The 57,671-nt window shown below is 44.7% G+C and carries 51 protein-coding genes and 4 pseudogenes (1 of these 55 running past the window's edge); 27 read left to right on the top strand and 28 right to left on the bottom strand.

The features are described 5' to 3' along the window. Window positions 1–387: 387 nt before the first annotated feature. On the bottom strand, window positions 388–1,032 hold the full coding sequence (gene pyrE, locus QMA00_RS09690) for an orotate phosphoribosyltransferase (protein WP_033103752.1): 645 nt from the start codon (window positions 1,030–1,032) through the stop codon (window positions 388–390). Window positions 1,033–1,046: 14 nt separating this feature from the next. Next, window positions 1,047–1,760, bottom strand: a complete 714-nt coding sequence (gene rph, locus QMA00_RS09695; protein ID WP_004588248.1) for a ribonuclease PH — start codon at window positions 1,758–1,760, stop codon at window positions 1,047–1,049. 163 nt (window positions 1,761–1,923) lie between these two features. On the opposite strand from rph, the gene QMA00_RS09700 reads away from it, so the two are divergent. The 7 genes and pseudogenes from QMA00_RS09700 to QMA00_RS09725 all read left to right on the top strand — a co-directional run bounded on the left by QMA00_RS09700 (window position 1,924) and on the right by QMA00_RS09725 (window position 7,192). Further along, on the top strand, window positions 1,924–2,784 hold the full coding sequence (locus QMA00_RS09700; RefSeq protein WP_024032427.1) for a YicC/YloC family endoribonuclease: 861 nt from the start codon (window positions 1,924–1,926) through the stop codon (window positions 2,782–2,784). A 351-nt stretch (window positions 2,785–3,135) separates the two neighbouring features. Beyond that, window positions 3,136–4,392, top strand: coding sequence for a site-specific integrase (locus tag QMA00_RS09705; RefSeq protein ID WP_001096646.1), 1,257 nt, complete (start codon window positions 3,136–3,138; stop codon window positions 4,390–4,392). A 10-nt stretch (window positions 4,393–4,402) separates the two neighbouring features. Next, window positions 4,403–4,732, top strand: a complete 330-nt coding sequence (locus tag QMA00_RS09710; RefSeq protein ID WP_254843688.1) for a hypothetical protein — start codon at window positions 4,403–4,405, stop codon at window positions 4,730–4,732. 195 nt (window positions 4,733–4,927) lie between these two features. Beyond that, complete coding sequence (locus QMA00_RS09715) at window positions 4,928–5,233, top strand: type II toxin-antitoxin system HigB family toxin (RefSeq protein ID WP_076922908.1); 306 nt, start codon at window positions 4,928–4,930, stop codon at window positions 5,231–5,233. A 99-nt stretch (window positions 5,234–5,332) separates the two neighbouring features. Next, complete coding sequence (locus tag QMA00_RS09720) at window positions 5,333–5,704, top strand: transcriptional regulator (RefSeq protein ID WP_076922909.1); 372 nt, start codon at window positions 5,333–5,335, stop codon at window positions 5,702–5,704. A 25-nt stretch (window positions 5,705–5,729) separates the two neighbouring features. Beyond that, window positions 5,730–6,026, top strand: a pseudogene (locus tag QMA00_RS18945) (DNA helicase); the annotation flags it as partial. A gap of 479 nt (window positions 6,027–6,505) precedes the next feature. Continuing rightward, window positions 6,506–7,192 carry a hypothetical protein gene (locus QMA00_RS09725; protein ID WP_076922910.1) on the top strand — a complete coding sequence of 229 codons (687 nt, stop codon included), beginning with the start codon at window positions 6,506–6,508 and terminating at the stop codon, window positions 7,190–7,192. Window positions 7,193–7,317: 125 nt separating this feature from the next. Here QMA00_RS09725 and QMA00_RS09730 read toward each other — a convergent pair whose 3' ends face one another. The 13 genes and pseudogenes from QMA00_RS09730 to QMA00_RS09795 form a co-directional block, all read right to left on the bottom strand. Further along, window positions 7,318–7,779, bottom strand: a complete 462-nt coding sequence (locus tag QMA00_RS09730; protein WP_076922911.1) for a preprotein translocase subunit SecB — start codon at window positions 7,777–7,779, stop codon at window positions 7,318–7,320. After that, on the bottom strand, window positions 7,772–8,299 hold the full coding sequence (locus QMA00_RS09735) for a type II toxin-antitoxin system MqsA family antitoxin (protein ID WP_076922912.1): 528 nt from the start codon (window positions 8,297–8,299) through the stop codon (window positions 7,772–7,774). The genes QMA00_RS09730 and QMA00_RS09735 overlap by 8 nt, the downstream gene beginning before the upstream one ends. Window positions 8,300–8,308: 9 nt before the next feature. Then, complete coding sequence (locus QMA00_RS09740) at window positions 8,309–8,632, bottom strand: hypothetical protein (RefSeq protein WP_199525344.1); 324 nt, start codon at window positions 8,630–8,632, stop codon at window positions 8,309–8,311. Window positions 8,633–8,932: 300 nt separating this feature from the next. Further along, entirely contained in the window at window positions 8,933–12,754 is a 3,822-nt protein-coding gene (locus tag QMA00_RS09745) for a helicase-related protein (RefSeq protein WP_290156965.1), read from the bottom strand. After that, on the bottom strand, window positions 12,755–14,680 hold the full coding sequence (locus QMA00_RS09750) for a DUF262 domain-containing protein (RefSeq protein WP_076922915.1): 1,926 nt from the start codon (window positions 14,678–14,680) through the stop codon (window positions 12,755–12,757). Window positions 14,681–14,732: 52 nt separating this feature from the next. Continuing rightward, entirely contained in the window at window positions 14,733–17,960 is a 3,228-nt protein-coding gene (locus tag QMA00_RS09755; RefSeq protein ID WP_076922916.1) for a DUF1156 domain-containing protein, read from the bottom strand. Window positions 17,961–17,969: 9 nt separating this feature from the next. Next, a complete protein-coding gene (locus QMA00_RS09760) occupies window positions 17,970–18,557 on the bottom strand; it encodes a hypothetical protein (RefSeq protein ID WP_076922917.1) in 588 nt (195 codons plus the stop codon). Further along, complete coding sequence (locus tag QMA00_RS09765; protein WP_076922918.1) at window positions 18,550–21,783, bottom strand: DUF499 domain-containing protein; 3,234 nt, start codon at window positions 21,781–21,783, stop codon at window positions 18,550–18,552. The genes QMA00_RS09760 and QMA00_RS09765 overlap by 8 nt, the downstream gene beginning before the upstream one ends. Before the next feature lie 17 nt (window positions 21,784–21,800). Then, a complete protein-coding gene (locus tag QMA00_RS09770; protein WP_249930245.1) occupies window positions 21,801–22,691 on the bottom strand; it encodes a WYL domain-containing protein in 891 nt (296 codons plus the stop codon). A gap of 217 nt (window positions 22,692–22,908) precedes the next feature. Further along, a pseudogene (locus QMA00_RS09775) lies at window positions 22,909–24,654 on the bottom strand (DUF927 domain-containing protein). After that, window positions 24,641–24,883, bottom strand: a complete 243-nt coding sequence (locus QMA00_RS09785; protein WP_007146785.1) for an AlpA family transcriptional regulator — start codon at window positions 24,881–24,883, stop codon at window positions 24,641–24,643. The pseudogene QMA00_RS09775 and the gene QMA00_RS09785 overlap by 14 nt, the downstream one beginning before the upstream one ends. Before the next feature lie 330 nt (window positions 24,884–25,213). Continuing rightward, window positions 25,214–26,464: a HipA domain-containing protein gene (locus QMA00_RS09790; RefSeq protein ID WP_007146784.1), complete on the bottom strand. Its 1,251-nt coding sequence runs from the start codon at window positions 26,462–26,464 to the stop codon at window positions 25,214–25,216. Then, on the bottom strand, window positions 26,461–26,766 hold the full coding sequence (locus tag QMA00_RS09795) for a helix-turn-helix domain-containing protein (RefSeq protein ID WP_036984862.1): 306 nt from the start codon (window positions 26,764–26,766) through the stop codon (window positions 26,461–26,463). The genes QMA00_RS09790 and QMA00_RS09795 overlap by 4 nt, the downstream gene beginning before the upstream one ends. 317 nt (window positions 26,767–27,083) lie before the next feature. Here QMA00_RS09795 and QMA00_RS09800 point away from each other — a divergent pair, with 317 nt between their 5' ends. Continuing rightward, window positions 27,084–28,397, top strand: a complete 1,314-nt coding sequence (locus tag QMA00_RS09800; RefSeq protein ID WP_086585839.1) for an AAA family ATPase — start codon at window positions 27,084–27,086, stop codon at window positions 28,395–28,397. Window positions 28,398–28,512: 115 nt separating this feature from the next. Here the strand turns inward: QMA00_RS09800 and QMA00_RS09805 are convergent, their stop codons facing one another. Genes QMA00_RS09805 through QMA00_RS09815 form a run of 3 tightly spaced genes read right to left on the bottom strand, consistent with a single transcriptional unit; the run spans window position 28,513 to window position 31,236 of the window. Then, entirely contained in the window at window positions 28,513–29,802 is a 1,290-nt protein-coding gene (locus QMA00_RS09805) for an ISL3-like element ISPpu12 family transposase (RefSeq protein WP_290156980.1), read from the bottom strand. 21 nt (window positions 29,803–29,823) lie between these two features. Next, window positions 29,824–30,336, bottom strand: coding sequence for a signal peptidase II (lspA, locus tag QMA00_RS09810; RefSeq protein WP_290156981.1), 513 nt, complete (start codon window positions 30,334–30,336; stop codon window positions 29,824–29,826). A 3-nt stretch (window positions 30,337–30,339) separates the two neighbouring features. Then, window positions 30,340–31,236, bottom strand: coding sequence for a cation transporter (locus QMA00_RS09815; protein ID WP_290156982.1), 897 nt, complete (start codon window positions 31,234–31,236; stop codon window positions 30,340–30,342). 95 nt (window positions 31,237–31,331) lie between these two features. Between QMA00_RS09815 and cadR the strand changes: the two genes are divergently transcribed. After that, on the top strand, window positions 31,332–31,739 hold the full coding sequence (cadR, locus tag QMA00_RS09820; protein WP_114981952.1) for a Cd(II)/Pb(II)-responsive transcriptional regulator: 408 nt from the start codon (window positions 31,332–31,334) through the stop codon (window positions 31,737–31,739). Between the two features lie 219 nt (window positions 31,740–31,958). Here cadR and QMA00_RS09825 read toward each other — a convergent pair whose 3' ends face one another. The 3 genes from QMA00_RS09825 to QMA00_RS09835 form a co-directional block, all read right to left on the bottom strand. Further along, complete coding sequence (locus QMA00_RS09825; protein ID WP_290156985.1) at window positions 31,959–32,459, bottom strand: ATP-binding protein; 501 nt, start codon at window positions 32,457–32,459, stop codon at window positions 31,959–31,961. A 261-nt stretch (window positions 32,460–32,720) separates the two neighbouring features. Then, entirely contained in the window at window positions 32,721–33,326 is a 606-nt protein-coding gene (locus QMA00_RS09830) for a hypothetical protein (protein WP_290156987.1), read from the bottom strand. Next, a complete protein-coding gene (locus tag QMA00_RS09835; RefSeq protein WP_290156989.1) occupies window positions 33,313–33,978 on the bottom strand; it encodes a response regulator transcription factor in 666 nt (221 codons plus the stop codon). Before QMA00_RS09835 ends, QMA00_RS09830 begins: the two co-directional genes overlap by 14 nt. Window positions 33,979–34,316: 338 nt before the next feature. Here QMA00_RS09835 and QMA00_RS09840 point away from each other — a divergent pair, with 338 nt between their 5' ends. The 9 genes from QMA00_RS09840 to QMA00_RS09880 all read left to right on the top strand — a co-directional run bounded on the left by QMA00_RS09840 (window position 34,317) and on the right by QMA00_RS09880 (window position 44,107). Continuing rightward, window positions 34,317–34,859, top strand: coding sequence for a cupredoxin family protein (locus QMA00_RS09840; RefSeq protein WP_290156991.1), 543 nt, complete (start codon window positions 34,317–34,319; stop codon window positions 34,857–34,859). A gap of 74 nt (window positions 34,860–34,933) precedes the next feature. After that, window positions 34,934–36,667: a copper resistance system multicopper oxidase gene (locus tag QMA00_RS09845; protein WP_290156993.1), complete on the top strand. Its 1,734-nt coding sequence runs from the start codon at window positions 34,934–34,936 to the stop codon at window positions 36,665–36,667. Then, window positions 36,664–37,410, top strand: coding sequence for a copper resistance protein B (locus QMA00_RS09850; RefSeq protein WP_290156994.1), 747 nt, complete (start codon window positions 36,664–36,666; stop codon window positions 37,408–37,410). The genes QMA00_RS09845 and QMA00_RS09850 overlap by 4 nt, the downstream gene beginning before the upstream one ends. 650 nt (window positions 37,411–38,060) lie before the next feature. Beyond that, a complete protein-coding gene (locus QMA00_RS09855; RefSeq protein ID WP_290156996.1) occupies window positions 38,061–39,425 on the top strand; it encodes an APC family permease in 1,365 nt (454 codons plus the stop codon). Window positions 39,426–39,621: 196 nt separating this feature from the next. Further along, the gene (locus QMA00_RS09860; protein WP_290156998.1) at window positions 39,622–41,949 is read left to right on the top strand and encodes a heavy metal translocating P-type ATPase; all 2,328 of its coding nucleotides are present in this window, start codon (window positions 39,622–39,624) and stop codon (window positions 41,947–41,949) included. 165 nt (window positions 41,950–42,114) lie between these two features. Next, the gene (locus QMA00_RS09865) at window positions 42,115–42,435 is read left to right on the top strand and encodes a heavy metal-associated domain-containing protein (protein ID WP_290157000.1); all 321 of its coding nucleotides are present in this window, start codon (window positions 42,115–42,117) and stop codon (window positions 42,433–42,435) included. A gap of 138 nt (window positions 42,436–42,573) precedes the next feature. Next, entirely contained in the window at window positions 42,574–43,032 is a 459-nt protein-coding gene (locus QMA00_RS09870; RefSeq protein ID WP_290157001.1) for an ATPase, read from the top strand. Window positions 43,033–43,084: 52 nt separating this feature from the next. Next, window positions 43,085–43,339 carry a DUF5676 family membrane protein gene (locus QMA00_RS09875; protein WP_290157003.1) on the top strand — a complete coding sequence of 85 codons (255 nt, stop codon included), beginning with the start codon at window positions 43,085–43,087 and terminating at the stop codon, window positions 43,337–43,339. Window positions 43,340–43,591: 252 nt separating this feature from the next. Next, window positions 43,592–44,107, top strand: coding sequence for a hypothetical protein (locus QMA00_RS09880; RefSeq protein ID WP_290157005.1), 516 nt, complete (start codon window positions 43,592–43,594; stop codon window positions 44,105–44,107). Window positions 44,108–44,313: 206 nt separating this feature from the next. Here QMA00_RS09880 and QMA00_RS09885 read toward each other — a convergent pair whose 3' ends face one another. Beyond that, window positions 44,314–44,733 carry a cation transporter gene (locus QMA00_RS09885; protein WP_290157007.1) on the bottom strand — a complete coding sequence of 140 codons (420 nt, stop codon included), beginning with the start codon at window positions 44,731–44,733 and terminating at the stop codon, window positions 44,314–44,316. A 27-nt stretch (window positions 44,734–44,760) separates the two neighbouring features. Then, a pseudogene (locus QMA00_RS09890) lies at window positions 44,761–44,892 on the bottom strand (ISL3 family transposase); the annotation flags it as partial. Window positions 44,893–44,912: 20 nt separating this feature from the next. Here QMA00_RS09890 and QMA00_RS09895 point away from each other — a divergent pair. Further along, window positions 44,913–45,215, top strand: a pseudogene (locus QMA00_RS09895) (MerR family DNA-binding protein); the annotation flags it as partial. 173 nt (window positions 45,216–45,388) lie between these two features. On the opposite strand, the gene QMA00_RS09900 reads toward QMA00_RS09895, so the two are convergent. From QMA00_RS09900 to QMA00_RS09915, 4 genes are read right to left on the bottom strand one after another with little or no spacing between them, the layout of a single operon-like run. Continuing rightward, window positions 45,389–46,513 (bottom strand): hypothetical protein, encoded by a 1,125-nt coding sequence (locus QMA00_RS09900; protein WP_250659858.1) that lies wholly within the window; start codon window positions 46,511–46,513, stop codon window positions 45,389–45,391. Window positions 46,514–46,523: 10 nt separating this feature from the next. Next, the gene (locus tag QMA00_RS09905) at window positions 46,524–47,528 is read right to left on the bottom strand and encodes an SEC-C domain-containing protein (protein ID WP_250659857.1); all 1,005 of its coding nucleotides are present in this window, start codon (window positions 47,526–47,528) and stop codon (window positions 46,524–46,526) included. Between the two features lie 12 nt (window positions 47,529–47,540). Next, on the bottom strand, window positions 47,541–48,896 hold the full coding sequence (locus tag QMA00_RS09910; protein ID WP_290157011.1) for a type II toxin-antitoxin system HipA family toxin: 1,356 nt from the start codon (window positions 48,894–48,896) through the stop codon (window positions 47,541–47,543). Then, entirely contained in the window at window positions 48,886–49,176 is a 291-nt protein-coding gene (locus tag QMA00_RS09915) for a helix-turn-helix transcriptional regulator (protein ID WP_075274496.1), read from the bottom strand. Before QMA00_RS09915 ends, QMA00_RS09910 begins: the two co-directional genes overlap by 11 nt. Before the next feature lie 439 nt (window positions 49,177–49,615). On the opposite strand from QMA00_RS09915, the gene gmk reads away from it, so the two are divergent. From gmk to QMA00_RS09940, 5 genes are all read left to right on the top strand, one after another. Then, entirely contained in the window at window positions 49,616–50,236 is a 621-nt protein-coding gene (gene gmk / locus QMA00_RS09920; protein ID WP_036980411.1) for a guanylate kinase, read from the top strand. A 125-nt stretch (window positions 50,237–50,361) separates the two neighbouring features. Further along, window positions 50,362–50,637: a DNA-directed RNA polymerase subunit omega gene (rpoZ, locus tag QMA00_RS09925; RefSeq protein ID WP_008108220.1), complete on the top strand. Its 276-nt coding sequence runs from the start codon at window positions 50,362–50,364 to the stop codon at window positions 50,635–50,637. A 127-nt stretch (window positions 50,638–50,764) separates the two neighbouring features. Further along, entirely contained in the window at window positions 50,765–52,870 is a 2,106-nt protein-coding gene (gene spoT / locus QMA00_RS09930) for a bifunctional GTP diphosphokinase/guanosine-3',5'-bis pyrophosphate 3'-pyrophosphohydrolase (protein WP_290157017.1), read from the top strand. A gap of 12 nt (window positions 52,871–52,882) precedes the next feature. Then, entirely contained in the window at window positions 52,883–53,275 is a 393-nt protein-coding gene (locus tag QMA00_RS09935) for a RidA family protein (RefSeq protein WP_013466064.1), read from the top strand. A 147-nt stretch (window positions 53,276–53,422) separates the two neighbouring features. Next, window positions 53,423–55,027: a FapA family protein gene (locus QMA00_RS09940; RefSeq protein WP_290157018.1), complete on the top strand. Its 1,605-nt coding sequence runs from the start codon at window positions 53,423–53,425 to the stop codon at window positions 55,025–55,027. 33 nt (window positions 55,028–55,060) lie between these two features. Here the strand turns inward: QMA00_RS09940 and asnA are convergent, their stop codons facing one another. Next, on the bottom strand, window positions 55,061–56,056 hold the full coding sequence (gene asnA, locus QMA00_RS09945; RefSeq protein WP_036980417.1) for an aspartate--ammonia ligase: 996 nt from the start codon (window positions 56,054–56,056) through the stop codon (window positions 55,061–55,063). Window positions 56,057–56,241: 185 nt separating this feature from the next. Here asnA and asnC point away from each other — a divergent pair, with 185 nt between their 5' ends. The 3 genes in view from asnC to recG are tightly spaced (at most 57 nt apart) and all read left to right on the top strand, a layout consistent with a single transcriptional unit that may run on beyond the window. Then, window positions 56,242–56,700, top strand: coding sequence for a transcriptional regulator AsnC (asnC, locus tag QMA00_RS09950; protein WP_013466068.1), 459 nt, complete (start codon window positions 56,242–56,244; stop codon window positions 56,698–56,700). Window positions 56,701–56,741: 41 nt separating this feature from the next. After that, window positions 56,742–57,428, top strand: coding sequence for a tRNA (guanosine(18)-2'-O)-methyltransferase TrmH (gene trmH / locus QMA00_RS09955; protein WP_024601822.1), 687 nt, complete (start codon window positions 56,742–56,744; stop codon window positions 57,426–57,428). A 57-nt stretch (window positions 57,429–57,485) separates the two neighbouring features. Beyond that, window positions 57,486–57,671 carry the start of an ATP-dependent DNA helicase RecG gene (gene recG, locus QMA00_RS09960; protein ID WP_290157022.1) on the top strand. It continues 1,896 nt past the right edge of the window, so the window shows 186 of its 2,082 coding nt (coding positions 1–186); the start codon lies at window positions 57,486–57,488; its stop codon lies off the right edge, out of view.

A 57,671-nucleotide genomic window follows, 5' to 3' on the forward strand; every position in this document is an offset into this window, starting at 1 on the left:
ATCCGAAAACAGATCAACCCTTTTTTGAAGAAAACTTGAAATAAATGACTGTTCGCTGGATATTTGAACGATAGATACTAAAAATACAACATAACCATCAATTTATTAACAATAAACGCGTATTTAAGCGTTTAACTGTGAGGTAGCCTTTAAATGTGTGAAAGAATGATCATCATGATCACCAATAGGAGAGTAACCTCTGCAGATCTTATATCTTTAGCTTGATCCGATGGAACATTAATCTCTGTACTTATACGATCTGCTAATGCTCTTATGGCTATAGTTGGATTTAATCACTCGACTATGAGAATTAACTCGCTTTAACTATTCGTGCGAGTTCTGCTAAATTTTAAACAAAATAAAGCCCCGCTTTTGCGAGGCTCTTACTTATGCTACACCGTATTGATCTCGGTATGCTTTTACTGCCGCTAAATGCTCATCCATGGTTCCTTGATTTTCAAGGTAACTGATTAGATCAGCCAATTTAACAATAGAAGTTACTTGAGTATTAAAGTCACGCTCTACTTCTTGTATAGCTGAAAGCTCAGCTTTGCCTTTTTCTTGGCGATCAAGTGCTATTAGTACACCACTTAGGTCTGCGCCGTTATCGGCAATGATTTCCATTGATTCACGAATTGCAGTGCCTGCCGTGATCACATCATCAACTAGCATTATCTTACCTTTAAGATCCGAACCTACTAAGCTGCCACCTTCACCGTGTGCTTTTTTCTCTTTCCGGTTAAAGCAGTAAGGCACATCTTTGTTGTAATGATCAGCTAACGCAACTGCGGTAGTTGTTGCAATTGGAATACCTTTATAAGCGGGACCAAATAGTACATCATATTCAATTGCTGCATCTTCAAGTGCCGCTGCATAAAAGCGACCTAAGCGAGCAAGATCACGACCGGTATTAAACAAACCTGCATTAAAAAAGTATGGACTTGTACGGCCAGATTTTAAGGTAAATTCACCAAACTTTAATACCTGCTTTTCTAAAGCAAATTCAATAAACTCTTTTTGATATTCTTTCATCGCTGATTACCTATTTATGCTAGTGCTTGTTTTTGTACATCTATAATTTCACGGATTGAATGTTTAGCCAGTGTAAGTAGCTCATCTAATTCGTCGAACGAGAATGGTTCGCCCTCTGCGGTACCTTGTACTTCAATAATTTTACCTGTTTCAGTTAAAATTACGTTCATATCGGTTTCGGCTTCAGAATCTTCAAGGTACTCTAAATCACTAATTGGTTGGCCTTTATAAATACCTACCGAAATAGCAGCAATCATGTGCTTAAGCGGGTTTGAGTTGATCATTCCTTTAGCGCGCATGTGAGTAAGTGCATCAACTAAAGCAACGCATGCACCACTGATAGATGCAGTGCGTGTTCCGCCATCAGCTTGAATCACATCACAGTCAATTGTAATGGTGTTTTCGCCAAGCGCTTTTAAATCTACTGCAGCTCTTAATGCGCGAGCAATTAAGCGTTGAATTTCCATAGTACGACCGCCTTGTTTACCACGTGCTGCTTCACGAGCATTACGCGTATGCGTTGAGCGCGGTAGCATACCGTATTCAGCGTTGATCCAACCTTTACCTTGGCCTTTCATAAAACGTGGTACACCTGCTTCAACCGTAGCAGTACAAAGTACTTTGGTATTACCAAACTCAACAAGTACTGAGCCTTCAGCGTGTAATGTGTAATTACGTGTAAATGATACCGGTCTAATTTGGTTAGGTGTTCTTTCGCTTGGACGCATTGACGATCCCCTTAATTCTGAATTTGCGACATTATAAGTGCATGTGCAGGTAGATGCCATGCTGATTGTAAAATATTCAGCGTAATAAATTTTCTCTAGAGGTTAAGCAGTGTTACGGTATAATCATCGCAATATTGTATTAATAAATTTTAGGAACTTATCCATGATCCACAGTATGACTGCTTATGCGCGTCGCGAAATTAAAGGCGATTGGGGCACTGGCACCTGGGAAATTCGTTCAGTAAACCAGCGCTACCTTGAAACGTTTATTCGCGCACCAGAGCAATTTCGTGGCATGGAGCCGGTAATTCGTGAGCGTTTACGTAAAAATTTGCAACGCGGTAAAGTTGAAGTATTTTTAAAGTTTGTTGCAAATCCAGCACACGTGGGTGAGCTATCAATTAATGAGTCACTTGCTGAGCAACTAATAAATAGTGCTAAATGGGTGCAGCAACAAAGCAGTGGCGACATTAATCCTGTTGATATACTGCGCTGGCCTGGCGTAATGGAAGCACAGGAGCTCGATTTAGATACCGTTAATAAAGCACTTATAGCGGGCTTTGACCAAGTAGTTGAAGATTTTAAATCAGCTCGTGGCGATGAAGGCGCAAATTTAGAAGAAATGATTGCCACTCGCCTTGATGCCATACTTGAGCAAGTTACTGTAGTAGAAAGTCACTTACCAGAAATAGCAAAGTGGCAGCGTGAAAAGCTTAATCAAAAGCTTGAAGACTTAAAAACCGACATTGACGAATCTCGCCTTGAACAAGAGCTTATTTACCTTGCGCAAAAGCAAGATGTCGCCGAAGAACTCGACCGCTTAAAATCGCACGTAAAAGAAACTAAAAAAATTCTTAATAAAGGTGGCGCATGTGGCCGCCGTTTAGATTTTATGATGCAGGAGTTTAACCGCGAAGCAAACACCCTAGCCTCTAAGTCTATTAATAGCGATATTACTAATGCAGCTGTAGAGCTAAAAGTGCTTATTGAGCAGATGAGAGAGCAGATCCAAAACATCGAATAGTTTTTTCACCCGTCCAAGAATGTCTTAGAAGCCCTGTTATTTGCTTGTAAATACAGGGCTTTTTTATTTTTCCCGTCCAAATCGGTTTGCAGATGTCCGTTACCAGTTGCTGTTTAAGTGGTGGGCAAAATGGTGGGCAAGACCTGTTTTTTTGACTCAATAAGCAAAAAGTCAAGGTATCTGGTGAGCAGATTTTTGCATCTATCTCACCACCGCCTTATGCCATCTCCACTTATCGTGCTGCTTGCAGGTTGTTCAATCACTCAACTATCGAACCAATCGATAAACAAACAGTGGTGGGCAATGGTGAGCAAATTTTAACGATTTCTTAGGAATATAGAGTAACAAACGATGGCAAAACTAACCGCAACTCAGGTGCAGTCTTATGCTCGCGCCGCAACAGCAAACAAAAAATACAGTGATGGTAACGGCTTATATTTTTGCGTAAGAAAATCTGGCATGCCGTATTGGATGCTAAGGTATACCAGCCTAAACGGACGACGAGAAGCCACGCTCGGCCAATACCCAAGTATGACCTTAGCAGAGGCTCGACTTGAATCGTCTAAAATGCAGCTACAACTTCAGCAAGGTGAAGACCCATTAGCAATCCGTGCTATTGAAACCATCCCTGAGATTCAAAATGTCAGTCAGCTGTTTCAAGACTGGTATGCCAAAGACTTAAGTCGCCGATTAAAGCACCCAAATATACCCAAACGTGTTTTTACCAAAGAAATTGCACCAGTGATTGGTCAACTTCCTATCCAAGCTGTGCGTCCAACACATGTACGCGAAGTATTAGAGCGCATTCGAGAAAGTAACCGCCCTACCATTGCCAACGATACCTTGATGTATATGAAGCAGCTGTTTCGGCATGCGATAAAGCTAGACTTAACGCTGAACAACCCAGCCGCAGCATTTACCGTAGACGATGCCGGTGGCGTGGAGTCCAGTAAAGACAGAATGCTCAGCAAAGAGGAAATTCACTACGCCTTTAGCGTGTTTCATACCCATATCAATAGCTTTGGCCGCGATAACTACCTCGCTTGCTGCCTGTTTTTGGCGCTGGGCGTGCGCAAAAGCGAACTGTGCGAAGCCATGTGGCGTGAAATAGACTTAACCACGGGCGTATGGGACCTACCCAAGGAACGTAGTAAAACTGGCGTGCCGATCAGCATTCCCTTACCGCGCCAAGCAATTGCTTGGTTTAACGAGTTGCAAATCCGCGCTTGTGGCTCGCCTTATGTTTTCCCAGCCAGACGAGCAAGCCATCGCCCACATATGGGGCCAGATACACTCAACCGTGCCATATCTAAACTCTTTGGTCGCGAGCCTGGGCGCAAAAAGCAGCCTCCCAATAAAATGGGTAAACTTGAACACTTCACCATACACGATTTACGCCGTACCTTTCGCAGCCTTGCCGCCTCTTTAGGCATTGCAGGCAACGTGGCCGAACGCTGTCTTAACCATAAGCTAAAAGGCGTTGAGGGTATCTACGACCGCCACGATTACTTTGAAGAGCGCCGTATTGCCCATCAAACCGTGGCTGATGTAGTTGAACCACTGGTGAACTTTGAGCCACATTCGCAACAGCACGCAGGAGGGCGTTAACATGCCATTTATGATGCGATTCGCTCCCATTACCTTTCCAATAGCCATGCTGGCAGGCCTTGGCTGGTGTATTGGCATTGCCCTACTCGAACAGCCTTATGGTATAGGCTACGCACTTACTCGGTATTGCCTGATGGTATTCTTGGTACTCGCTCCTTGGCTGACGTTAAAACTCACGTTCTACGTGATTGTCAGCCTAGGACGCAAACTGGGGCTCATACCGCCTGCACGCCCAACGCATAGCCTAGGTTATGAAGAATCACTCTATTGGTTCAGAGTATTAGCCTTTTTCGATGGCAAACGCAGCCGCATGCCGAAAAAGCCCATCAGGCGAAACTAGGCAGCCCCCATTTACTCACTTACCGTGGGCATTTGGGACAATGGGGCAACACTTGATACCACAAGCTTTAGAAGGTGAATTAGAGGAAATTAAACTGCCCCAAGGAATGGGGCAATCGGGGATGCGGTAAGAACTCCTAACCGCATCAAAAATGCCAAACTTGCAAAAGTCCCAATATGGGACTAACATCTGTTTATGAGAATTATCGCACTATCAACCTTAAAAACATTTTGGGAAGACAGCCCAGAATACATTGACGCGAAAGAGCCAACTTTAGCGTGGTATAGGCATGCATTAAACGCTGATTGGGGATCACCGTCGGATGTGAAACAGGACTTTAGAAATGCCAGCATCCTCAAAGATGGGCGTGTCGTGTTTAACATTGCCGGTAATAAATACCGATTAGTCGTTTGGATCAATTATGCCTACAAGGTGGTTTACATACGGTTTATCGGCAGTCATGCACAATACGAAAAATTCGTCGGGAACGAATTTTCATGAGCAACGCGAGCCCGAAGGGTAAGGCTCATGGACGAGCCGAATAAAAAATTGATGTGCAAACGATTTAAAGCCAAGAGGTAGTAACAAGAGGTAAATATAATGGACATCAGACCTATTAAAACAGATGCCGACTACCGCGCGGCATTAAACGACATCGAAAACCTAATGATGGCGGAGCCAGATACCATTGAAGGCGAAAAGCTGGACATTTTGGTTACGTTAGTTGAAGCCTACGAAGCAAAACTTTTTCCAATGGATTTGCCAGACCCTGTTGAGGCAATAAAGTTTGAGATGGAGCGCAAAGGCTTAACGGTTAAAGATCTTGAACCCATGATAGGTAAAAGCAATCGTGTTTATGAAATCCTAAACCATAAGCGATCACTCACGCTAAAAATGATTTGGAAGCTTCATGAAGGACTAGGTATTCCAGCAGAGTCGCTGATCAAGCCACCGCAAGTTCGCGCTTCATAGCGCTGCGAATCAAAATTAGTTTGTTATGAATGACGCTCGCTACTCAAACATTTCTGCTATTGATAACAGGCTAGCTGAGCTTGAAAACGAAAAGCAGCGGCTTCTCGCATTAAGAGAGGCTTTGCGTAGCGCTCAAAACGAACGTTCAGTACAGACATTCACGCCAGAACAAAAGGTCGCCCTATTCAGACAACGATTTCGTGGACGAGAGGATATCTTTGCCAATCGTTGGCAAAATCAACAGGGCCGCAGTGGCTATTCCGTAGCCTGTGATAATGAATGGGTAAACGGGGTTTGCAACAAACCCCGCATTAAATGCCAAGCCAAAATAAACAGCAGCACTTCATTAAACACTTCCCCATGCCTTTATACCCATACGCCAAAACCACTATCCGTTTGGCTTTTGGATCGAAACGCCAAACAGGGAAATTTGCCCATTTACTGTTTGGCTTCTCGATTGAAATCCAACGCTGCTAAGCCTTGCCGGTACTGGATAAAAGCAAGGTTTGGCACTTTTTGTACCCTAAACCAACCTCGGCATTAAAGTACAAACCGTTTGATTTTTTAAACCCAGAATACAAACGATCGTTTGGCTTCTCGATTTTTTTGCACTTGGCGAACACAGCCAAACAGCGCCGTATTGGACTATGTATATCAAACAGTTAGCCGCGCACAGGTCATCATAAAAAACCGATTTGACTGGTTAGTTTGATGGCCATTTCTTTCATCTAATTCACCACCGCGTCTGCACCCGACCACTGAAAATAGACGGCATGAAAAACCAACAAGGTGATAAGTGACGTGTTATGGGCAAGTGCTAACGATTGGGATAGAGAATGGATACAGCAGGTGGTCGCTTTATTGGTTAGGCATGGCGCGTTTACCCTCTACCCAGCATTAAGCCAGTGCGATAATGCGGCCGAACGCTTAACCCGCTGGTTGACCTATCAGTTACCACGCGTTAAACAAGCGCACCCAAGCTGCCCGATTCACCAATGGCTAAATAGCATTGGCGCACAAGTGATCGTAGAAAAATGGCAGAGCCCCGAGCAATGGCCAAACCTATATTGGCTACCTTTACCTGAGGTTGATGGCAACGCGCAAGGCGGGTTGGCTCTATTACCAGCACATTTGTTACCGACATATAGGGATGGCACGAGCCAAACCAACACATTACAAGCAAACACACCGGCCAACGCCTGTATTTTTTGGTGCATTACGCCTTTATCTAAAACAGGAAAACGCACTACCCTGCACCCCACACAGCAAAACCGCGCTTTTTGCCTGCCCAGTTCGCCGGAGCAAATGGGTAAGTCATGTACGGGGTTATTACTGAGAGGTTTAAGAAAAGAAAGCCAAAAACGAAACGGCAACGTGATCAGTCACCAGATCAACCTAGCGCTGCTGCACCACCTTTGTGGGCCAGAGAATGATGTGTGGTTGGAAGCTAATTTTGGTGCCGTAACTGATTACGGTAGCAAAAATTAGAAGTCTTAAAAACGAGTAACCCCTCGCGGGGCGCTGATCTAACGGGTAGCGGGAGGGGTGTTGTTGATGCGATTTTAATATCAAAAGCGCCAAATAGCTCGATATTTTTTGATGTCGATTTTTAGTTACTGTTTGCTAAATTGCACAGTTGGTAAAACAACTCTTGGCAAGCGCAGTCGTTCACATTGAGTACTCAAGAACTCGCGCCAATAAGGCCAAACATGGTAGCTAGCATTTTTCAGTGCAAATTCATCAATCGCTGCCTGCTCTAGTTCTGCTGTGACTTGATATTCAGCAATAAAGTCAGCTTCAACAAAAGCTTTTATATCAGGATCACTATCTGCTTTAGGATCAACCCAACGAGTCCCCAAACGGATATAAATGCGTACCAGATGGCCATCGCCATCAATATCGATCAATTCACTTCGAAGAACAACATGCATTTGTTGCACTAACAACGCTTCAAGTTCCGTGGATTTTGGGTCAAAGTCTTCAACACACTTAGCTTGGCACGATTTAACGTATACATCCTGTATCACTAAAGCATCAATAGCCTGCTGTAACGATTTTGATACTTTTTTAACCATAACACGCCTCTAGTTCGAGTTCGTGTGATGCAACAATTCTCGTCTTTCGAGCAGTCGATGAGAAATCCACTACAGCTACATTTTTCCAGCTTGTCTGGATATTACGCTCAACACCCGCATTCAACATTAACTTATCTAAAGCAGCTGGCACTTCCGCCGCTAAACGGAGCAGTTTATCCATTGCGTCTGATTGCATCACATCGTCTGATTCGTACTTGGAAAAAGCAACAGGGCCACCACCAAACACTTTTGCAGCATCAGCCTGTTTTAAGCCCCAGCGTTTACGCAAGACCTGGAGTTCATTACCCGTTAACAAGCCTTGCACCTGCTTTTTAAAAGCAATCATTGCACGCTTGTTAAAGCGAGCTTCAGCAGTACCAGTCTGTTCACTGCCACAGCAATCACACACTGCATACTGGCTTTCAATTTGACCTTGTTGACCTAAATGCTCAACTGTAATCCTCTCAGTATGGAGAGTTAATTGGCCCATCTCACAAATTGGACAAGTTTGAATATTCATCACATATCCTCAGCGCGATAAATGACAAGAAACCAGTAATAACAACTTACCTGTCTTGCCTATCGCAAATTTCACATAGTATTCGTAGCGCATTTCTTTATGCGCATACTCCACCCATTCATTTCTAAACAGCCGATAACTATCACATGCAGCCCAAGAAATAGACTTATCAGTTTGACCAACTATGCACCATTCTGATTTTAGGTAACTTCCTGAACTCAGAGCGGTACAAACTAGCTGTTTAACATCATCAATATCGTATCCCATTGACTGAACATCTTTTCTACAACGTTCAGTCAATAGCTTAGTGTTGTCACCAGCGGTTGCGAGCAATGCCCTAATCAACTCTGATGTATAAAGAGGCCCGTCTGCGATATAGATTCTGTCACTCCCTGCTTTACAAGGAGGCTGATCGTCAGTATAGGCGCTTAAATTTATCGCATTATTTACCATAATGGTAATTTAATCCAGTTAAAGTTAAATATTTCTTTCCGGTATGTATCGACGCCCTTGCACAAATCAATACGTAACTTGGTACCGCCATTAATATCCGCACCAGCCAAAACCCAGTGTTGTGCATGCTCTAAAAACACGTAGACGATTTTTATATTCCACTAATATGTCTTATGGGTGCTAATTAACCTCTCCTGGATTTTTTTGAATTCCATCAATGATCGCACTGGCTGTTTGTCTGCGAGCACCACCTTTACTCCCATCAACTCTTCTCGCAAGAGACTCTAGTGCCGTATTCACGATAAGCACCGGTGTATCAATATGCCCGTCGCCTTGTCTTGGGAACGTTGCATCGATGATGCCTGCAGAAAGTGGGGTCTCCATACTTCTTGGGACATTCCTGATTCTTACGGCCGTATCTCGTTTACTGAATTGTTCTTCCAATGCTCGAAGCATGACCGTAGCGTTGTCATCGAGCTTGCTGGTTTTGAGTTTGGAAGACATCAATGAACGAACAACCTGATTGTTCAATAGCACCTGAGCCTTTGCTTGAAGCAAGTTGTTCCTCTCTACATTTGCGATTTTGCTTTGGTTTCGGTGGGTGTCTTTAGCGAACTTATCTATCTGCGATTGAGCGCGTTGGATGCTAGTTTGGTCCTCGCAACTCTTCGCTTCAGCGGCAGCGAGAGTTTGTTTCACAGAGGTTGCCAGTTGCATTCGGTTGTTATGATCTACATACGCAACAGCTGCACATTCAATGTTACCTTGTTTTACGTGGATAACTTGGCAGACAGGCTCTTCAATTTGCTCCAATACGAAATTAAGCAACCGTTCAAAAACGGGCTCACCGTAGGTAGCGAAATAAACATGCGTGCCATCTGGTAGGCCAGTATCAAATAAAGACCTGTCGATAGTTAATACCGAACCATCAACGATCGATTCAATGCCATTTAAGGTGAGGTATTTTCCACAATCACTCAGCTTGCAGCCAATCTCTGCCAGGAATACTGACTCAATTAGGGTTTGCCAAATTTCAGTTAAATAAACCGGCAGAGGCTGTTTGCGGTATGTTTGGCTGAGCCTTACATACACATTAAACATTTCCTCCACAGGGACTTCCATAAGCTTATTATTAGCCTGTTGGATTTTGGCTCGGTCCATTGCAGCCTGTTCTACCTGTTTTTCGGTCATCGTCCCTTCGGCCAATTTCTGGAACTCTTCCGTAGTAACAGGGAGCATCGAGAATTGCTGTGTTCCCACCACAAGATTTGCGCTAGCCAAACGATTCAACAAGCGCTCATAGACAAATTGCTCTGCAGAGTCAGCAAAACATAGATTGAGAACAAAAATTTCTTTGTGAGTTTGCCCGATACGGTCAATACGACCAATACGCTGTTCAACCTTCATTGGGTTCCATGGCAAATCATAGTTAACCAGTAGATCAGAGGTTTGTAAGTTAAGACCTTCAGCGGCAGCGTCGGTACAGAGCAAAATATCGATATGGCCTTGAACAAATCGATGTTTGATCACGTCACGTTCTACACCCACCATTTGATTCTTATTTGGGTCGTAGTAATGCCCACCTTCACCTGAATAGGTTCCTATGAGTAGTTCGGGGAATTTGGCTTGTAGTCGCTCTCGGATATCATGAAGGGTGTCGAGAAAGCGGGTAAAAATTACGGCTTGCTTAATGCGCTTGCCCTCGATGCGGGGCTTGAGTGCGGTCAGTAACGCTCTAAACTTATTTGAGTCCTCATAGATATCAGCCAACTCACCTAGCAGTGAGTCGAGCATATCGCGTTCCCACCTTAGATCATCTTTGGTCCTGTTGTTGAGAAGCATTTCAACAGCGTCAATGTCATCGTCGCCACCGTCAATGAGTAACTCCTGAAGCTCCTCATTATCGGTAGGATCTGTACTGTATTTCAGCTGCTCAATGAGCGTTGCTTCAACCTTTGTTTTACGACGCGAAAGTGTCAGCTGTAACGCTTTAAGGCTGGATGCAAATCGTAGGCGCAAGAAGCTCAAATAGAAGCCTAGTGCCACCTGACCTGGCTCATTGAGCCCACTAGCCAGAAGCTGTTCTCTCAATCCTTCGCAATATTCACCGAGCAGGCCATCTACGCGAGCCTCTTTCTTGGTAAAGGTTATTCGTGGTGTTGGAATAACGGTTCTATCGGCTAGGTTTGCGCTGAGCTTGCCTTTCTGTCGATAAATTTTGAGCAAATCACGCGTATGGCGCTGCATCACTCGTGACAGTGGTGCTGCCGCAAATAATAGTCTCGCTAAGGCGGCGAGCTCATGTTGCATTGGGATCGTGCCACGATTTAACCATTGCTCCAGCGAGATCTTCGACATAGGATCAATGACTACGTCGTTGAGATATCGCCAGAGTTTCGGGTCCAGGTTTTCTATTGTGGTGACGGACTTACGAATAAAGTCCCATTCTTCCTGCTTTAGCTTTTCTCCAGAGGCAACGGCATTAACAAGGCGATAGTAAGCCAGCATCAAGGACGGGTCGTATTGAAATGCGCCAACGCGATTGGTTAGACGAATCAAGTCGCTCACTTCCACAGGGTCAAGCTGCATGGGTGTTGCAGTTGCTAAAAGCAAGGAGTGAGTGTTGCCACGCATGTGATCAGCAATAGTCTGATACAGCTGATTAAAACGAGGAAAGCCTCTCGTTCCACGTTGAGAGTTTTGCCGACGGGCATAGTGAGCCTCATCCACCAAGGCCATATCGAATTTATCCGCTTGATCCAGCAATCGGCGTCTTTCCTTTCTCGCCATCAAACCTGTCGATACGATCGTTAGATTTGGGCTATATAGACTGCCGATAGACTTTTTCTCTTCAAGAGGAAATATTGATTCACTTTGCGGTGACGGAGATGCTGTGACTCGGTCAAACCCAAGATAAAATTTAGTCGCCATTTCGCGTTGCCACTGCCGTGTCAAACTGGCTGGGGCTGCGATAAGGATTCTTTCTGCACGCTTGCTTAAGTACAGTGAGCGGAATACCAGGCCTGCTTCAATGGTTTTACCCAATCCAACCTCGTCACACATCAGGTGCGATGCTGGAAAGTTTTCGATGATTCGTCGAGCAACCACTTCTTGATGGGGCCAAGGCTCAACTGGCGCTGTATACATGCCAACGTACTCACCATTAGGCATCAAAGGTGCGTATTTTAATGCGGTAAAACGTAACGCATCCTTGCTGGAAATCTTAGGTTGCTCAAGCTCTGCGGGCTGGTTGTCGATCTCTACTGGAACCGTGATGCTTTCAGAAAAACGCAGTAGCTTTTCACGCACAGCCGAAGGCAGGTCTTTAACTAAAAAAGCAGGATGGGTGTTATTCCACATTGCATCAAATGATTGCGCGGCGTCCGCAATTTTCGCACGTTCTTTTTTACCTTCCCAAGAGCAATCAACGTCGACATTCTCTGCATTACGCTTCAGCGCTGTTTCTGATTCGTTCCACGAACCACTGGCATAGAGGGTTTCGCCTTCATCATCGTAAGCCAGCGCCCATTTTTCATGCACGTAGCCATCTTCACTGGAATCCAGGCTGATCGCTTCACCGGTCTGGGCATGCTTCCTTAAGGCAACTTTTATCTCCAAGTGGCCATGGGCAACCATCCAAGAAAGTAACTCCACACCACGCTCAGCTTCTTCCGGCCATTGTTCTTTGCCGGTAAGTTCTTGATCAAGATGCGATTCAAGAATGGTGTGCTGGCCATTGATAATGGCTTGCACATCTTTAGGTGTCATATCGACGCCAGCAATCAGGCGCATTTTGCCATCGCGATTAACAAAAGAGGTCATGCCTCGACTGGCAAGAGCAAGCGACGATGAACGGAAGAAACCAGCTACCCGATCATAGCGAACAATACGTTGCAACAATGGCACATAAAATTCCCGCAGAATATCTACGGCAGGCTCTCCCGGCGCTCTCACCTGAGATGTTTTATAACTGTACTCCCAGGAAAAGTCCTTTAATGGCATTTATTCGCAGTCCTCATTATTTTTTACCTCATGGTCAAAACGATATTGACTGCTGAGCAGGTTAACCATCATTTGATTTCTTTGGGCAATATCACCTTTTTGCCACTGTTCTATTGTTGAAAGTGACACATCTTTGCCATTCGATTCAAAACTTAGGTTGTTCAAATACAAACCATTTTTGTAGCCAATATCGATTTTGTGGCCCGCAGCGGTGATTTCTGTTTTCGATTGTTTTCTGTCAAAACTTTGATTCGATAGGCGGGAGTTGTAACCACTTAATGTAAGGTTGCCCAGGCAATGAACGCTCTCATCTTGGATCTCTTTTGCTAAGCTGTTATCTCCACCTGCAATCATATCTACCCAATGAGCTGGAATGTTCTCACCTTGAGGGAATATGTGCTCTACAGTCCAAATATATTGCCCTTTGTTGTTTCTGGCCCAGAAGTCCGGCTTGTATTCGCGACTATGAGCCCGCTCATCCAGTTTTACTAATACATAGCGAGCCATCTGTTTGTTGTAATAGAACAAATTGTCACTCAATGCTGATTCGAATGATTCAAGTGAAGCTGGCTCTCCACGGCCTTTGCAGTAGACGCTAATAACAAAGTCGGGATCGATAGTTTGTTCTGCTTTTATTCTTGATTCACAGGCCTCAATAACATCAATTTGTAACTGATCAAGGTCTCGCGTGCTGGGGGTGTCGGTGATATTTCTTCGCACAAGATATTTCTGCAAAAAATGCACAACACTAAGTAAGGTGTCAGCACTAGCGAAGTGCTTTTCATCCAGAGTCATCAAGTACATCAGCAGGGTATTCGAAGGGACTGCGCCGATCCGGTTAAGGTCTACGAGAGCCAAACCTAGCGGGGTACTCTCATCTGGCTGAGTAATTGTTCCGTAGACTTTAGCTTTTGATACTAATTCATCGAAAATAAACTTGGCATTGCTTTCAATGATTTTCTCGTAAATAGCAATCAGAGTTGATGAAGTGGCTTTAGCAGTAAAAGACGGTTGGCCAATTTTCTCTCTATGCTTAAAGGCGTTATAGAACTGTCTTAAAAAACGATCCTCAACATCTTCAATGTCTTCCAGCATTTCTTGCCAAAGCTCATATGCGTCATCGATTGAAACGTCGTGTTGACGTTCCATTTCAGCCAGCATTTTGTTTTTGATGATGTCAACGGCTGTTAAAGGCACTCCTCGGTTGTTAAGGGTTTCAAAAAGTCGAAAGGCGTTAGCGTGAGAGTTGACAGAAATATGAACCAATTGCAGTTGGTTGATTTTGTCGGCCAAAAGCATTAATGCATCTATTGAATTTGGCAAACGATCTAAAAAATAGCGATAAGCTTTAGCCATTAGCCTGTTACCAAAATGGCTTGGGCACTTTACGGTTTCGACTAAAACACCAGAGGTTGAAAGTATGTACAAGTAGTCATCTAGATTATGATTTTGACTGGATGGTTGAACTCGCAATAATACAACACGTTTACCTGATTTAATTGCACCGCGTTGATCCGAGACGTCAGCTTTAACTTTTCTGATGAGTTGCAACCCAATACCTCGGCGTTTGGCCTTTATCTCATCAAGGTCATCTTCATCAAGATCATCATCATTTTCTGCTGTGTCTAGACAGAGGCTTAATTTTTGGTACAAGGCAGCAATCAACAAAGAGAGAGTAGTCATACGCTGTTGACCGTCGACTAATTCAAATACAAGGTCGTGCCCGGGTCTGCGTTGACTATTTTCGTCAATACAAATAATTGAACCAATGAAATGTCCAGCTTCATTTTCATCAATATCATCAAATAGCTGAGTCCAATTATTCTGTCGCCAACTATAGGCTCGCTGATATTTAGGCACATGGTAGTGTTCGTTGCCATTATCAGACTGAATGATCTTTGAAAATGTTTGTTCAGACGCTTGCATGTAGAGTTCCATGTTATGTTAACTGCGGCCTAACAATGTTAGGCCTCTCGGTTTACTGTCTTAAGCCAAACAGTAGTGCTCGGGCTTCGTTACGTGCTTCTGGCGTTTCGGCTTCCTCTCCCCAAACCTCAAGTAAGTCGAGAATGATGTTGTCATTGCCTTCACGCTGTTCATCTAAATAGGCGCGTGCTACCGGCACATCACCTTCGCGGAACTTCAGTAACAAGCCATGCAGAACATCCCAATCTGATTGTGGTTTAGCAACCCGGCGAGCACTGCGCTCTTGTGGTTTAGCCAAGCGCAGCTTGGAGCCTTTCTTCACTAATGGTGCGGCGTAGCCTTTGTCCTCGGCAGCTTGACCTGCAACGGCAGTACGACCGCTGATCTCGGTGTTAATACCCACCATGCGACCTTCAATGCCGTAACCCCCGGTACGGGTTTCGAGGCTAATATTAAGCGAGCGCGACAGGTTTAATATTTCGGTAAAGGAAGCCTCATTGTGGCCCCAAATACCGTACATGGTGAGTGCCATGGCGGTTTCAGTATCCAAATCGTCAACGGAGATGTTGCCATCCGTGATCACCTTTATTTGGTGTTCGGCGACGACTCGGCTGGCTTCGTTCATGGCGCGAATCGGTGATACCTCTTCATCGCCATCCATTACCGGCCAGTTTTCACTTAATACCTGCAGGGCACGACCGTAACAGGCAATCATCTGGTCAACGGCGTTGAGTTTTAGTGGTCTGAATTCATCAAGGCCTGCTTCTACGGCAGAGCGAATTTGGTGTTGTATACCGGTGCCGCCTAAGCCAGACCAAAAAGCAGCTTGTGTTTGTACTTCTTGGCGTTTTCGGCAGGTGATAAATATCGAGCTTGCTGCGGAAGCTAAATTTAGCTGATGAGTTGAATAGCCAAATTCGGATTCCACAGGGAATGATGCGGTTATCACCCAGCCAGCCTCAATTAAAGACCTAGTTAATGTCTCCCAGGCGTCTTGCGCTTTATGGGTGAACATCAGAGTCATTACGCCATTATCTTTTACAACTCTGCGACTTTCTTCAAATATTTCCTGCATTAACCTTTGATATTCGGCCTTGGCATTTTTCGCGGAACCATCTCTCGATGGGTTGGCGACAGCTTCATCTCTTTTGTTGGTTAATCGGATTGAAAAGACATCAGGATATAGGTCTTTTAAAGTTCGCTTTTGCCAAACGTAATAGAAATCCGATAACTCCGCATACTGAACGTTGTCATAGTACGGAGGATCCATGCACACCAAATCAATAGATTTATCTTCAACCCCTTCTATATGAGCTGCGGTGCCATTGATAATTTGCAGCGGGATATTTTCACCGTAGACTTTGTTGACACCAGCTAATAGCTCACTTAATTCTCTGTAAGCTTTGGCGGCCTGAATTTGTCCCCATTTCGGGCCAGAATAGGGGCCGGTATAAACCATTTCTCCATACGTCCATTTTAACGAGTAGTCGTGTCGGCCGAAGGTCCCTGATACAACCCCTCTTTGTGTGATCCAACGAGTTTGCTTACTGTTGTAATCCACTATTTTATCTATACCAAACTGAAGGTAGGTGATAATAGCTTTAGCTTTTTCTAGACCATACCTTTCTATTATTGCTGGTTTTAAAGTACTAATTGTATCCATTAGGACCAAATGGCCTAATAATTGTCGACTATTAAACAAGTCGCACCAGCGTTCCATTCCGTAGTTTGGTGGGCGCATGTCATTGCCCTTAGGGAATTTTTCTGTAGGAATAAGTCCCTTATCATCAAAGTAGTCCCACTTACTTTCTAAATAAGATTTAGCCTTTTTGAATGATTCAATATCACTGATATTAGGTGCTCTAAAATAACGGATTTTCTCCGTTTTAATTTCGCCCTTTTTATCCCCTGTTGTGAAATACTGAGGAAATTTGTTTTTATCCAATTTAGGTTGAAAGCGAGTTGCTACAACTGAGTAAATTTGATCTTCCCATTTGCCGTGAGGGCTTTCCCCTCTTGCTTGAGACTTAATTTCGTCTGCTTCAATAGCCTGCTTACAATGAATACATTGTCCAATGCCGCGTTTTACTGTTCCTGGTTCAGGGTCTTCTCCATTCGGACCCTTGCCATTTTTACACTGGTAGGTTTCGAATTGGTATGTGGCATTTACACCTTCACCTGAAGAGATCGGTTTTACGCCCCATGCATCAGATGCCTCTTTTGATAGCCAGCAGGTATTAAGCAAAGGTGTTTTGGCAAGACAGCTTGGGCAGGTTACTTCACGACAATAGAGCAAACCTTGATGGTCGTATTCTTTAGCATTGAATTGATCAAAGAGCTCCGGGCAGTTTTCGAGATGAGCCTTTAGTCGCTTTTGTTCATATTCTGGGATTGGAGAGAATGGGTAGAACCCATCCATTCTCGATTCAACCTCATCGACTAGTTTTTTACCCCAATGCTCGATATCCGCATGTAAATCCATGCCGTATCTTGCGGGAAAATCCAGAGTAGCTTTTAAAATCGTGGTAGCTACCGGGTTTAGCTCATTAGCTATGACTTTGTGGCCAAGCCGTAACGCTTCAAATGGAATGGAACCGCCGCCCGAGGTGGGGTCAAGTACAGTGAAGTCGCTTGGTGTCGGTAGATGGTCGTTTTGGTATGCCCTTGAGTAGCCGTATAAATCAGGGTCTTCCCATTTCAGCGCCTTGCCGAGTGCTTGCTTAACAAGGTCGGATTTAGCAAATTCTAATCGAGCAGATATGTGTGCTGCGTCTGCGGGAATTCTTTTTACGGTATAAGTTTCACCTGCATGAATTTGGGGCAATGGCCCAGACTCGTGTTTCCACCTTTTTACAATCTCACTGTTGGCTAGTTCAGGATCAAAGGTCTCTAGGGTGTTAATGGTGACCAAGTTATTTTGTCTTCTAGCTACTTCTTTCTCGTAAAGTCGTATCACAGCGGCATCCACTTCTAGAGTTTCTGAGCCAGATTGATCTTGTAGCTTTTCGAGAAGTTTTCCAGTTAGTGTCCAATACTGGTCGCCAAGTTGAATTACCCTCTTCTCAATGCCGAGGTCTTGAACAAATTGGTCGATATCTGTTCCGTCAGGTAAAAGAGAGCCTGCGATAGCCGCTCTACTAGGGGTCAGAGGGCGGCGCGCCCACCAAACATGTAAGTAGTATATTGGCGGCAGCATATTACTTGCACCGCGCTCCCTAGCGGTTTCGGCACCTACCTGGTGGCAAGGAAAACCTGCCTCAATCAGTCGTCTATCAGTCATGATGCTTGATTACCTTAATTTGTTTAGCTGGCGAGTAATGCCAGCATCATTATTTGTTGTGCCACATAGCATGGTGCGCAGCCCAGCAACTGCCCAGCGGTTGGCATCGGCACCATAATGGGTAGTGCGGCCTAGCCAATAGGCCGCTTCTTCGCGGCTAAATCGTTGTACTCGTCGGGCGAGCAGTTCAAGACGGTCAGGGTTGTGAAGGCGGGACTGCAATTTCACTATTAAGGCAATTTTTGCCCCGGCTTCATCATCTAAAGGCAGGTTATCTCGCAGCTTGAACCCTTCCTGGCTGATAAAGCGTTGCAGGTCTAAAGGCACGCCACCATCATCAACTACTTGCTCCAAAATAGGCTTGAGCCGCGGCGAAAGTATTTTTAAATTTTCACCATATAAGGTGCCACGATCACGCAGGCTGCCGAGCTTTTTACCGCTCTCGGAGGTTTCTTTTTCAACGCGTTCTTTGATCACCAAAACCGTACCGGTGTGATCAGCAAGCTCAGTAAAGCGCAAGACAAAAGGCGCTGTGCGCCAGCGGTTTTTTAAGGTCTTGTCGAAGAGCTCTTGTAACGTCAGTTTCTTTTTAGTCATCAGCTTGTTTTACCAAATCTAAAAATGCACAGTCTTCAGGTGCATTTTGAATGTCTATCATTGCCTGACTGTCGTCGCCTACTGTTGTTAAATCGGCGAGTACCTCAAACAATTCGCTTAATGCCTTCATGTCTTTGCTGGTGGCGTTGATTAGGTCAAGATTTAACTTGCCACCGCCTGGTAGATGTAAATAAGCCAGGCGCAAAGTATCGGGCTCGGTTGTTGCTCCTCGGCTGTATAGGGAGCTGATCTTATTGAGCTGTTTATGCAGCGCTATAGCAAGTCCATGGCCTTGTTTTGTGTAGCGGGTATCTTCCGGTTGTACCCAGCCTTTCTCTGCTGCCGTTGCAGGCGTAACGAGCATGTCGTCTTCCTGCGTTTGATGGAACATGGCAGAAGAGCCATAGATTAGGTTCGGGTTGTCTTCATCGCTTGGTTCACGTACTTCGTAGGTATACACGCGACCGGTTTGGACGACGTTATCTACCGCTTGCAATACAGTGCTGTTTTGCACGCTGCCATGCTTTTCTTGAACCTTTGCGATGACTTCTTTGACCTTGGTACAAGGTTCTTCGGTCATCACTTGTTCAACCCATTGAGTAACTTGCTCTACTGCAGGTTCGGCTTCTGGGTTCCAGCCACGCTGTTTGGCGCCTTGCTCAGAAACCAACTTCCAGCCTTTTTCGGACAAGTTAACGTCTAGTGGAATACCACCGGTTTCGCGGCTGTGGAAGTGTTCTGGTTTGGTGGATTCGCTCGATTCCATGCGATACAGGCACCATTGGCCTTTCTCTACACCGCTACGAATGATTTGTTCTAGTACGCGTTGATTATCCAAGATTGGCCAGCGACGGTTTTGATTAAACTGGTTACGAATTTGCTCCAACGATGGGGTTTGGCTAATACTGCCAAAGATGAGTTGGCCGAGCTGTAGCAGCATGGATTGTGTTGCGGCTGCTTCAGCGGTGATCAATTCACCTTCTTCTGTTAGGACGCGGCGAATCTCTTCGTCAACAGACATGCCTCCCTCACCACCGGCCTGTTTAATACTTTTCTGAGCAACTTGACCCGAAGCACCTGGGAATAAAATGGTGTCATAAGCCTGTGCAACCGAGGTTTGCAGCGCCATTTCTCGTTCTTTAAGCTTGGCGGTGAAACCACTGTCTTGCAGCTTGGCCGCTGACATGCCGTAATCTTCTGGTTTGCTCTGTAGGCGACGCATGGCGATAACGGTGCGTGCGACATCATTTAAACGGTCTTTGCGGTACTGAGATTTTTTGACTCGATCTTCGCTCCAGGTGTCGCCAGCGACTTGAACGGTTTCTGGCACCAGCATGAATACGTTGTTTTGCTCTAAGCGAGGCTGACCATTACCAGCTGTAGTGGTCATATCTGTTGGATCGACTTTGTTTGCATCCAGGCGAACGATGGCTAATACAGGGCGACCAGTTTTATCTGGGACGTGCTCGGGTGCAGAAACATCTTGAGCCACTTGGAAAGTTGGGCTGTTGTGGCTGACCACTTTACGTGCCACGACCGTGAGCTGCTCTTCAACATCATCGGGTTGGAGGCCTTGTTTAATCGTAGAAACGATACGTGCTTCGGTAGGGTCAGTATGCGCGTAGAAACGACCGTCTTTTGCACGCAAGTAATAGGCTTCGTTTGAAATAGCTTTTAATGCCGCTTCAACCTGTGATGGCGGGATATTAGGCATCGCTACTTCAAGCAATGCATCCGCAAATGTAATGCCGAAGACATTGGAAGATAGACCTTCGCCACGGCCGATAAGGCTGTGCAGGAATACGGTTTTCCAGGTCCACTCGTAAAGTGGTAAACCTTGCGGGTGAGGATTGTTGCGATCGAGGTTTTGCGCAACAGATACGCCCATTTCTAGATTACTTGAGTCTGCGCCACCCACATCGGCATTGAGAACGGTTAATAGGTCATTCGCGCCGGTACGACCGATAAGCTCGTCTGCTAAGTCTGGGTTTGCCATGTTTAGATGGCTGGTATGTACCAAAGGAATTTCCATGCGCTTTTGCCAAATAGTGCGAATGGCCATGGCCAACACGCGCAAGACTCCTCGCGTGCCTTGGAAGCTTTCAGCAGAGGCAAGCTTGTTAGTCAGGTAGGCGATAAAGCTTGGGTGGAATGGGTAGTTCGCAACGATCGATTTGCTGTAATCGTCGCGGGTAGCTGTGTCTGGTAACTGCGAGCCACTGCGCTTGTACATTTCCATGTAAGCTGCGGCAGTCGTTGAGGCGTCGGCATCGTTAATTTTAGTGAACAAGCGGCGCGCCAATACCCGAGAAATTTCTGTGGGTCGAACAGGTACTGTGGTGGTTGCATCACGCTTTACTACACTCATAATGCTTTGGCTTGCTCGTTGAGCCAGCGCGGCCGCTTCTTCTTCATCTACATCGCGGCCTAGTGTTGAAGATAGAACACCTTGCAGCATGCCGGTTTGACCTTGGAATGCATCACTTTGGCTGGCAAGGGTAAGCACAACACTGACGCCACTGTGAGTACGGGCATATCCGAGAAGGGCCATTAAAAAGGCACTAATCTGTTCGCCCCCGCCAGTATGAGCGGCTTCATAACGAGTTGCATATTGTGCGAGCTCGTCGAGCATGATCAATACTTTACGGCCTTCGAACATGCGCTCTAAAAAGTATTGGCCAGGGAACGCTGCTGAAGTCACTTCTTTAATGTTGTCGTTGTAGAAGCTTTCGCCGCCAAGCTTAAGTGCCATTTCTCCCCAGAGGGTATAGGCCAATACTTTTTCACCGCTGGGTGCGATTACCGGCATTTCATCACAAGCAACGGCAACAACATCAACGCTACCAGCAGGCTGCAGAACTTCAGCTTCAACTACATCTGCAGCGGCCGAGGCAATGTCACTTCCGCGATGGCTGAGGTGAGTTAGCGCGATCAAGGTGTGAGTTTTACCACCACCGAATGCTGTTTCTAATCGGTGTATGGCTGGCTTGCTGTTATCACCATTAAGGCGACCCATTACATCACGAACTACGCGGCGTAAACCTTCGGTTGGAAAGGTTGCTTCCTTGAAAAACGCTTCAGCATCGGTATAAATGGAATCAATTGCACTGCCTTTTCCTGAATATGCAGAAGCAACCTGACTGATTGACGCTGTGAAAATTTCTGGATTGAATGAACCTTGAATAATATCCTGACGTGGTTCACATGTATGAATGATTGACTGCATATTTACTTCCATCAAATTTAGTCTTGTAATTCTTGATAACCGGGAGCTATGGCTAAATTTTCAACACCATAAAGCGTTTGAGTATTTTTAAGCCATAACTGAAATTCTGGTCCCATTAAAGTGTGCTTTTTTGAGCAATCGACGTTCCAGCGTCTTAATACGTATCCAGCAACCGCTGCTCGTATTTGAACTCTAAGCACACCTTCTATCATGGCGTATTCTGCTTCAATTGTTTCAGGGTGCTTAAGGTTTGGATGTGGCACGATGTGCATTTCAACCATGCGATTCCATTGAATATCCTCTTCTTTAGTCTCCCTAGTTTCTATAGGAGAACTTAAAAGCTTTGGCTTCTCTATGCGGTTTAAAACGAAATCTTTGAACTGTTTTCTTTTCCGATCAAAAGCTCTTACATGCCAACGAAGGCCGTTATCTACAAGCGCAAAAGGGACGATATCGCGTTGACTCAAGCCGCTAGAAAGCGAGCGATAATAAATGTTAAGAGCTTTGCTTTGATGGATTGCTTTAGTCACTTTGGCCAATACATCCAAATTCGGAAAATTAAGTTGAGTAGGGGTTTCAGAGGAAACTAAAGGTGTATTAACTGAGACATGATCATCACCCAGTCCGTAGCACAATGCAGCCAGTGTTTGACTCGCTTGATGATTGAATAAAGGATTGAAAGTATCAGCCTCAATATACGCCTTAGCTTTTGTGTCGTAGATTAGATTTTTAGGTGCCAACTCTTTATATAAAGAAATATCTCGAGTTGCGGCGGCGGCTTTAATACCAAACCTGTTAACCAGATCATTTCTGTTGACGGTGCCTAAAAAACGTAGTTTGAAATCTATATGAAATAGTCTTTCTTGCTGCGCTTGGCTAATATCATCTAATAATTTGCTTTTAATCAAGGGTTAAGAACCTTTGTTATATAAAAAGTGGCCTGAACAATTGCTACCAGTTAATCACAGAAATCGCTTTTATCTCATTCTGCCAACAGAAAAATGTCTCTGTAAAATACAACTCAAATTTATTATGGATAATAATACAGATAGCAATTGGGTGTCAATTATACTCCATGTCATAATCAAAAAGATTATGACATTAACGATTTCATGGTCAAGTTAATTAATCATCCAAGATACTGCCTTTAACACAATACATGCGTGGGCGGGTGTTGTCGGGCAGGCTGACTTTGCGCTGTGGTCGGTTGCCATCGGGGATTAGGTAGCCTGCGGCCATCAGTGCTTTGGCGGCGCGATCTGGGCTGAGGCCTTCGGTGGCTTCACGCCAGCCGGTTGGGTAAAACAGGTAGAGGGTTTGTGGGCCGCTGGTATCTATCCAACCCGCGCGTTGGCGTACTTGGCTGCTGTAACCGGTTTGTTTGGGCGTAAAGCGGCTTTCGCCATGTTGCTCAATAAAACTGCGCACCTGGCGAATGGCTTGTTGATCTTCATTGGCGGCTACACCACCGCGGGCAAGTATCCATTGGTTAAGCTGGCTTAAACAGGCAGCTTCGACACTTTGAGCTGGCCAATCAAGTACTTTGGCTTGAATGGCTAACAGGCCAGCGCTGGCCAGTAAGGCAAATTTTTCGGCGACTCGGCGCACTTGGCCGTCTGACTCGGGAGGTAAACTGGCTAAAAAGCGTTGGCGTACGTTTTGGAAAACGGGGCACACCTGCGTGCTGTGCTGCGTTAAATACCGTAACCAATCCAAGGCCAAGCTGCCGTAATGTTGGCGACTTTGTTGTTTTAGGTGATCGGATAAATCGGCGGCGTTCATGCCATGGCTCTGGTTAAACACGCCCATTTGCGCTCCGGCATCGGCACTGAGATCAATCACGCGCACTTGCTGCCCTGCTTTTACACGCTTGCCGATACTTGCCAGATGGCTTTCGAGCGTGACTTCGCCAGTGGATAAAAACACCAAACGCCAACGGGCGGGTAAGCGCATTTCACCGTATTTGCCTGCTCGTGTTTTACCCTGACCATTGGCAAGCATATAAGCGACATCGCCCGCCTCTTTTGGGTCAACTTCGCCCATTTCATCGAGCGCCAACAAGGCATCGTTATGCGCTAATGCTGTACCTTCTAAACCGTTAGCCGTGGCACGCCAACTGTGGCGCAGCTGATTAGGCTCGCCCCACACCGATAATGCCGGATACAGCGCCGCAGTTTTACCAGTACTGCTGGCACCGAAGAGGTGTAAACCAAAACCATCCACCCCGCACAAATGCAACAAAGGGGCAGCCAGTGCAGCGCAGACACCAACGATTAATAGCGGGTTATCCAGACAATAACGGCCAACGTGCTGCCGCCAACTGTCGCTACTGCCTTGTTGAATAAAGCCTTCTATCGGGTGCATGGTTTGCAGCACCATACGCGGGTTGTTGCTGCTGTGTTCACAGGGGTAAAAGGTGAGGCGCGGATGCACATAAGCGTGGTGATGCCAGCCAATGCAGTTCACGCTAATGGCCTTTTGCGTGGCCAGTTCGCCCATTTGTTGAATAAACAGCGAGAGCAACTGCCGCGCTTTGACACTGTTACTAAGCCGCATGCCTCGGCTGAGTAGGATTCGGCGGTACTCGCTCCCATCTCCGGCCAATAGTTCTGCGGGCATGGCCCAATAGCGATGGCGATTGTCATCGTCTAACCAGTGCAATAAATAGCCGTAGTTGTCTCCTTGCGGATCGCGGGTGCGGGCGGCCACTTGCAACCAAGAGCAGATTTTAACAGGGCTATCTTACCCTGCTGGTTGCATCACCAGCCAGTTTTGCGCGTTATAGGCAAAACCAGCCGGTAATGTTGGCGCGTTGCTATGCATCTCACTGGCAGGTAACGGGTTTGATGCTGATGCTTTATCCACGGCCATAAGCAGCACCGATACGGCGGGTTTCAATCCACTGGTCGATATCGCTTTCTAACCAGCCCACGGCACGCGCACCAATACGAATGGATCGCGGAAATTCACCGTTGGCCATCAGGGCATAAATGGTGCTGCGGCCAAAGCCTGTTTTGGCCTTTACCTCGGGCAAGCGCAAAATCCGCTGCTGACGCGCTGGGTGTGTTGATGTGGTGGATGATTGTGTAGTTGGGTTCATCGTTTGCTTCCTCACTGATCTGTTAAGTTCAGTTAGGAGTTTGCCAGTACTAAACGGACGCAGTAGGCAGATAAATGCCCAGATCGTGCAGCTTTCTGAGGGTACAAGTAGCTACTTGCTCCAGTTTGTAGATAGTGCCCAAAACAATAAATGCTCTGTGGGCAGAGTTAGTGCGTGGCTAAGTGGCGTGAACTAAGGCTTTGCCCAAACTGCCCCAAAAGCCCAAGGGATGAGCGAAGTGTTAAAACACATGGAGTATGAGGCAAAGCATAAAGTGAAACTAAAACTTCTTTATCTGCTGAAAAATGAAAATATAGTTTCACTGACTCATTAAACGTTAAACGCTGATTGTTTCATGGCTTGCTCCGCTCGGCTGATCCCTAGCCGCTTAGCAACGGTTTGCCATTGCTTAACCGCCATTAATACTTCATCGTAAATTTGCGTGGCTTGGGTTTGCGAAAGTCTGAAGAAGTCTTTCACATCAAAGGCTAGCTGGTAGTCTAAAGCGTTGTCTGCATCGGTAATATTCAGATGCAGGCCATGCTTACCCACTATCGGGTTTAAATCATAAGCAGGTGATAACTTCCAGCCATTCTTTGTTAATAAAAACCCATGGTTACGCAGGTGATCATCCGTGTTGGACACCGCAATATTAAACACGATTCGACGCCATAGCTGAGCTAAATCGGCTGCGGTTTGTGCACCAGAATTGGAAATAAATTCAGCAATCTCTAAGTAGCTAGCACCTTGAGATTGTTCACCATCATAGTATTGAAGCTGTGTCATGGCCGATGAAAAATGCAGCCGCTTTTCACCGTCGCGGTCAAACCGTTTGGTTAAAAAGGTATGGTGCTGTGACGAAAATTGCTTGATCTCACTTGGAAACATGTGAACACCTGCCGCAAGAGCCAATTCATAACAGACCATCTCCCATGCGCCCACGTCATGGGTATCATTTAGATTGGGAAACTTGGCAATCCACAAGTGGCCTTGTTCATCTGTGACACAAGCCTTGGGCCTTGCACCACCTAATGATGAGCCTGGAGAAATCAGCATTTTCAACCAGCGGTAATACTCGTCACTGTCGATGTTATCGTCTTTTTCAATCTGCATTGCTGCGTGCTCTAGCTCTCGCAAAGAAGCCATTGGCGGCGCAGCAAACTCAGAGTTGTCGTCCAAAAAAGCATCCGAGCCTACTCGCTTAAATCGAATCCCCCCCATCCGATAAGAGTCATGTACGCCCAGCAGGTAATCCAATTCGTTTAATCGACTTGTTGCTCGAATACCTTTGCGCGCCTCAATCGCCGCACGCCGCTGCATTAAAATACGCCCCCATCTATCAGGCGATGAATCAAGAAATGCGCGAAAGTTTTTATCGGCTTCATCGTTATAGAGTTCACCGGAGTGAAGCGACAGGATGGGATCAATTTGCAAGCGATAGGCTGAGGTTAAAAATGCTTTATCGTAGGCAAAACTAAATACGCCACCTCGGCTTGAATCACTGTAAGCAAGCAGCCCAATTAGCAAAGGCGCTTCAATTGGCTGCCAGTCGGCATAGACTTCGACGATTTCACGGCTCATTTTGAACCTTCCAGCAATTTTATGTTTTGCAGCTTGATACCCACTTCATCATGAGCGGCCATTTCTGCAAAGTTGCTTTCCATGCCAAGAACAGCCATCACTTTTAAGTAAGTGCCTATGGCAACGCCCGGATCACCGGCGAAGACTTTATTCACGGTTTTATGATCAAAACCAGTACGTTCACACAGTAGCTTTTTTGTAAAACCACGTCGTTTCATCGCCAACAGCAAGTCTTCACCAAAATGCGTCAGGATTTTGCGCTGCTTTGGAAACAGTACATTGTGTAAGTCACGCTTAGCCATATCACCAACCAAAGGGACTATATTCCCACTATTTAACCGTTAATGGGAATATAGTCCAACTTTGAATCCCAAGCAACTCCAACAATTTACATATAGGACTATATTCCCACTTTACTCAATATAATTGGATTTATATCCCACCTTTAGGTTTAGCTTGCGCGTTGGCCAAGGCGATGAAATGGATCCCTGAATGCCAAAGGTTGCGGATTACACTTTTATGCGCATAAAAATGTAAAATTCCTCACTTTTCTGCGCGTAAAAGTGTAGAATGAGTTATACTACAGGCAGTTAACAGTCTTAATTGGCGGGAAATGACAATGCAGCGCAACTTACTAAACGCCCTAATAGCATGGAAAAATCAACCGGTGCGCAAGCCATTATTGATCGATGGTGCAAGACAAACAGGTAAAACCTATCTGCTACAAGAGTTATTTGGGAACACCTTTGCCAACATCCTTCGTATCGACTTCCTTGAAAACCCTGCTTACAAAGAAGCGTTCGATGGCTCTCTGTCACCTGACGAGCTAGTAATGAACATTGAGTTGTTAACCAACCAAGCGTTCAACCCAGAAACCGATCTGCTGATATTAGATGAAATTGGCGAATGTGAACGTGCCGTTACCTCACTAAAGTACTTTGCTGAAAAAGCACCGTCCTATTTTGTCGCTGCCAGCGGCTCGAATATTGGTTTGCTCAACACCTTCCCTGTGGGCAAGGTAGAACAATACAATTTACGACCACTGACCTTCCAAGAATTTATTTACGCATCCAACGAGCAAGCGCTGATCAAAGCATTTGATAGTCAAGCAAGCACACCGGCAGTACACACCAAATTGATGGACAAACTCACTGACTACTTTTTTACTGGTGGTATGCCGGAAGCCGTTTCTGCTTGGTATCAGTATAAGGATTCAAGCATTCTAGAGCGTGTTGAAAAAGTCACAAAAATTCATGCCGATTTAGTGGAAGGTTATCGCCGCGATTTTGGTAAGTACGCGGGCAAGGTCGACGCCACACTGATTGAATCGGTATTTAATAGCATTCCAGCCCAGCTATCACTTGTCAGCGATGAGTCGGTTAAACGCTTTAAATTTAAGCATGTGCATGAGCGTAAATCTCGTTATAGCGATTTTGAAACCGCGATCCATTGGCTTAACTGCTGCCGCTTAGCTTTGCCAAACTACCCTATTGAAGGATTGCCGAAATCTCCGTTAGCGGCCTATAAAAAAGAAAATATGGTGAAACTGTTTCTGTTTGATGTGGGCCTGCTTAATCATATGCTCGGCAGCAGTTATAAAGAAATTAAGCAACAAAACTATGAATACAAAGGTTATGTGGCTGAAAACTTTGTGCAACAAGAGCTCACTGCCATTGGCGTTGACCCAAGCTATTCATGGAATGACGCCCGCGCCGAAATCGAATTTATTTTGGCGACCGATGAAGGCGATATCGTCCCTGTGGAGGTCAAAAGTGGTAAACGTACAAGAGCAAAATCGTTGGCATCCTACGTTGAAAAATGTACTCCAAGTAAAACCTTTAAGTTAACGGGTACACAAGGCTCATCCGCATTAGAGCAAACCAATATCGTGATGCCTTTGTATTTCACGCAGTATTTACCACAGAGATGGTAAAAGCGCGTTGCTTAGACCCCGAGGTCTACACAAAGTGACTTCATAGGTAACAATTTGGGGTATACGGATTTAATGGTTGATGGGTCACCTTCACCCCATCAATCTGATACCACCCTCAGATGGTTGATAGATCGACTCCGTAGTTGAGTTCCTCTGCGAAGTCCGGCAGTCCGTAACCGATGGTTTTCTTGTAGAAAGGAGAGACCTTCGCAGTCGGTGCCTTCTTCTTGTGCTTCGTGGTGTAGAGCATTCGTGCCCGCATCACCTCGAAGGAGTAACCGCGCCCTTCACGGTTCTTGTCCTTGGCCAGTCGGTTGATGGACTCCGTGTAAGCGTTGGTGACGGGCATGTCCGTCTCGAAGTAGGTCATGGTCTCTTCGCGCCAGTTTCCCACTGCCCTGACCAGATCGCTCCAGACTTCCTTTTGGCCCTTCGGGATGGTGGCTATCCACTCGTCCAGGGCGGCTTCTGCCTGGAGCCGTGTGGTGGCGTCCCAGATGCCGTAGAAGCGCTCCTTGTGCTCGTAGGCGGCCAGCAGTTGCGGGAACGCGCCTGTCCAGGTCTCCATGATGAGGCGCTCCCGGTCTGAGACTTCGTGAGCGCGTTTCAGCAGGATTTTCCGGTCTCCCTTGAGAGTCCGACTCTGGGACGGTTTCAGCTCCTTTCTGAGGCCCTTGCGCACTCTCTCTAGGGCATCGTTGGCCATGCGCACCACATGGAACTTATCGACCACGATACGGGCCTGGGGCAGCACAGCCTTGACCGCTGCCCGGTAGGGGTTCCACATGTCCATGCTGACGATCTCGACCTTCTGCCGGTCTTTCAGCTTCATCAGGTAGTTGGTCACCACGTCCTGGCGGCGGGTGGCCAGCAGGTCGAGCAGGGTTCGCTCCTCAATGTTGGTCAGAATGCAGCGGTAGCGCTTGTTCAGGTATAGCTCGTCAATGCCCAGGATGCGGGGCGTCTCGAAGCGGTGCCAGTGCCCCAGGAACTCGGCGCGGGCGTTGAAGATGTCGCGCACCGTCTTCTCGTCCAGGCCGGTCTGTGCCGCCACAAAGGTGTAGGGGTGGTTGAAGGATTCCTTCTCCACGTACTCATGCAGCCGCAGTGTCATACGGAATCCGTCCACCATCTCCGGTAGCTGGGGCCTGAATGTTGTCTTGCAGGCCCGGCAGGTGTATCGGCGGCGGACCACCCAGAGAGTGACCCGCTTGCCGTGGATGGGCAGATCACGATAGGGAACGTCACGCTTGCCGAACCGTACGAACTCACCCTGCACGCCGCATTCCTCGCAGGCGATGGGATCGGGCACGTCCACCTGGAAGTGCATTTCGTCGTCGGTTGATTTGCAGCCCAGTACTTGGTATTGCGGCAGGTGAAGGATGTTGTCGGGAAGTTCGGTCATGGTGTTGTATAGGCGTAGGTGTCAGTCAGATCCATCCGACTCGGCATTGGTGTTTGCTTTTTTACCCAACAAGCTGCTGGAAACGAAAAGTAAGGCACCGAGGACAATTGCAATATCAGCCAGGTTGAAGGCCGGCCAATGCCAGTCTCGCCAATAGAAATCAAAGGAATCCACAACATAGCCGCGAAAGACCCGGTCAATCAGGTTGCCCATGGCGCCACCGAGGATAAGACTGTAAGCGATGGCTTCTCCTTTATGACGATTTTCAAGGATCAGCTTGATCAGAAAAATCGAGACCACTACCGCGATTACGATAAAAAAGTAGCGCTGCCAGCCTCCACCATTCGCAAAAAGACTGAATGCGGCACCGGTGTTCCATAGGTGCACCCAGTTAAAGAACGGGGTCACCGAAACATACTCGCCATAGGCCATTGATTGCTGCACCAGCCACTTTACAGCCTGATCAGACGCTGCCAGCAGGCCCGATATGGACAATAGGGCATACGGCGAGAGCTTTTTGCCAATAATGAGCATTATTTAACCCTTCAACGCCAGAATGCGTCTGGCACCGTTAAGTACAATGACCCCCGCGATGGTGCCGATAATCAGATCCGGATAATTGGAACCGGTCCACGCGACCAGGGCGCCGGCGGTGATGACCCCCAGGTTGATCACCACGTCGTTGGCCGAGAATATCCAGCTTGCCTTCATGTGCGCCCCGCCTTCCCGATGTTTGGATATGAGCAGCAGACAACTGGTATTGGCAATCAATGCGACGAATGCGATAGCCATCATCACCAGCGATTCAGGCTCACTACCGAATACAAAGCGCCTCACGACCTCTACGAGTACGCCAACAGCCAAAACCAGTTGGACCACACCAGCAACGTGCGCAACACGGACCTGCCTTTTCACGCTATGCCCAACCGCATAAAGAGCGAGTCCGTACACTGCCGCATCAGCAAAATTGTCCAGGGACTCTGCAATGAGGCCGGTGGACTGGGCGATCAGACCGGCAGTCATTTCCACCACGAACAGAAGTGCATTGATGCCGAGCAACCAGCGCAGGGTCCCGGATTCTTGCTTAGCAGAAGCTGCCGAAAACTCGGCGGCCTTGATGGTCTCCGGATTTGCAGCGACGGTTTCCTGAAGCGAGGCGCCTAGCCCCAAGGTCTTCAGTTTCGAGGTGACGGGCTCGACCTCGCCGTCATGCACGACCTTCAGCCGGCGGTTCGACAAGTCGAAGGACAGTGCCCGAATCCCCTCAACGCCGTTCAGGGCCAGGCGAATCATGCGCTCTTCTGATGGACAGTCCATCTTCGGCACGGCATAAACACTGACCCATTCCCCCGACGCATCGGAGGAGGCCTGCATATCGGTATCCGCCGCAGGCCTTGCATGGTCGCCACAGGGGCCTCCGCAGTTTTTACTCATGATACGACTCCACTTGAACAATGTTGTGGTACTATTTAAAACTATATAGTCGCTATAAGGTCAATAGCGTAGAGAATCCGTTGCGGAGGAACCCGATGCGTATTGGTCAGTTGGCACAGTCAGTAGGGGTAGATACACAGACGATCCGCTTCTACGAACGGCAGGGCTTGTTGCCGCCGCCTGATCGGCAGGACAACGGTTACCGTGTCTATACCGAGAAGCATGGTGAGGGGCTGGCCTTCATCCGTCGCTGCAGAATCCTGGGCCTGTCACTGGCTGAGATTCACGAACTACAGAGCTATCAGGACGACCCTCATCAGCCTTGTACCGCCGTCAACGCCTTGCTCGATGATCACATCTCTCATGTGCGGTCGCAGATAACCGCTCTGCAAGCGCTTGAGAAACAACTCGTTTCACTGAGAGCGAGTTGCAACGATGACCGGGAAGTTGAGGCGTGTGGGGTTCTTGCTGGAATTAGCGAAGGAAACATGCACCAGCAGTAGGTGAAGCATCAACCAGATAATCCGATGAGATGCCGGTCTGTCTCACTCTCATGCAAAGGTAAGATCAACCATTTAATCCGCTTACCCGAAAGTTAAAAGCCTGTAAAAGCGTAGCGCAGTATATTTGCAAATCTAAGCTCTACTAAATTAACGTGGATGACGGGATTTTTTAAGGCGGGGTTAGGTTTAAAGTAACACCGCCGAGTGGGCTTTGGTGACTTAGTTACGGTCTGTGCAGCTTTTGTCAGTCTCTTGAACAGCGATTTCTATTAATACCTTTAAACCGCCCATAGATCTTGCTGAAAAAGAAATGCTCCCCGCGTATCGAGTGACAATTTCTCGAACAATTGCTAGGCCAAGCCCGTGGCCAGGTGTCTGCTCATCAAGCCTTAGTCCCCTTTGACCTAGGTTTTCCATCTCGTCTTTTGTCACGCCAGGGCCATCGTCAGTGAGGATGATTTTCGCTGAATTATGACAACGCTCCAAAGAAAGCTCAATGCATTTAGCTGACCACTTTCCAGCGTTATCCAACAAGTTGCCTAATATTTCGTTGAGGTCATGTTCTTCAATCGGCCAGCGGCATTCGCTAGTGATTGAGGTTGATAGTTCGAAAGATTTTTCCGGGTAAAGCCTACCTAGCATCCAAAGTAAATCGCGCGCTTGTTTCACAGGGTAAGCGCTTTTACCTACTTGTGGGCCGGCAAACCTGCTGCGCCGCATTTCTGCTTCTAGTTGTTTATCGAGATTGGCTAGCCGCAGTGCCATTTCATGCCTTAGTGCATTATCTAGGGGGCGGCTTGTGTCCTCTAAAATTTGCCTAAGGGCAGCAATGGGAGTTTTTACACTGTGTGATAAATTTGCAAGTGCTTCGCGAGAACGTTCAAGCCTTTGATCTAAAGAATCAAGCAGCTGATTAAGCTGTTGTACTAATGGCCGGAACTCCTCCGGTGCTTTGGTATTAATTCGCGATATTTCGCCACTTTACAATATTTTAAGCCTAGACTGAAGTAGCGTGACAGGCCGCATTGAAAGGTTTATGCCAAACCAAATAATGCCCACCAATAATAAAATGAGTAGCATAGAGACAATAGCCGTCCATATGTGTAGATCTTCTTGGCCACTTTGCAGCTCCCCCATATCTTCTGAGACTATGACCGTCACAGCAACGCCATTAACAAAAAACGACTTCCTATAGGCAAAAATATCAGAAGGTGCATCAGGAATGCTAGCCCCGCGAATTCTTATACTTTTATCGTCACTTGATACGAGCATCGGGTTAAGCAGCGGCTCCCAAGATTTGGGGGATATGACTTTTTCGCCTTGAGTATAAATAGCAAAAGCATGATGAAAAACTTTCTCGAAATAATCACCGGTTTCAAGCAGGTTTATATTGCCTTGCGCTTGGCGGATGTGGTGCTCTAAAAAACCGGCCTCATCTCTTAGTCGGCTTTCAATAAATTCGCGAGACATTTTTTCTAAAAGTAAGCCGTGAACCAGCCAGGCAATGGCCATTAAAATAATGCCAGCTGGAAGTAGCAAGATTAATAGTGTGCCTTTTATGGATTCAGGTTTTTTAAATAACATCATTAAACACGTACCCTTGGCCGCGCCTGGTAGCAATGGTTTTAGGTCCAACGAGTTTTCTTAAGCGGCGAATATACGCTTCAATAACGTTTTCATTCGGGTTCTCGTTAAGGTTGTAAAGCTGCTCCATCAGTTGTTCCTTAGAGAAAATATGACCCGGACATCCCATTAAACAGCGCAGTAACCGAAACTCTGTACCTGTTAAGCTATGCTCTATGCCATCTTCTGTTTTAAGGCATTGCCTATTTTCGTCGAGTTCAAAGCGGCCAGCTTTTAATGACGACTCGACACGGCCTTCGCTTCTTCTGACAATGGCGTGTAGCCTTGCTATCAACTCTTCGGTTTGGAAAGGCTTCGCTAAATAATCATCTGCACCGGCCTTTAGGCCGTTCACTTTATCTTGCCAATCCCCCCTGGCGGTAAGAATCAGTACGGGGAAAATAATTTTTTTAGCACGCCAGCTTTTTAAAACATCCAAACCATTTCCATCAGGTAGACCAAGGTCAAGGATGCCGGCTTTATAATCTTCTTGTTTGCCAAGAGTGATCGCCTCTTGAGCTGAATAGGTTATGTCCACACTAAACCCAGATTTTTCGAGTTGATTAGCGAGCCCCTCGGCGAGTAGTTTATCGTCTTCTACTAGTAGTAGTCTCATTTTCGGCTTTACCCATCAGCTAAAACAAGGCTCTATTCTGATTGAATTGGGCTAACACATCAATAAATGATGAAATTTAAAAGCAGGGTTTAACACAAAGAAAAGCACGAGATATTTATGTGATCTCGGGCTAAAGAATGAATAGTCAGTTAGCTTGTTTTTTTATCCTACTTTCTATTGATTTTTTAGCAAGGTGCCAAGTCTTGTGAAAAGCGTGTGTATATAAATCATAAGCACTTTTGGTATTTTCAGAAGGGATCCAGTTTGGTGGTCTATTGTGTTGGCAATAGAACTGTTGGGTGGTCCAGCAAAGGTTTATTCGAATTGGAGAGTATTTAATGGGTAAGTCAAAATTAATAATCGCAGCAGCATTTATGTCTATGTCACTTTCAGCTTTTGGGGCTGGCGCCCATGGTGATGAACATAAGCACGGGGCTAGTGTTGAAAAAGTTGGAAAGCCTGGGAAAGCCTCAGACGTTTCACGGACAATAACGGTTGCGATGTTTGATAACTATTATGAGCCTGAAGAAATTTCAGTGAGATCCGGAGAGACTGTTCGCTTTGTGGTTAAAAATGAAGGTGTGATGGTGCATGAATTTAATATTGGTACCGCGGCAATGCATAAGGCACACCAAGAAGAAATGTTAGTGATGATGAAGCACGGCGTTATTCAGGGAAATAAAATTAATCACGAAATGATGGAAATGGACATGGGTGATGGACAGTCCATGAAGCATGATGACCCTAACAGTGTGTTACTTGAACCAGGACAAAGCCAAGAAATTATCTGGACATTTTCAGGTGATGGCAATATTGAGTTTGCTTGTAATGTTCCTGGGCACTACCAATCTGGAATGGTCGGCGACGTTAAGTTTAATTAATGAAACGTACTCTTCTTAGGCCTTGCGACGTTAAGTGCTTGGTACAAGAAAAATGTTTATAAGAGTAATTTGATATGAAAAAGATCTTTATTGCAGGTTTTATAAGCTTGGTTTTTTCAACGCTGAGCTTTGCCGGTGAATATAATTTGACTGTTGATAATGTTAAAATTGATACAGGCGATTTTGTGAAAAATGGCATTGGTTACAACGGTAAATCGCCGGGACCTGTTTTACGTTTTAAAGAAGGTGAAGACGTCACCATTAATGTCACCAATAATCTTGATGAAATGACGTCTATACACTGGCATGGAATCATTCTGCCGTTTGAGCAAGACGGTGTTCCTGGCATTACTTTTCCAGGGATCAAGCCTGGTGAAACATTTACATACAATTTCCCTATTACCCAGGCTGGAACCTATTGGTTTCATAGTCATTCGGGTTTTCAAGAACCTGATGGGGCCTACGGCGCTATTATTATAGAACCGAAAGAAAGAGAGCCATTTCGGTATGATCGCGAATACGTGATTCAGTTAGCTGATGCGCACCCTCATTCGGGTGACAAGATAATGCGTAACTTTAAAATAACGTCAGATTATTATAATCGCGAGCAGCAGACGGTTGGTGAGTTTTTCTATGATATTTCTAAAAACGGATTTATGAATACCGTTAAAGACCGCTTAGCTTGGGGTGATATGCGCATGATGAAAGCGGATATTGAAGACCTTCAAGGTTTTACGGGGTTGATTAATGGTAAAGGACCAAAGCAAAATTGGACAGGGCTCTTTGAACCTGGAGAGCGTATTCGATTGCGTTTTATTAATTCATCCGCGATGACCTATTTTGATATTCGTATACCAGGTTTAGATATGACGGTTGTGCAAGCTGATGGCAATAACGTGCAGCCGGTCAATGTGGATGAATTTCGCATAGCAGTTGCAGAAACTTACGATGTGATTGTTCGACCCAAAGACAAAGAAGCTTACACTATTTTTGCTGAGTCCATGGGACGCTCTGGTTACGCCAGGGGCACATTGGCCATAAAGAATGGCATGGAAGCTAATGTCCCTGCGTTGCGTAAACCTGGGCGTTTAACCATGGCCGACATGGGTGCCATGCATGGCATGGATCACTCTGGAATGGAAGGCATGGATCATTCAGAAATGAAAAATATGGATCATTCCAAAATGGAAGGTATGGATCATTCCAAAATGAAAGGTATGGATCATTCCAAAATGAAAGGTATGGACCATAGTTCGATGGCGTCCTCCAAGGACACGCCCGTTGATCCTTTTTATGCTCAAGGCAGTGGGCTAACCCCTGAGGCCGCTAATGGCGGGAAGTTTCTTTCTTATGCTGACTTGAGAGCGCAAAAGCCGCTTTATGAAGAGCGTGAGCCAACCCGTGAAATTGTACTGCGCTTAACCGGCAATATGGAGCGCTATATATGGAGCATCAATGATGTTAAATATGAAGATGCTGAGCCTATACGCCTTCAATATGGCTCGCGGGTTCGCTTTAAGTTTGTTAATGAAACGATGATGGCCCATCCAATGCATCTTCATGGCATGTGGTCGATGCTTGATGTTGGGGCAGGTCAGTGGAACCCTGTTAAGCACACTATCAGTATACAGCCAGGCACAACGGCCTATATGGAAACTGAAGTTGATGCGCCTGGGCAATGGGCTTTTCATTGCCACCTGTCTTACCACATGGCAGCTGGAATGTTCGCAAAAGTGATAGTTGAAGGTGGGCCTGAATCTGAAGAGTCTACAACTGATTCAACTGTATCGTCGGGAGATGCGTTATGAGCATTAGTAGATTTTTGATAAGCATCGCTCTGGTTGCAATGATGACGCCAATGATGGTGTCGGCTAAAGAACGAATCATAGATACCACGCAAAGAAAGCAACCACTAAAGTTTTGGGGAGCACAGTTTGAAGAACTTGAATATCGCTACCGAAAAAGTGATGAAAGGCTGGGAGTGTGGGATGCGGACTTTTTTTATGGAACCGATGAATGGAAGGTACGCTTGCTGTCAAACGGTGAATACGCATTTGAAAGTGATGCCTATGAAAAGCTTGAAAACCAGCTAGTTGGGCAAGTGCCAATATCTACGTTTTTTGATGCAAAGGCAGGTTTACGATTCGATAACCCAGAAGGCCACGATAGAGTTTATGCTGTTTTTGGTCTTGCAGGGCTAGCGCCCCAGTGGTTTGAAATCGACACCAACTTTTACATTAGTGAGGACGGTAAAACTTCGGTAGATTTAGACGCAGAATATGAGCTGTTGTTAACAAATTATTGGATTGTCACCGCTTCGCTGGACACAACGGTAGCCTTTAATGAAGATAAAGAAATAGGTGTTGGTAAGGGCCTGGTGTCGACGGAGCTAGGATTAAGATTAAGCTATGACCTTATAGATCGCAGTTTTTCGCCATATATTGGTGTCGTTCATGAGAGGAGCTATGGTGATACTGCTGATTTACTTAAGTCATCCGGTGATGACAATGGCGGGTGGTTTGCAGTTGTTGGTGCCAGAGTTTTTTTCTGAGGTTTTTAGAAAATAAGTGGCTAACCGAAAGCGCTAAAACCTTTTGGTTAAGCCATTAATTAATATTCAGTCTTTACATATTACTGCGGCTGAAAGCACTGTTTTTTTTAAATGAGGCCGTTATAAGCCTTCCAACGCTCAAAAGAGTTATTTTAATCGCGTTGAACGTTAATAATACCTTGGCAAAATCCTTTAAAAGCTTGTAAGGATATTAAAACAATTTCTACAATAAAAAAATCAGCCGCCCAATTGAGCATTCTGAGAATACAATCATAAATAAAAGAATTAAAAATTAGCCTACAGCATAGCCATGTTTTTTTAAGCCACAGCCTTTTGCATCCATGAATACCTAAGGATGTAAAAAATCTAAATGTCTCGCAATATTCATAAGTTTTAAAAAAGCTAAGCTCGCAGCTTACAGTATTTATTTTCAGCTAGAGTTCAGGTTGATATGTTTTGATGGACGAGGATTATGAGGATTCATAAATCAAAGTGCTCGATAGAAATTATTATTACAGCTTAAGCAGCAAATAACAGTTACTGCAAGAACTGTTCAGTAAATGGCACAATTATAACAGGGTCGCAAACATCTTCTAAAACCTAGATGGGCTCTGAATTTTTAAATATTTTGTCAATCAATAGGAGATTTTATGGATTCAAATAAGGACAGAACCACCCACTATCAAGAAGGGAGTTTGACACTTTCAGGCACCGTGATGTTGGGCACTGGGGTTATGATTGGTGCCGGTATTTTTGCACTTACTGGGCAAATGGCTCAAATGGCAGCGGGGCTTTTTCCTTTAGCATTTTTAGCTGCTGCAATCGTTGTATCTTTTAGCGCCTATTCATACATAAAAATATCCAATGCTTATCCTTCAGCTGGTGGCATTGGGATGTATCTTCATAAAGCGTATGGCAATAGCTTAGCTACGGCATTTAATGCATTGCTAATGTATTTCTCGATGGTAATTGCCCAAAGCTTTTTAGCTCGGACATTTGGGTCATACACCATGCAGCTTTTCGGAGGTGATGATAGCGGCCGTATGGTATCTATACTGGGTGTTTCGCTTATTCTAGCGGCGTTTTTCATTAACCTGCTTGGCAATCGGTGGATTCAAGGCGTTGCGTCATTTATTGGTGTTCTCAAAATTGTCGGTATTCTTGCTATTGGTTTGGTAGGTGTTTGGCTGGCTGATAGCGTTGCTGTTGATTTTTCAACAAGCACTGAGTCTGGTGTTGTTGGCAATTTTCTTGGTGCAACAGCGCTGGGTATTTTGGCTTTTAAAGGCTTTACCACAATAACCAACAGCGGCTCTGAAGTGAAAAACCCACACAAAAACGTTGGTAGAGCTATCGTTATTTCTATTGCTTGCTGCGTTTTACTTTATACATTGGTGGGCTTTGCCGTTTCAAGTAATCTTTCCTTAGCAGAAATTATTGAAACTCAAGATTATTCGCTTGCCGCCGCCGCTCGTCCGGCCTTAGGTGACTATGGGGTTTGGTTCACTGTAGCGATTGCCATGATGGCAACAGCAGGTGGGATTCTGGCCAGTATTTTCGCCGTATCTCGAATGTTAGCGATGCTGACTGAGATGAATTTGGTGCCTCACAGTCACTTTGGTATGCCGGGTAGTATTCAAAAGCATACGCTTGTGTACACGGTAGTTTTGGGTCTTATTCTTACTGCTTTTTTTGACTTATCAAGAATTGCTGCTTTGGGTATCGTCTTTTATCTTGTTATGGATATCTCCATACATTGGGGCGTTATACGGTATTTATATAGTGATATAAAGGCAACTAGATGGGTGCCAGCTGCGGCAATAGCTTTTGATTTAGCCGTGTTGGGTGGGTTTGTTTGGGTGAAAATAAACTCAGATCCATTTGTGATTGTTGTTGCGGTAGCCATTATGGTTATTATCGCAGTGGCTGAGCAGATATTTTTGAGCTTTTCTCCGAAAAGTGCAGTCGCAAAACATAATGAGCCCGGTGATCATAAGCATGATAGCCACCATTAATGTTAATTGATGGTGGGGCTGGTTTTGTAATACAGCAAACAAGCTAGCATAGGTAAAGGTTTAATCTTTACTCGGTAATATATAGCAAGCTTGCCGATGCATTGGCAAGGCGTTTTGGCTAAGTTTTTTGGTGAATTTGGCTCTGCAGCATTTTACGGCATTGACGATTTAGCCTATTCATGAAAAGGAGTACGAAATGAGTGAGCAACAACACGACCACAGTCACTGTGAGCATACAGTGAAAGATCCTGTTTGCGGAATGCATGTAGACCCTGATACGGCAAAACAGCACAGTCAATATGCAGGTAAAGATTGGTATTTTTGTTCTATCGGCTGCCATTCAAAATTCGATAACGACCCTGATAAGTATCTTGAGGGTAAGCAAAAGAAAGAAAAGCCTGCAGACCCAGAGGCTATGTACGTCTGCCCCATGCACCAAGAAATTCGCCAGCAAGGGCCTGGAGACTGCCCGATTTGTGGTATGGCACTTGAGCCAGAGCAAGTCAGCCTTGATGACAAGCCCTCAGAAGAACTTGCTGATATGACCCGCCGATTTTGGGTGGGTCTTATTCTTGCACTGCCCGTTTTTATGCTTGAGATGGGTGGACACATTTTTGGCTTTGATCACATATTGTCGCCACAATCATCTAATTGGATACAGCTACTTCTAGCGACACCTGTTGTAGCGTGGTGTGGCATGCCGTTTTTTGTTCGAGGGTGGAAGTCAGTATTGAACCGCAGCCTCAATATGTTCACGCTTATCGCTATTGGTACGGGTGTTGCTTTAATTTACAGTTTAGTAGCAACATTAATACCACAAGTTTTCCCTGATGCTTTTCGCCAAGCTGATGGATCGGTTGCTGTGTACTTTGAAGCCGCCGCCGTTATCGTTGTGTTAGTGCTGCTTGGGCAAATTCTTGAGCTGCGAGCTAGAGAGAAAACGTCAGGAGCAATAAAAGCTTTGCTCGACCTTGCCCCTGCCACAGCAAGAAAGCTAGATAAAGACGGTGAAGAAACCGATATTGTGCTTGATCAGGTGATCGTGGGTGATCATTTGCGCGTGCGCCCGGGAGATAAAGTACCTTTAGACGGGGAGGTATTAGAGGGTCGATCCAATGTCGATGAGTCTATGGTTACCGGTGAGCCTTTAGCGGTTAAGAAAAGCCAAGGTGATTTGGTGATTGGGGGAAGCATTAATCAACAGGGTAGTTTTATTATGCGTGCTGACAAAGTTGGCCGCGACACGATGCTTTCACAGATTGTTCAAATGGTGGCTAATGCCCAGCGTAGCCGAGCACCTATTCAGGGCTTAGCCGATAAAGTTGCGGGTTGGTTTGTTCCTGTTGTTATTGTTGTCTCCATTATTGCGTTTGTTGTTTGGTCAGTTGTTGGGCCAACCCCGCCCATGGCTTTTGGCCTTATTGCAGCGGTTAGTGTGTTAATTATTGCTTGCCCATGTGCTTTAGGGTTGGCAACGCCGATGTCTATTATGGTTGGTGTCGGCCGTGGAGCACAGATTGGCGTGTTAATTAGATACGCGGAAGCACTGGAACGCATGGAAAAAGTCGATACGATTGTGATCGATAAAACTGGCACACTAACGCAAGGCAAGCCACAAGTGACAAAATTAGTTCCGGCTAATAATTTAAGCGAAGCTGATCTGATTCGATATGCAGGTGGCCTAGAAAAAGGCAGTGAGCATCCTCTGGCTCATGCAATTCTGGAAAAAGCGAAAGCCATGAAAATAGCCTTACCAAGCGCGAAGAATTTTGACTCCCCAAATGGTAAGGGCGTTACCGGCGAAATAGAGGGTAAACAAGTGCTATTAGGAAACAGGCTCCTAATGCGCTCAAATAATATTGATACCTCTACCTTTGAAGACCAAGCAGACGAGCTTCGTGGCGATGGTGCAACGGTTATATTTGCTGCGTTACAGGGACAGGTATGTGGGCTAATTGCAATAGCTGACCCAATAAAAAACACAACAAAAGCTGCCGTTGCGGCCCTGCAAAAAGATGGCTTAAGAGTTGTTATGCTGACAGGTGATAACCAAACCTCCGCTGAGGCTGTTGCTCGTAAACTGAATATTGATGAAGTTAAAGCAGAGGTTTTACCTGAAGACAAAGGCAAAGCTGTTCAACAACTGAAAGATGAGGGTCGAATTGTCGCAATGGTGGGTGATGGCGTAAATGACGCTCCTGCATTGGCGACAGCTGATGTTGGTATTGCTATGGGAACAGGCACAGACGTAGCTATTGAAAGCGCTGGCATTACTTTATTGCGTGGTGATTTAATGGGCATTGTGCAAGCACGCCATTTATCCATTGCGACAATGCGAAACATTCGCCAAAACTTGTTTTTCGCATTTGTTTACAACTCTGCTGGTGTGCCGATTGCGGCCGGTGTGCTGTACCCAGTTTTTGGTATTCTTTTATCTCCAATTTTTGCAGCTGCTGCGATGTCGCTGTCGTCTGTGAGCGTTATTCTCAACGCACTGCGTTTGCGAGTTACAAAGTTAGATTGAAAAACATATGGCATAAAACTATGTAAGCGCCTAGTGTTTTCAAAATTAGATGATTTGAAGCATGCGGCAATGCTTTAGTAGCAAGCGGCAATGCTTTAGTAGCAAGCGGCTTAGTTCAGCCGACTAGGCTGTTTTTCGAGTAATAACGAATGAGGAATAAATAGTATGAATCATCAAAAAACTGACGTGAAAAACAATGAAAAATCTGGTGGCTGCTGCTGTGCAAATAAAGATGCATCGCCAATAGAGACAGCGCATCAAAACCTTAAAGGCAAAGGTTTGCCCATGCATACATTAGCGGTTGAAGGGGCTAAATGCGGTGGCTGTGTGAGCAAGATTGAGAGCGCGCTAAAGTCGGTTGCTGGCGTTGAAGACGCTCGCATGGACCTACCTAGCGCAACAGCAACTGTCGCTGGTGATGTGCAAGCCGAAGTGTTAATAAGTGCACTAGAAGGCGTTGGTTTTTCGGCTTTTATTGCTCAATAGCTTGATCGCATAAGTGACTATAATCGCACGTAAAAAACACATCAAAAAATACAACCTAACAATATGTTTTAGGGTGGTTTTTTTCAGCAAAAATTACTGGGTTCTCTAACATTCAGTGGCTCTAATTAGGAGATAACCATGCAAGTTGAAACTTTAAAAGATGTGCTGCACTGGACTACTGAATTTCATCAGCATTTGTCTAAATGCTTAGCACATTGCGCAACCCAAAACGACAGTGAGCGGGCTAAGATGCTGCTTGATTATTTGGCTGACCATGAAAAAAAATTAACGCATGTTGTGAGCCGTTTTGAAGAAACCGGCGATAGCAATGCGCTGAATACATGGTGCTATGAGTATGTTAATAAGCATCCGATTGTTCAGCACGAGTACTGTAATGCACCTTTTTCCGATCTTGATGCCGCTCAAATCATGAGTGTCATCGTTAACCAACACCATCAGGTGATAGAGTTATATCGCTACCTTGCCGAGCGTGCAGGTATCCCCTCAGCCAAAGAATTGCTGGAGGATTTGTGGTCAATGGAGGAACACGAAATGATGCGAGCGGTGCAAGCAGCCAATCGATTTGAGGATATGTGATTGCGAGAATCGTAAAATAAGTAACCCCTATGTTATAAAGCAGGAGTTTAAAATGAACCTTAACGCATTCAAGTTTGGTTTAGCTTGTGCTGTTTCCACCTCTTTAATCTGGGTCGTTTGCAGCTTTTTAGTGCTGGTCCTGCCGAAAATTATGTTATCTATCTCTGGTGATATGTTTCATATGCAATTGGCTAATATAGGCTGGCATTTAAATATTATTGGCGCGTTAATCGGTTTGGCCTTCTGGGTTGTGGCAACGGGCTTTACGGGCTGGCTATTAGCATCAATTTATAATCGTTTATTGTAAAAAACAAAAACGCCTTTGGTTTAAGCTAAACACTTAAAGGTCTTAAATATTTATTTGGAAAGTTTCGCTGCTGATTAGTGTAATGCGCTTTGATGCCAAATTGGGTTTGTTACTTATAACCCTGGGTCTTTAGGCCCTAACCGGCAAAGCATTGAAAATAGGCTCCATATTAAATATTGTTAAATGAGCTGTTTTTTTTGAGTTCGCATATAGCTGGCGTGAATTATTCAATAACAATTAAGGGCACAGATTATGAAACGACATATGGCTTTAAAGACTTGTCCAGTGTGTAATATGACAGAAATCAATAAAGCGCTCACTTATCGTTTTCAAGGAATTGAGCACTATTTTTGCTCCCACCAATGCCGGCAGAGATTTATAGAGTATCCTCACTTGTTTGTGGGTGATCCACAGCATGGTTTTTCTGCCAAACAGAAAGGCGAAGAGCTTATTAAAAGTCGCAAGCTAAACCTTTCTGTTCAAATAACCGATGAAATTAAATCGCGACTTAAGCAAGATGTCGGCCTGCTAATGGGCGTGGAATCTTTAAGCTTTAAGGAGCAGGTTATATTTATTAGTTATGATTTATTACAAGTTTCGCTTGAAGACATCGAGAGCGCGGTGGTCAAGAGTGCAGGTAATCTTGATGGCGCTATCACCAACAAAATAAAACGAGGATTTATTCGTTATTCAGAAGATTGCGAGCTTGATAACTTATCGCACTTAACCAAAAAGCACGGCGCTCATCAGTTTTCTATAAGCGGGTAAAGGTAATAAATGAATTTAGTTATTAAGTTGCATGCTACGTTTAGTCGCTATGTGTGCAGAAGTTTGCCCTGGGTTATCTGCTCTGTAGTATAGATAACTTCGAGTTTTTGTTCTCAATAAGAGGGTCCCTTTCAGGTAATGAAATCATAGGCCTAAGATAAGGAAAGCTGGGGGCAAATTAACACACGCAACTTTAAATCCCTGCATCAACAACAGTCAGATGTATGTTTTTTATATTCTTGGCATGATCGAACTAAAACTCTTATAGCAGAGCGAAAAAATAAAATCATTAATGCAAAGCCTACCAATAAGTCCGGCCACATTGAATGAGTGAGCCAAACACCAAAGGCTGATATAAAAACTGCCATCCCCGCAGCAATATCATTACGAGAGCACTCCCACACCGAGCTCATATTTATATCGTCTTCTTTGTGCTTTGTTAACAAATAAAGACAGAGCCCATTGACGAGAAGCCCCAATAAGCTGACCACACCCATTACTTCAGATATAGGTAACGAGGGAGTTAGAATTTTTCCGATTATTTGCCATGCCACAACAAACCCAGCAGAAAGAATTAAAAGCCCTTTAAATATAGGGGTATACGGATTTAATGGTTGATGGGGCACCTTCACCCTATCAATCTGATACCACCCTCAGATGGTTGATAGATCGACTCCGTAGTTGAGTTCCTCTGCGAAGTCCGGCAGTCCGTAACCGATGGTTTTCTTGTAGAAAGGAGAGACCTTCGCAGTCGGTGCCTTCTTCTTGTGCTTCGTGGTGTAGAGTTTTACTTGACCACAACAGTTACCGTGTCTATACCGAGAAGCATGGTGAGGGGCTGGCCTTCATCCGTCGCTGCAGAATCCTGGGCCTGTCACTGGCTGAGATTCACGAACTACAGAGCTATCAGGACGACCCTCATCAGCCTTGTACCGCCGTCAACGCCTTGCTCGATGATCACATCTCTCATGTGCGGTCGCAGATAACCGCTCTGCAAGCGCTTGAGAAACAACTCGTTTCACTGAGAGCGAGTTGCAACGATGACCGGGAAGTTGAGGCGTGTGGGGTTCTTGCTGGAATTAGCGAAGGAAACATGCACCAGCAGTAGGTGAAGCATCAACCAGATAATCCGATGAGATGCCGGTCTGTCTCACTCTCATGCAAAGGTAAGATCAACCATTTAATCCGCTTACCCACAATTTGTAGACCTTTGGTGGGCTTACAACCTTCCATTAACCCTCAATCAGTTTTTTGCTAACGTCATTTGGCCAGTCTCTTGCCTCATCGTTTAAGCAAATCACTCAAGCGATTTAACAGCGCTTTCCGGCTATTATTCGCCACAACAAAGCGCTTAAAACGTTGTTCAAACACCGCTTCATCCGCTTTGAACTGATAGGCCTCAAACAGCTGATGCAAATAGCGTGATGCCGCATCATAACCACTTGCGCAAGTTCGAACCGCTTGCTCTTGTGCTTGCTGCCAGTAGTGCTCACGCCGATTGTAAACATCCGTCAACGCTTTTTCTTTTTCTGCTTTTTCGATGGCTAATTTTTTTGCGAGTGCTGCAGCTTGCTCTTGCTGTAATTGGCTTTGCGCTTGCTCAATAAAAGGAGAAATTACCTCGGGGGTTAACCAATACTGATAGATCTCGTCTGTGTTGACAGGTTCTTTTCGCGTCAGCGCTAAGGCTTGGTGACGGGTTAGCTGGCCTTGCTCAAACAACGTGCGTAATAGCGTGTCTTTCTCTGCTTGCGAGAGATTATGGATCCACGCATCAAGCGTAAGCTGAGTTTGTTTGGCTTGGTGACTGGGTTGTTCGCTCAGCACCATGGCGAGCGCCTTAACCAATGCTAAGGGAATATCATACAGCGCAGCAAACGCCTGCTCCTCTTCACTGAGGTGCTCAAAATCGAATTGAATTAACGGCACTCGCTCAACGCCATCATTAAAATCAAACGCTTTGAGCCACATAAAGTACACAAGCCGCCAATCCCCTTGCATTAACCCGCTGCGTAACCCAGCTAAATGCTGGAAAAAGTCGTCAGCATGCTCATCGTCAAAATACTCATCATACTCCTCAAGGGAAAAAATCAGCAACTGCCACTCATCGTTTTCGTGAATATGAAGCCCATCACTTGAAAAGCCAAGTAACGCATCTGGAAGCGTTCCTGCTGGTAGCTTGATGTAGGCATCGATTGAGCCCCAATCGGCATAGTAAAAACCGATGTCAAAGTATTTTAACATCAGCTCAAAAGGCTCGGCCTTTAGATCACTGTAGGTGTAATACACCTGAAAGGCCGTAGCGCTGATCTCGGCACGGCTTGAAATGGCCCTGAGTGCTTGACGTGCTTTAGCATCTAAATACCCATCCAGACGCTCAAATTTATAGTATTGATATTCGCTCACGATGACCTTGCTATGTATTTATTGTGAATTGAAAAGTTTGTTTCAATAAAGGCAGTACCTGTACCGTCCTACCAACAGATTCCGTGTTTAAAAAACTTCTTGGATCAAGGGTCACAAATCCCCAAAACTGTAAAAATCGCTCAATAAACCGTGATTCGATGAGTATGCTTAAGTTTCTTTCCGGCGAGAAGTAATCATCTGCTGGGAAACCCTGTAGTAAATCTGGGAAAGCCACTTTCACCTCTTCAACCAGCAGATCTACACTACTGTGGCTTTGAATACGCCACAGCATAAACAGCCAAAAGGTTCGCAAGTCGGCATCAAACTCAAAACCGTCCAAATAGCCCCAGTTATATTTGCTGATGGCGGCTTCTAACATAGGTTTAAAAAATGCTTGTATACCTAACACCTGATACTGCTTTTGCGCTGATTTTTTCACATGGTAGCGGCCGCTACGTCGATAAATAATACCGCTAATTTCGGCAAGCACTCGGGTGTAGTGCAAAGCATTAAACTTGTCTTCGTTGCTGCCCGCAAACTCGCTGATACTAATGTTACGTTCGAATTGAGCAACGGCAAATTCGGGCAATAACTCACTGGCCTGTTTGACTAATTTAGTCGGTAAGTTGCCTTTAGTTGTGGCTTTGAAGGAGCCTTCTTGCGCCATGGCATCATCAAGAATGAGCGCTAGATAACGCATCACAGGGCTGGCAGAAAGAGAGTCGGGAGTGCTGATTGTCACCCACTGTAATTGATCAAAAGGCGCATAAAGCCAATTGGCCATTTGCGTTGGCGTCACGCCACAAAAATCGGGATGAGGTTGATGATTGCGTTCTTGCACTTTGTGCTGCAAAGCGGTATTGAGTTCATCAAGACTCAAATTTGGGTTCATTGCCAGCATGGTTTCAACATCATCGAAAACTTGGGCATGTTGCTTGGAAACGCTGCTCATACAACAACGTTTAAATTTTTTACCACTGCCACAATGGCAAGGATCGTTTCGGCCGAGCTTCATTGTTGTCCCTTCTTATTGTTGTAGAAAAAGCGCTGCATTTTCCTGTTTGCGCTGATCCAATGTTTTAGCAATCGCAGACACTGTTGTTTTACTGATACCTTGCTGCCGTGCAAGATGAGTAAATTGGCTGATAGCTTCTGCGACTTCTTCAATGACTTGCCTTGCATCATGCCAACTCCCATAGCCAGCGCTGGTCGCTAGTTTTTGCATCACCTTAAGCGATGGCGCTTTGCCATAACCGCCGAAAGCAGTGGCGTGTTCGTTGAATGGATGCGGGCTGTAGGTAACATCGTAAAAAGGTGCAGGATTCCATTGACCGTCATCCGCTTGCAAAAACGCCCAGTTTTTACTGTGGTCGTCTTGATTAGACGACAGCAGATTAAAAATGGCGCGGCGAAATTGCAGTTGTCCAGCCGCTGGCGATTTACACAACTGACGGCTGGCTTTAATTAAATCAATGTAATCTAAACTTGGCGTTCGAAAGTCTGCATCCATTAGCCCGCAAGCGCTGTGCATATGCAGGCGACCTGAACTGCGATTGCTGCCTAAGTCGGCCTGTTCAGTGACATAATCAAAACGCTTAAGCGCCAACCAAGCAGACGCACCGCTTGTAGGTGGTGCTTCAATGAGTTGCCATTGCGGCGGTTGACAATTAGCAAGTTCTGCCATTTGTAAATAAACTGCCTCGCACAAACCTTCTTCATGCCCGAGCGCGAGATTTTTAGAAGTAAATTTAATCAGCCAGGCCTCATCTCCAGGCTGAGCAAAGGTTCGACAATGCTGAGTTTCCCCTGCAGGCATATAAATCTGCGCCTTGGGCCTTGCTCCACCCGAACTACCACCGGCGACTAATGCGGCCAACACCTGTTGCGTATGCCCATCTAACTCATCGTGATTATCATCCATATAGTCTGACATTGAAGAATCGAACAGCGTTTGTGCTTCTAAGCCCAAGGTTGCTAAATCAATGTCAGCGTTCGTCGTGGTTGAAAACTCAGACACCGGAGAAAAAGACAATGCTCCCATGCCTTTATCACCAACAAAGGCCAGCCTATCCATCGCCGTTAATTGATTAGGCAGGATGCCCTTTTGCCGGAAAATACGATCTTGCAACAGCATGCCCCAGCCATCGGGTAAACAATCTCCAAATACGCCATGTACTCCTTCATGAGGCGCTTTAGGTGCGGCTTGAACTAGCGTATTCGCTTGCAAGGTAAAAGGTGATAAGTTGCCAAACTGCTGCAAATAGCTGTCTGCATACTGGAAAAAAACGCCTTGCCGATTCTGCGCCAAGACCCCTACTGCAATCTGCTCACCTGAACTTAACGTACGAGTTACGGCGAGTTTTTGAATGGGTTTAAAACTCATCTTTTAGCACCTCATCAATACTAGAGGGCATAGTGACCCGTTCTTTGCTAGGTTGTGTGAGTTGATAGAGCCTCTCTAGCGAATCAAGGGTCTGCCATAGCAACAGCAATTGGCGAAATGAAATTTGCCCGGTCAGCTCAAATTTCTTAATGGTGGCCGCAGGTACACAGCTTCGCTCAGCAAGCGCCGCTCGTGACAGCTTTGCCTGCTTCCGTAACTCACGTAAATAAGCCGCATAGGCTTGGCTTACATCGGTATCATCAAGTAAGGTAAATTTCATCCGCAAAGGCCAAATGGATACATTCATATCCATTATAGCGAAATAAAACAGAAAGTGGATATTATTGTATCCATTTATGGTTGAGGTTTTGAAAAAATTACTCGATAAAGCCCTTCAAAACTGTTATTTTTAAGTACTAACAGCAGCGCAAAAACGGCACTGTTTTTCCATTGCTAACCACTAAGATTTAGTAAAAGCCAGAGGCAAGTGGTGGGCAGTTTGGTGGGCAACCAAGCATTTTTGAACGGTTTCTTTTCGATAACTCGTTGATTTTGTAAGGGTCTAGGCCGCTACTCAATGAGCAGATCCAGAACATTGAGTAACTTTTTTTGGCTTTACCACTCACTTGAGCATAATTAGCTAAATAAAGTACAATATAATAATTGAAGGCTTGAGCTGTTTATAGTTCGAGCCTGTTTATTTTTAGATAGAGAAAATAATGGCACACTCTCGCGGAAACTTATTTATTTTATCTGCGCCTTCTGGGGCGGGTAAATCGAGCTTAATAAATGCATTACTAAAAAAGCATGCTGATATGAAAGTATCGGTATCGCACACTACCCGTGCACCGCGCCCTGGTGAAAACGATGCAGAACACTACCATTTTGTATCGGTTGATGAGTTTAAGGCACTAATTGCCAAAGATGACTTTTTTGAATGGGCGCAAGTATTTGATAATTATTATGGTACTTCTAAACAAGCCATTGAATCACAGTTAGCCGCTGGCATTGATGTGTTTTTAGATATTGATTGGCAAGGCGCTCGCCAAGTTCGAAAAATAATGGATGACGTAAAAACTATCTTTATTTTACCGCCGTCAAAGCAAGAGTTAGAGCAACGTTTAAATAACCGTGGCCAAGATTCAGCTGAAATTATTGCCGGGCGTATGGCACAAGCTCAATCAGAAACTTCTCATTACGATGAGTATGACTTTGTTGTTGTGAATGATGATTTTGATACTGCTTTAAGTGAGATAGAAAGTGTTGTTATTGCACAGCGATTAACGCTAAAAGCGCAAACCACGCGTCATCAAACTTTAATTAATGAGCTACTTAAATAATCTAAATTATGATTAATTTTCGGTTCATGCCTTAAAATAGATAAAAATTAACCACTGGCTATTGGCGAAACTTGCTGCGTGCAGTAAACTACGCCTTTGCTTTTAAATTATTTTGGAGTGCTAAGATGGCTCGCGTAACAGTTGAAGATGCAGTAGATGCAATTGGTAATCGTTTTGACTTAATTTTAGTTGCGGCCCGTCGTGCCCGCCAAATTGCTGTTGGTGGTAAAGATCCACTGGTAGATCCTGAGAACGATAAGCCAACAGTTGTTGCTTTACGTGAAATCGAACTTGGTTTAGTTGATAATTCTTCAATGGATGTTATTGACCGTGAAGAACAACAACACCAAGAAGCGGCAGAACTAGCTGCTGTTGCTGCCATTGTTGGTGGCAACCAATAATCAACCGCCCGGTTTGATTTAGCTAACGGCATAGTATTTCAACTATAGCCGTTGGCAATCCTTTGTTTTCATCGTATATTCGTAACTTATCCTAACTTATTTGCTTCACGAGAACATTGGAGTGTGAATGTATCTTTTTGAAGGTCTTAAAAAGAAAATCTCAAAATACTTGCCAGCAGACGATGTTGAGCTAGTTCAAAAAGCTTATGTGGTAGCCCGAGAGGCCCATGAAGGTCAAACTCGCTCAAGTGGCGAACCTTATATTACTCACCCCGTTGAAGTCACTCAAATATTAGCTAGCATGCACCTTGACCATGAAACGCTCATGGCAGCATTGATGCACGATGTGATTGAAGATACTGATTTTAGCCAACAGGATTTAGCTGAAATATTTGGTGAAACGGTGGCTGAACTCGTTGAAGGTGTGAGCAAGCTTGATAAGTTAAGCTTTAAAGATAAAAAAGAGTTTCAAGCTGAAAACTATCGAAAAATGATTATGGCAATGACCCAAGATATTCGGGTTATTTTAATCAAGTTGGCTGATAGAACGCATAACATGCGAACATTAGGCGCACTTCGCACTGATAAACGTCGCCGTATTGCTCGCGAAACTCTAGAAATTTATGCGCCGATTGCTAATCGTTTAGGTATTCACGATATAAAAAATGAGCTAGAAGACTTAGGTTTTCAAGCGCTGTATCCAATGCGTCATCGTGCACTTAAATCTGAAGTGGCTAAAGCGCGTGGAAATCGCAAAGAAGTTATTTCAAATATTCAAACAGAAATTGAAGCACGCCTTGAGGAGTCTGGCATAAAGGCCACCGTATCAGGCCGTGAAAAGCATCTATACAGTATTTATAAAAAAATGCTCAACAAAGAGTTACTATTTAACGAAGTCATGGATATTTACGCTTTTCGTATTGCGGTAGATTCTATGGACACCTGTTATCGCGTACTCGGCGTTGCTCATAACTTATATAAGCCAATTGAAACCCGCTTTAAAGACTATATTGCCGTGCCAAAAACTAATGGCTATCAATCACTTCATACTTCTTTGGTTGGCCCGCATGGTATTCCTGTTGAAATTCAAATCCGTACTCACGATATGGATCACATGGCAGACAAAGGAGTCGCGGCTCACTGGATGTATAAAAAGTCTGGCGACAATGCGGGTCACACTGCGCAGCAGCGTGCTCGCCAATGGATGCAAAGCTTACTAGAGTTACAACAAAGTGCGGGATCATCATTTGAGTTTGTTGAAAACGTTAAAACCGAACTCTTCCCTGAAGAAATTTATGTCTTTACCCCAGATGGTCGCATCGTTGAACTGCCAATGGGCGCGACTGCGGTCGATTTTGCTTATGCCGTTCATACTGATGTTGGTAATACTTGTGTAGGCGCACGCGTTAATCGTAAACCTTATCCTTTAAGTAAAGCCATTGATACTGGGCAAACAATAGAAATTATTACTAGCTCAGGCGCTCATCCTAACGCAACATGGCTTAACTTTATTGTTACTGGTAAAGCGCGACTGGGCGTACGTAACTACCTTAAAAGCCAACAGCATGAAGAAGCATTATTATTAGGTCGTCGCTTACTTGATTCAGCCCTAGGTGAAAACAAGTTTGATAACCTGCCAGCTGAAAATATTACGCGAGTGCTTGAGGAGCATGAACTCTCTTCAACCTTAGAGCTACTGGTAGAAATTGGCTCAGGTAATTTAATGAGCATGCTGATTGCCAAACGCTTATTACAAAACGATAACGATGACTTAAACGATATTGCTAAACGTGCAAAAGCAACCATTATTGGTACAGAAGGCATGTTAGTTAATTATTCTAAATGTTGTCGTCCAGTGCCTGGAGACGCTATTACAGCTCATGTCAGCCAGGGTAAAGGTTTAACGGTTCATCGCCAAGAGTGTAAGAACATTCGTGGCTGGGAAAATGATCGTTCAAAATACCTAGTCGTAAAATGGGATGATAATCCAGAAAAAGAATACATTGCGGCTTTACGAGTAGAAATTATTAACCACCAAGGTGCGCTAGCTAAATTAACCAATGTGGTCGCCACTACACAGGCCAATATTGTAGAAATAGCTACCGATGAAAAAGAAAGTAATTTATACGTGATAGACTTAGGGATCACAGTTAAAAACCGTATCCATGTCGCTAATATCATGCGTCGTATACGTGTGATGCCGGATGTACAAAAAGTCTATCGTAAAAAATAAAATAGGAACATCATGAATAAAGCATTTATATCAACGGATAAAGCACCTGCAGCGATTGGCACATACAGCCAAGCAGTAAAAGTGGGCACAGCGGTTTATTTATCTGGGCAAATTCCACTTGTCCCTGAAACAATGGACGTTATATCTGAAGACTTTAGCGAGCAAACACACCAAGTATTTAAAAATATTTGTGCTGTTTGTGAAGAAGCTGGCGGCACCATTCAAGATTTAGTAAAAGTAAATATTTACCTTACTGATCTTTCAAATTTTGCCATTGTTAACGAAGTAATGAGCCAATATTTTAAACAGCCTTATCCTGCTCGCGCTGCTATTGGCGTTCGTGCACTACCTAAAGGTGTACAAGTAGAAATAGACGGCATTATGGAACTTCCTTCAACAAACTAACCTCTATAAGCTATGAGCGCCGCTCATAGCTTTTATTCCAATCTGTAACTACACTTTGATGAATTCTTGACTCAAAACTAAAATTCTAGCACTCTATAATCACGTTATTTTATTAAACCTTACTTTAGTAGTAGAAAAGGATAACTTGTGTTTAAGCTTGCTAAAAATGGCAATGTATTGCTCGATACGAGTAAATCTGCACCCGCCAGTGCTGCTTTTATCATTGAAGCAATTGAACAATCGCCTTACAGCGAGTGTGAAATCAATCATGACGCCATAAATAACTATTTCAGCAGTGCAACACCTGAACGTATATTAGTTGTTGCAACAAGTCATGATGCCACCTTAAGCGTGAAGATAAGTGATGATAAAATGCTAGCCACAGGCACGCTCACTCTTGCTAAAGGGGGAGCAACACTGAGTTTTGATGAAGCTAAAAAAGAATTAGTTAAAGCGCACGTTGCGAGAGGTTATAAGCAAGCATTTTTAGAGCAACTTTTACAAAAGCAATCTGAACTCCCATCTGGCTCCATAGTCAGTGGTCCACTCGCCAAAGGGCGCTTACCTATAGACGGTAAACCAACTAAATTTAACGCAATGGTTCAAACACTTAAAGATCGTCTCAAAGCCCCTAAATTAAAAGAAGATGGCAGTGTAGATATGCGCGACTTTGGTAAGTTAGCAAGTGTAAAACCAGGTGAGTTACTAATACAGCAACAACCCGCTACACCAGGCCAAGAAGGGTTTACCGTGTTAGGCGATGTATTACCTGCAAAACCCGGACAGGTTCATACTCTAATTGCAGGTGAGGGCACTGAAATCTCAAAAAATAATCCGATGGAATTACTCTCTACGATTGCTGGCGTGCCGGTTGAAATAAATAATGGCATGCGTGTTGACGATATTTTTACTGTCAACGATGTGTCGGTAAAAACAGGGCATATCGACTTTGAAGGCAGTGTGATAGTGAGTAAAAATGTAGAGCCAGGTATGCGTATTAATGCAACGGGCGACATTACCGTTTTTGGTACGGTTGAATCTGGCGAATTAACCGCAGGAGGCGATATAACTGTAAAACAAGGGGTAATTGGCCATCAAAAGCCTGAAGATAAATCACTGTCTTGTAAAATAATATGCGCAGGCGATTTCCATGCCTCACACTCTCAATATTGTTACATTGAAGCTAAAAACATTCTGCTTGACCGTCAAGCTAGCCACAGCTCAATGAAAGCAAAGAGTACAATACAAATTGGTCAATCCGAGTTGTCTAAAGGAAAGCTATTTGGGGGTGAAATTCTAGATGCCACTAAACTGATTGCCGGCGAGATAGGTAATGAATCTGGCGCTAAAATGGTAATTAATTTAGCGGCTTCAGCCAATGAAATGACTAAAGAGATTGATAAATCTTTTAGTGAACTAACAGCAACAAATGAACAAGTTGATAGTTTACAAGCGGCTTTAGAAAAAGCAGATTTAATTAAAGATGCAGATAAAAAAAATGAACTCATAAATAAAATTGGCACCACGCAGCTACACCTTAGTCAGCAAGCAGCACAATTAGAAAAGCAAGTAGCAGGTTTAGAGCAAAAACTGAATACGTTACTCGATGAAGCCATGTTAACTGTGAATGGCGTTTTACATTCGGGTGTAGAGATCCATATCTTCAATAAACTGCTTAAAACGACCCGTAACTTCCCACCGAGTAGTGTTAAGTTAGAAAATAACAAAATAGAAATTGAATTTAAAACTTAATAATAAGGGGCTGTTAGTAACAGCCCCAACTTTTTATAGTAAACCGTCTACACTTGTATAGGTTTGCGCTGGCCACACACCTACCTGCACTTGCCCTATATGTTGTTTTTGTAATAACAGCATCGCTAAACGAGATTGACCAATACCACCGCCAATTGTCTGTGGAAGCTTACTTTCTAGTAATGCCTTATGCCAGTCAAACTCTAAACGGTCTTCATCTCCCGTAATACTTAATTGAGTTTGCAATACTTCAGGGCTTACACGAATTCCCATCGATGAGATTTCGAAAGCGTCTTCAAGCACTGGGTTCCATACTAAAATATCACCATTTAATCCCATGTACTGCTCGCATGTCGGGGTTGACCAATCGTCGTAATCTGGCGCTCTCACATCATGAATTTTGCCATCACTCAATGCTCCCCCAATACCAATTAAAAATACAGCGCCATATTCTTGAGTAATCGCCTTTTCACGCTGCTTGGCTGTGAAATCTGGGTACATTTTACGTAATGCTTCACTATGTACAAAAGTAATCTCTGTAGGTAAAAATGGTGTTAAACCAAAGCTGTCACTAACATATTTCTCAGTGGCTTTAATACCTTGGTAAATAGTTTCAACCGTTTGCTTCAAAGTAGATAAACAACGCTGCGTACTTTCACAAATAACTTGTTCCCAGTCCCACTGATCAACATACACAGAATGGATTGGGCTTAGTGAATCTTCATCAGGTCGCAACGCTTTCATTTGTGTGTAAATTCCTTCACCTTTAGAGAAACCATACTCACCCAAGGTTTTTCGTTTCCACTTTGCTAACGAATGCACAACTTCGTAACGGCTATCTGTAATGGCTTTAACATTCACCGCAACAGCGTTCTCGTGTCCACTTAAGTTATCCTGAGTACCGTCACCTACCTTAGCTAAAATAGGTGCCTGCACCTCAATTAAGCCTAATTTTTGCTCTAATTGCTGTGAAAAAAACTGTTTAACTTTACTTATTTGCTGCTGCTGCTGCACATAGTGTGAACTCATAATAATTGGCCTCATTCCCAGTTATTGTATTGGCGACTCAGCGCTTAGTAGCGCTTCAATATGGTTATCGTAACAATTAAACGGTTTAATTCAATAACCCATAACAAAAATAGCTTTACGATATTAAAATCATTAAAAAAATGGTATAAAAACATTAAATACAACAATACAAAGCAACTAAACCTATGGAAAATTATCAAATCGATAATCTAGACAAACAGATTCTGCATGCATTAATGGATAATGCACGTACACCCTATGCTGAATTAGCAAAGCGTTTCGGTGTCAGTGCAGGAACAATTCATGTGCGAATTGAAAAAATGAAACAAGCGGGGATCATTACAGGTACCCAATTAACCATTAATACCAAACAGCTTGGCTACGATGTATGTTGTTTTATCGGCATTAATTTAAATAATGCCAGAGACTACCCACAAACTCTGATTAAGCTTGAATCATTAGAAGAGGTTGTTGAAGCATATTACACCACCGGTAATTACAGTATTTTTATTAAAGTAATGACTCGCTCGATCGATCATCTACAAGATGTGTTGATCAATAAAATACAAGCAATAGAAGCTATTCAGTCAACCGAAACCCTTATCTCATTACAAAACCCGATTAGCCGAACAGTGGTGCCTTAAGGTGAAAAATCTCGTATAATTTGCCGAAAAAGAGGACTCCCATGCAGCAAACTCGTTATCAAAGAATTGAAAGTGTACTTTCACGTCGTCAAACCGATCTTACCGTGTGTTTAGAAGACGTACATAAACACCATAACTTATCTGCCATAGTCAGAACGGCCGATGCTGTTGGTTGCCATCATGTGCATGCAGTCTGGCCAGAAAAGCAAAAGTGGCTAACCAATAATACCTCAGGTGGCAGTAAGAACTGGTTAGACACACACCTTCACAGAAATATAGATGATGCCGCAGCCAGTATCCGTGCTCATAACCCCGATGTACAAATTTTGGCAACTCATTTAAGTGAAGATGCCGTCGATTTTAGAGAAATTGATTACACTAAACCCACTGCAATTATTGTCGGCCAAGAAAAAACGGGGATCTCAGAAAAAGCGCTCGAATATGCAGATCAAAACATTATTATTCCAATGCAAGGCATGGTGCAATCGTTAAATGTATCCGTTGCAGCAGCATTAATCTTATTCGAAGCACAACGTCAACGTGAGTTAGCTGGGTTATATAATAGAAATATGCTGAGTGAAGAAATAAAGCATCCAATGTATTTTGAAGGCTGCCACCCAATTATTGCAAGGCAGTGTAAGCAAAAAAACTTACCTTATCCCGCACTTGATGAGCATGGCGAAATCGTTGCGGATGAACAATTTTGGCAGGCATTAAAACATACTTGATGCATATACAGTGTATAAGTACACTTAACTCACTAAATAACAATAATTGAGCCTACTTTGTCTAAACCTAGCTTAAGCCAATACCCAATCACAGAACTTAAAGGCGTAGGCCCTAAAATGGCCGAACGACTTTTAAAGCTAGGCATCACCACAGTACAAGATATGCTTTTTCATTTACCGCTAAGGTATGAAGACAGAACGCGTATTTATGCTATTAGTGAGCTCACCGCACATAGCCATGTA

The organism is Pseudoalteromonas sp. APC 3694, from assembly GCF_030407565.1.
Lineage (GTDB): Bacteria > Pseudomonadota > Gammaproteobacteria > Enterobacterales > Alteromonadaceae > Pseudoalteromonas > Pseudoalteromonas tetraodonis.

Coding starts and splice junctions, on each gene's coding strand:
- QMA00_RS09730 (WP_076922911.1), bottom strand. CDS start 7,779: ATGGTTAAAAAAGTATCAAAATCGTTACAGCAGGCTATTGATGCTTTA.
- QMA00_RS09910 (WP_290157011.1), bottom strand. CDS start 48,896: ATGAGTTTTAAACCCATTCAAAAACTCGCCGTAACTCGTACGTTAAGT.
- QMA00_RS09735 (WP_076922912.1), bottom strand. CDS start 8,299: ATGAATATTCAAACTTGTCCAATTTGTGAGATGGGCCAATTAACTCTC.
- QMA00_RS09720 (WP_076922909.1), top strand. CDS start 5,333: ATGGACATCAGACCTATTAAAACAGATGCCGACTACCGCGCGGCATTA.
- QMA00_RS09840 (WP_290156991.1), top strand. CDS start 34,317: ATGGGTAAGTCAAAATTAATAATCGCAGCAGCATTTATGTCTATGTCA.
- QMA00_RS09765 (WP_076922918.1), bottom strand. CDS start 21,783: ATGCAGTCAATCATTCATACATGTGAACCACGTCAGGATATTATTCAA.
- QMA00_RS09715 (WP_076922908.1), top strand. CDS start 4,928: ATGAGAATTATCGCACTATCAACCTTAAAAACATTTTGGGAAGACAGC.
- QMA00_RS09830 (WP_290156987.1), bottom strand. CDS start 33,326: ATGATGTTATTTAAAAAACCTGAATCCATAAAAGGCACACTATTAATC.
- QMA00_RS09860 (WP_290156998.1), top strand. CDS start 39,622: ATGAGTGAGCAACAACACGACCACAGTCACTGTGAGCATACAGTGAAA.
- QMA00_RS09795 (WP_036984862.1), bottom strand. CDS start 26,766: ATGGCTAAGCGTGACTTACACAATGTACTGTTTCCAAAGCAGCGCAAA.
- rpoZ (WP_008108220.1), top strand. CDS start 50,362: ATGGCTCGCGTAACAGTTGAAGATGCAGTAGATGCAATTGGTAATCGT.
- QMA00_RS09845 (WP_290156993.1), top strand. CDS start 34,934: ATGAAAAAGATCTTTATTGCAGGTTTTATAAGCTTGGTTTTTTCAACG.
- QMA00_RS09880 (WP_290157005.1), top strand. CDS start 43,592: ATGAAACGACATATGGCTTTAAAGACTTGTCCAGTGTGTAATATGACA.
- cadR (WP_114981952.1), top strand. CDS start 31,332: ATGCGTATTGGTCAGTTGGCACAGTCAGTAGGGGTAGATACACAGACG.
- QMA00_RS09850 (WP_290156994.1), top strand. CDS start 36,664: ATGAGCATTAGTAGATTTTTGATAAGCATCGCTCTGGTTGCAATGATG.
- lspA (WP_290156981.1), bottom strand. CDS start 30,336: ATGCTCATTATTGGCAAAAAGCTCTCGCCGTATGCCCTATTGTCCATA.
- QMA00_RS09790 (WP_007146784.1), bottom strand. CDS start 26,464: ATGAGCCGTGAAATCGTCGAAGTCTATGCCGACTGGCAGCCAATTGAA.
- QMA00_RS09905 (WP_250659857.1), bottom strand. CDS start 47,528: ATGAAGCTCGGCCGAAACGATCCTTGCCATTGTGGCAGTGGTAAAAAA.
- trmH (WP_024601822.1), top strand. CDS start 56,742: ATGCAGCAAACTCGTTATCAAAGAATTGAAAGTGTACTTTCACGTCGT.
- QMA00_RS09700 (WP_024032427.1), top strand. CDS start 1,924: ATGATCCACAGTATGACTGCTTATGCGCGTCGCGAAATTAAAGGCGAT.
- QMA00_RS09705 (WP_001096646.1), top strand. CDS start 3,136: ATGGCAAAACTAACCGCAACTCAGGTGCAGTCTTATGCTCGCGCCGCA.
- QMA00_RS09785 (WP_007146785.1), bottom strand. CDS start 24,883: ATGAACCCAACTACACAATCATCCACCACATCAACACACCCAGCGCGT.
- spoT (WP_290157017.1), top strand. CDS start 50,765: ATGTATCTTTTTGAAGGTCTTAAAAAGAAAATCTCAAAATACTTGCCA.
- QMA00_RS09760 (WP_076922917.1), bottom strand. CDS start 18,557: ATGACTAAAAAGAAACTGACGTTACAAGAGCTCTTCGACAAGACCTTA.
- QMA00_RS09915 (WP_075274496.1), bottom strand. CDS start 49,176: ATGAAATTTACCTTACTTGATGATACCGATGTAAGCCAAGCCTATGCG.
- rph (WP_004588248.1), bottom strand. CDS start 1,760: ATGCGTCCAAGCGAAAGAACACCTAACCAAATTAGACCGGTATCATTT.
- asnC (WP_013466068.1), top strand. CDS start 56,242: ATGGAAAATTATCAAATCGATAATCTAGACAAACAGATTCTGCATGCA.
- QMA00_RS09800 (WP_086585839.1), top strand. CDS start 27,084: ATGCAGCGCAACTTACTAAACGCCCTAATAGCATGGAAAAATCAACCG.
- gmk (WP_036980411.1), top strand. CDS start 49,616: ATGGCACACTCTCGCGGAAACTTATTTATTTTATCTGCGCCTTCTGGG.
- QMA00_RS09875 (WP_290157003.1), top strand. CDS start 43,085: ATGAACCTTAACGCATTCAAGTTTGGTTTAGCTTGTGCTGTTTCCACC.
- QMA00_RS09835 (WP_290156989.1), bottom strand. CDS start 33,978: ATGAGACTACTACTAGTAGAAGACGATAAACTACTCGCCGAGGGGCTC.
- QMA00_RS09805 (WP_290156980.1), bottom strand. CDS start 29,802: ATGACCGAACTTCCCGACAACATCCTTCACCTGCCGCAATACCAAGTA.
- QMA00_RS09870 (WP_290157001.1), top strand. CDS start 42,574: ATGCAAGTTGAAACTTTAAAAGATGTGCTGCACTGGACTACTGAATTT.
- QMA00_RS09815 (WP_290156982.1), bottom strand. CDS start 31,236: ATGAGTAAAAACTGCGGAGGCCCCTGTGGCGACCATGCAAGGCCTGCG.
- QMA00_RS09745 (WP_290156965.1), bottom strand. CDS start 12,754: ATGCCATTAAAGGACTTTTCCTGGGAGTACAGTTATAAAACATCTCAG.
- QMA00_RS09755 (WP_076922916.1), bottom strand. CDS start 17,960: ATGACTGATAGACGACTGATTGAGGCAGGTTTTCCTTGCCACCAGGTA.
- QMA00_RS09710 (WP_254843688.1), top strand. CDS start 4,403: ATGATGCGATTCGCTCCCATTACCTTTCCAATAGCCATGCTGGCAGGC.
- pyrE (WP_033103752.1), bottom strand. CDS start 1,032: ATGAAAGAATATCAAAAAGAGTTTATTGAATTTGCTTTAGAAAAGCAG.
- QMA00_RS09865 (WP_290157000.1), top strand. CDS start 42,115: ATGAATCATCAAAAAACTGACGTGAAAAACAATGAAAAATCTGGTGGC.
- QMA00_RS09855 (WP_290156996.1), top strand. CDS start 38,061: ATGGATTCAAATAAGGACAGAACCACCCACTATCAAGAAGGGAGTTTG.
- QMA00_RS09825 (WP_290156985.1), bottom strand. CDS start 32,459: ATGCGGCGCAGCAGGTTTGCCGGCCCACAAGTAGGTAAAAGCGCTTAC.
- QMA00_RS09750 (WP_076922915.1), bottom strand. CDS start 14,680: ATGCAAGCGTCTGAACAAACATTTTCAAAGATCATTCAGTCTGATAAT.
- QMA00_RS09935 (WP_013466064.1), top strand. CDS start 52,883: ATGAATAAAGCATTTATATCAACGGATAAAGCACCTGCAGCGATTGGC.
- asnA (WP_036980417.1), bottom strand. CDS start 56,056: ATGAGTTCACACTATGTGCAGCAGCAGCAGCAAATAAGTAAAGTTAAA.